The 56780-nt window shown below is 40.9% G+C and carries 65 protein-coding genes and 1 tRNA gene (2 of these 66 running past the window's edge); 31 read left to right on the top strand and 35 right to left on the bottom strand.

The annotated features are described in order from the left end of the window. Nucleotides 1-475 carry the start of a helicase-related protein gene (locus tag H729_RS02520; protein ID WP_020448433.1) on the bottom strand. Its footprint begins 1100 nt before the window's first position, so only the first 475 of its 1575 coding nucleotides appear in the window; it begins with the start codon at nucleotides 473-475; its stop codon lies off the left edge, out of view. 142 nt (nucleotides 476-617) lie between these two features. After that, entirely contained in the window at nucleotides 618-938 is a 321-nt protein-coding gene (locus H729_RS02515) for a HesB/IscA family protein (protein WP_020448432.1), read from the bottom strand. A gap of 262 nt (nucleotides 939-1200) precedes the next feature. Between H729_RS02515 and H729_RS02510 the strand changes: the two genes are divergently transcribed. Then, nucleotides 1201-1701, top strand: coding sequence for a GNAT family N-acetyltransferase (locus H729_RS02510; RefSeq protein ID WP_020448431.1), 501 nt, complete (start codon nucleotides 1201-1203; stop codon nucleotides 1699-1701). Here the strand turns inward: H729_RS02510 and H729_RS02505 are convergent. Beyond that, nucleotides 1698-2279, bottom strand: coding sequence for a class I SAM-dependent methyltransferase (locus H729_RS02505; RefSeq protein ID WP_020448430.1), 582 nt, complete (start codon nucleotides 2277-2279; stop codon nucleotides 1698-1700). The genes H729_RS02510 and H729_RS02505 overlap by 4 nt on opposite strands. Before the next feature lie 30 nt (nucleotides 2280-2309). Further along, entirely contained in the window at nucleotides 2310-3731 is a 1422-nt protein-coding gene (locus H729_RS02500) for an MFS transporter (protein WP_020448429.1), read from the bottom strand. A 132-nt stretch (nucleotides 3732-3863) separates the two neighbouring features. Between H729_RS02500 and H729_RS02495 the strand changes: the two genes are divergently transcribed. The 4 genes from H729_RS02495 to H729_RS02480 all read left to right on the top strand — a co-directional run bounded on the left by H729_RS02495 (nucleotide 3864) and on the right by H729_RS02480 (nucleotide 7019). Next, a complete protein-coding gene (locus tag H729_RS02495) occupies nucleotides 3864-4814 on the top strand; it encodes an SDR family oxidoreductase (protein WP_020448428.1) in 951 nt (316 codons plus the stop codon). Between the two features lie 55 nt (nucleotides 4815-4869). Beyond that, on the top strand, nucleotides 4870-5448 hold the full coding sequence (gene rbr / locus H729_RS02490) for a rubrerythrin (RefSeq protein WP_020448427.1): 579 nt from the start codon (nucleotides 4870-4872) through the stop codon (nucleotides 5446-5448). A 4-nt stretch (nucleotides 5449-5452) separates the two neighbouring features. Then, nucleotides 5453-5839, top strand: coding sequence for a desulfoferrodoxin (locus H729_RS02485; protein ID WP_020448426.1), 387 nt, complete (start codon nucleotides 5453-5455; stop codon nucleotides 5837-5839). Nucleotides 5840-5924: 85 nt separating this feature from the next. Further along, a complete protein-coding gene (locus H729_RS02480; protein ID WP_020448425.1) occupies nucleotides 5925-7019 on the top strand; it encodes a hydrogenase iron-sulfur subunit in 1095 nt (364 codons plus the stop codon). Here the strand turns inward: H729_RS02480 and H729_RS02475 are convergent. Further along, the gene (locus H729_RS02475; protein ID WP_048133831.1) at nucleotides 7010-7390 is read right to left on the bottom strand and encodes a YkgJ family cysteine cluster protein; all 381 of its coding nucleotides are present in this window, start codon (nucleotides 7388-7390) and stop codon (nucleotides 7010-7012) included. The two genes, H729_RS02480 and H729_RS02475, sit on opposite strands and share 10 nt — an antisense overlap. 79 nt (nucleotides 7391-7469) lie before the next feature. Between H729_RS02475 and H729_RS02470 the strand changes: the two genes are divergently transcribed. From H729_RS02470 to H729_RS02455, 4 genes are all read left to right on the top strand, one after another. Beyond that, nucleotides 7470-7820, top strand: coding sequence for a hypothetical protein (locus tag H729_RS02470; RefSeq protein WP_147554368.1), 351 nt, complete (start codon nucleotides 7470-7472; stop codon nucleotides 7818-7820). A 133-nt stretch (nucleotides 7821-7953) separates the two neighbouring features. Continuing rightward, the gene (locus H729_RS02465) at nucleotides 7954-9150 is read left to right on the top strand and encodes an isocitrate/isopropylmalate family dehydrogenase (protein WP_020448422.1); all 1197 of its coding nucleotides are present in this window, start codon (nucleotides 7954-7956) and stop codon (nucleotides 9148-9150) included. Further along, nucleotides 9132-9518: a hypothetical protein gene (locus tag H729_RS02460; protein WP_020448421.1), complete on the top strand. Its 387-nt coding sequence runs from the start codon at nucleotides 9132-9134 to the stop codon at nucleotides 9516-9518. Before H729_RS02465 ends, H729_RS02460 begins: the two co-directional genes overlap by 19 nt. A gap of 98 nt (nucleotides 9519-9616) precedes the next feature. Next, nucleotides 9617-10003 (top strand): VOC family protein, encoded by a 387-nt coding sequence (locus tag H729_RS02455; protein ID WP_020448420.1) that lies wholly within the window; start codon nucleotides 9617-9619, stop codon nucleotides 10001-10003. On the opposite strand, the gene H729_RS02450 is transcribed toward H729_RS02455, so the two are convergent. From H729_RS02450 to H729_RS02435, 4 genes are all read right to left on the bottom strand, one after another. After that, complete coding sequence (locus H729_RS02450; protein ID WP_020448419.1) at nucleotides 9984-10421, bottom strand: helix-turn-helix domain-containing protein; 438 nt, start codon at nucleotides 10419-10421, stop codon at nucleotides 9984-9986. The genes H729_RS02455 and H729_RS02450 overlap by 20 nt on opposite strands. Before the next feature lie 93 nt (nucleotides 10422-10514). Next, nucleotides 10515-11975, bottom strand: a complete 1461-nt coding sequence (locus H729_RS02445) for a phenylacetate--CoA ligase family protein (RefSeq protein ID WP_020448418.1) — start codon at nucleotides 11973-11975, stop codon at nucleotides 10515-10517. A gap of 43 nt (nucleotides 11976-12018) precedes the next feature. Further along, on the bottom strand, nucleotides 12019-15270 hold the full coding sequence (locus H729_RS09390) for a PAS domain S-box protein (protein ID WP_172618647.1): 3252 nt from the start codon (nucleotides 15268-15270) through the stop codon (nucleotides 12019-12021). A 176-nt stretch (nucleotides 15271-15446) separates the two neighbouring features. After that, on the bottom strand, nucleotides 15447-16070 hold the full coding sequence (locus H729_RS02435) for a GNAT family N-acetyltransferase (RefSeq protein WP_020448416.1): 624 nt from the start codon (nucleotides 16068-16070) through the stop codon (nucleotides 15447-15449). Between the two features lie 153 nt (nucleotides 16071-16223). On the opposite strand from H729_RS02435, the gene H729_RS02430 reads away from it, so the two are divergent. Beyond that, nucleotides 16224-16529 (top strand): hypothetical protein, encoded by a 306-nt coding sequence (locus H729_RS02430; RefSeq protein WP_020448415.1) that lies wholly within the window; start codon nucleotides 16224-16226, stop codon nucleotides 16527-16529. A 14-nt stretch (nucleotides 16530-16543) separates the two neighbouring features. Here H729_RS02430 and trsS read toward each other — a convergent pair whose 3' ends face one another. From trsS to H729_RS02375, 11 genes are all read right to left on the bottom strand, one after another. Then, nucleotides 16544-17914, bottom strand: coding sequence for a radical SAM (seleno)protein TrsS (gene trsS / locus H729_RS02425; protein WP_020448414.1), 1371 nt, complete (start codon nucleotides 17912-17914; stop codon nucleotides 16544-16546). A gap of 79 nt (nucleotides 17915-17993) precedes the next feature. Then, a complete protein-coding gene (locus H729_RS02420) occupies nucleotides 17994-18440 on the bottom strand; it encodes a DUF7479 domain-containing protein (protein ID WP_020448413.1) in 447 nt (148 codons plus the stop codon). A gap of 9 nt (nucleotides 18441-18449) precedes the next feature. Beyond that, nucleotides 18450-19565, bottom strand: a complete 1116-nt coding sequence (locus tag H729_RS02415) for a uroporphyrinogen decarboxylase family protein (protein ID WP_020448412.1) — start codon at nucleotides 19563-19565, stop codon at nucleotides 18450-18452. 294 nt (nucleotides 19566-19859) lie between these two features. Further along, nucleotides 19860-20996, bottom strand: coding sequence for a uroporphyrinogen decarboxylase family protein (locus H729_RS02410; protein ID WP_020448411.1), 1137 nt, complete (start codon nucleotides 20994-20996; stop codon nucleotides 19860-19862). A gap of 257 nt (nucleotides 20997-21253) precedes the next feature. Then, on the bottom strand, nucleotides 21254-22072 hold the full coding sequence (locus H729_RS02405; protein ID WP_048133825.1) for a methanogenesis marker 8 protein: 819 nt from the start codon (nucleotides 22070-22072) through the stop codon (nucleotides 21254-21256). A 90-nt stretch (nucleotides 22073-22162) separates the two neighbouring features. After that, nucleotides 22163-23650 (bottom strand): MFS transporter, encoded by a 1488-nt coding sequence (locus tag H729_RS02400; protein WP_020448409.1) that lies wholly within the window; start codon nucleotides 23648-23650, stop codon nucleotides 22163-22165. 40 nt (nucleotides 23651-23690) lie between these two features. Beyond that, entirely contained in the window at nucleotides 23691-25259 is a 1569-nt protein-coding gene (gene cimA / locus H729_RS02395) for a citramalate synthase (protein WP_020448408.1), read from the bottom strand. A gap of 13 nt (nucleotides 25260-25272) precedes the next feature. Continuing rightward, on the bottom strand, nucleotides 25273-26271 hold the full coding sequence (locus tag H729_RS02390; protein WP_020448407.1) for a homoserine dehydrogenase: 999 nt from the start codon (nucleotides 26269-26271) through the stop codon (nucleotides 25273-25275). Then, the gene (locus H729_RS02385) at nucleotides 26268-26762 is read right to left on the bottom strand and encodes an allosteric regulator of homoserine dehydrogenase (RefSeq protein WP_020448406.1); all 495 of its coding nucleotides are present in this window, start codon (nucleotides 26760-26762) and stop codon (nucleotides 26268-26270) included. The genes H729_RS02390 and H729_RS02385 overlap by 4 nt, the downstream gene beginning before the upstream one ends. A gap of 78 nt (nucleotides 26763-26840) precedes the next feature. Next, a tRNA-Ser gene (locus H729_RS02380) sits at nucleotides 26841-26924 on the bottom strand. 29 nt (nucleotides 26925-26953) lie between these two features. Beyond that, entirely contained in the window at nucleotides 26954-27781 is an 828-nt protein-coding gene (locus H729_RS02375) for a carbon-nitrogen hydrolase family protein (RefSeq protein ID WP_020448405.1), read from the bottom strand. Between the two features lie 98 nt (nucleotides 27782-27879). On the opposite strand from H729_RS02375, the gene H729_RS02370 reads away from it, so the two are divergent. The 3 genes from H729_RS02370 (at nucleotide 27880) to H729_RS02360 (ending at nucleotide 29621) form a co-directional block, all read left to right on the top strand. Further along, nucleotides 27880-28362, top strand: coding sequence for a GNAT family N-acetyltransferase (locus H729_RS02370; RefSeq protein ID WP_020448404.1), 483 nt, complete (start codon nucleotides 27880-27882; stop codon nucleotides 28360-28362). Nucleotides 28363-28478: 116 nt separating this feature from the next. Continuing rightward, nucleotides 28479-29105 carry a translation initiation factor IF-2 subunit beta gene (locus H729_RS02365; protein ID WP_048134255.1) on the top strand — a complete coding sequence of 209 codons (627 nt, stop codon included), beginning with the start codon at nucleotides 28479-28481 and terminating at the stop codon, nucleotides 29103-29105. A 123-nt stretch (nucleotides 29106-29228) separates the two neighbouring features. After that, the gene (locus H729_RS02360) at nucleotides 29229-29621 is read left to right on the top strand and encodes a pyridoxamine 5'-phosphate oxidase family protein (RefSeq protein WP_020448402.1); all 393 of its coding nucleotides are present in this window, start codon (nucleotides 29229-29231) and stop codon (nucleotides 29619-29621) included. 119 nt (nucleotides 29622-29740) lie between these two features. Here H729_RS02360 and H729_RS09630 read toward each other — a convergent pair whose 3' ends face one another. From H729_RS09630 to H729_RS02345, 3 genes are all read right to left on the bottom strand, one after another. Next, nucleotides 29741-30238, bottom strand: coding sequence for a GNAT family N-acetyltransferase (locus tag H729_RS09630; RefSeq protein WP_256365377.1), 498 nt, complete (start codon nucleotides 30236-30238; stop codon nucleotides 29741-29743). 274 nt (nucleotides 30239-30512) lie between these two features. Next, nucleotides 30513-30806 (bottom strand): signal recognition particle subunit SRP19/SEC65 family protein, encoded by a 294-nt coding sequence (locus tag H729_RS02350; protein ID WP_020448400.1) that lies wholly within the window; start codon nucleotides 30804-30806, stop codon nucleotides 30513-30515. An 80-nt stretch (nucleotides 30807-30886) separates the two neighbouring features. Continuing rightward, nucleotides 30887-31270 carry a 30S ribosomal protein S8e gene (locus H729_RS02345; protein WP_020448399.1) on the bottom strand — a complete coding sequence of 128 codons (384 nt, stop codon included), beginning with the start codon at nucleotides 31268-31270 and terminating at the stop codon, nucleotides 30887-30889. A gap of 132 nt (nucleotides 31271-31402) precedes the next feature. Between H729_RS02345 and H729_RS02340 the strand changes: the two genes are divergently transcribed. Further along, nucleotides 31403-32128, top strand: coding sequence for a DUF1638 domain-containing protein (locus H729_RS02340; RefSeq protein ID WP_020448398.1), 726 nt, complete (start codon nucleotides 31403-31405; stop codon nucleotides 32126-32128). A 71-nt stretch (nucleotides 32129-32199) separates the two neighbouring features. On the opposite strand, the gene H729_RS02335 is transcribed toward H729_RS02340, so the two are convergent. From H729_RS02335 to H729_RS02320, 4 genes are all read right to left on the bottom strand, one after another. Next, entirely contained in the window at nucleotides 32200-33711 is a 1512-nt protein-coding gene (locus tag H729_RS02335; protein ID WP_020448397.1) for a tetratricopeptide repeat protein, read from the bottom strand. A gap of 92 nt (nucleotides 33712-33803) precedes the next feature. After that, nucleotides 33804-34445 carry a metallophosphoesterase family protein gene (locus H729_RS02330; RefSeq protein WP_020448396.1) on the bottom strand — a complete coding sequence of 214 codons (642 nt, stop codon included), beginning with the start codon at nucleotides 34443-34445 and terminating at the stop codon, nucleotides 33804-33806. A gap of 185 nt (nucleotides 34446-34630) precedes the next feature. Beyond that, nucleotides 34631-35221 (bottom strand): VIT1/CCC1 transporter family protein, encoded by a 591-nt coding sequence (locus H729_RS02325; RefSeq protein WP_020448395.1) that lies wholly within the window; start codon nucleotides 35219-35221, stop codon nucleotides 34631-34633. A 30-nt stretch (nucleotides 35222-35251) separates the two neighbouring features. Further along, nucleotides 35252-35536, bottom strand: coding sequence for a DUF211 domain-containing protein (locus H729_RS02320; RefSeq protein ID WP_020448394.1), 285 nt, complete (start codon nucleotides 35534-35536; stop codon nucleotides 35252-35254). Between the two features lie 216 nt (nucleotides 35537-35752). Between H729_RS02320 and H729_RS02315 the strand changes: the two genes are divergently transcribed. Continuing rightward, nucleotides 35753-37165, top strand: a complete 1413-nt coding sequence (locus tag H729_RS02315; RefSeq protein ID WP_020448393.1) for a bifunctional ADP-dependent NAD(P)H-hydrate dehydratase/NAD(P)H-hydrate epimerase — start codon at nucleotides 35753-35755, stop codon at nucleotides 37163-37165. Between the two features lie 47 nt (nucleotides 37166-37212). Beyond that, complete coding sequence (locus H729_RS02310; RefSeq protein WP_020448392.1) at nucleotides 37213-38007, top strand: metallophosphoesterase; 795 nt, start codon at nucleotides 37213-37215, stop codon at nucleotides 38005-38007. Between the two features lie 125 nt (nucleotides 38008-38132). Here the strand turns inward: H729_RS02310 and H729_RS02305 are convergent, their stop codons facing one another. From H729_RS02305 to H729_RS02290, 4 genes are read right to left on the bottom strand one after another with little or no spacing between them, the layout of a single operon-like run. Next, nucleotides 38133-39647 carry a Ni/Fe hydrogenase subunit alpha gene (locus H729_RS02305; protein ID WP_020448391.1) on the bottom strand — a complete coding sequence of 505 codons (1515 nt, stop codon included), beginning with the start codon at nucleotides 39645-39647 and terminating at the stop codon, nucleotides 38133-38135. After that, the gene (locus tag H729_RS02300) at nucleotides 39644-40654 is read right to left on the bottom strand and encodes an NADH-quinone oxidoreductase subunit B family protein (protein WP_020448390.1); all 1011 of its coding nucleotides are present in this window, start codon (nucleotides 40652-40654) and stop codon (nucleotides 39644-39646) included. The genes H729_RS02305 and H729_RS02300 overlap by 4 nt, the downstream gene beginning before the upstream one ends. A gap of 17 nt (nucleotides 40655-40671) precedes the next feature. After that, nucleotides 40672-41133, bottom strand: coding sequence for a hydrogenase iron-sulfur subunit (locus tag H729_RS02295; protein WP_048134249.1), 462 nt, complete (start codon nucleotides 41131-41133; stop codon nucleotides 40672-40674). Between the two features lie 17 nt (nucleotides 41134-41150). Further along, the gene (locus H729_RS02290; RefSeq protein WP_020448388.1) at nucleotides 41151-44174 is read right to left on the bottom strand and encodes a CoB--CoM heterodisulfide reductase iron-sulfur subunit A family protein; all 3024 of its coding nucleotides are present in this window, start codon (nucleotides 44172-44174) and stop codon (nucleotides 41151-41153) included. A gap of 596 nt (nucleotides 44175-44770) precedes the next feature. Here H729_RS02290 and H729_RS02285 point away from each other — a divergent pair. The 12 genes from H729_RS02285 (at nucleotide 44771) to H729_RS02235 (ending at nucleotide 51650) form a co-directional block, all read left to right on the top strand. Then, entirely contained in the window at nucleotides 44771-45028 is a 258-nt protein-coding gene (locus H729_RS02285; RefSeq protein WP_020448387.1) for a hypothetical protein, read from the top strand. 99 nt (nucleotides 45029-45127) lie between these two features. Next, nucleotides 45128-45835, top strand: a complete 708-nt coding sequence (psmA, locus tag H729_RS02280) for an archaeal proteasome endopeptidase complex subunit alpha (RefSeq protein WP_172618646.1) — start codon at nucleotides 45128-45130, stop codon at nucleotides 45833-45835. Nucleotides 45836-45847: 12 nt separating this feature from the next. Beyond that, complete coding sequence (locus H729_RS02275; RefSeq protein ID WP_020448385.1) at nucleotides 45848-46552, top strand: ribosome assembly factor SBDS; 705 nt, start codon at nucleotides 45848-45850, stop codon at nucleotides 46550-46552. Nucleotides 46553-46602: 50 nt separating this feature from the next. After that, nucleotides 46603-47301: an exosome complex RNA-binding protein Rrp4 gene (rrp4, locus tag H729_RS02270; RefSeq protein ID WP_020448384.1), complete on the top strand. Its 699-nt coding sequence runs from the start codon at nucleotides 46603-46605 to the stop codon at nucleotides 47299-47301. An 18-nt stretch (nucleotides 47302-47319) separates the two neighbouring features. Then, nucleotides 47320-48099 carry an exosome complex exonuclease Rrp41 gene (rrp41, locus tag H729_RS02265; RefSeq protein WP_048134247.1) on the top strand — a complete coding sequence of 260 codons (780 nt, stop codon included), beginning with the start codon at nucleotides 47320-47322 and terminating at the stop codon, nucleotides 48097-48099. Continuing rightward, nucleotides 48099-48869 (top strand): exosome complex protein Rrp42, encoded by a 771-nt coding sequence (gene rrp42, locus H729_RS02260; RefSeq protein ID WP_020448382.1) that lies wholly within the window; start codon nucleotides 48099-48101, stop codon nucleotides 48867-48869. The genes rrp41 and rrp42 overlap by 1 nt, the downstream gene beginning before the upstream one ends. 5 nt (nucleotides 48870-48874) lie before the next feature. Continuing rightward, the gene (locus H729_RS02255) at nucleotides 48875-49165 is read left to right on the top strand and encodes a 50S ribosomal protein L37ae (RefSeq protein ID WP_020448381.1); all 291 of its coding nucleotides are present in this window, start codon (nucleotides 48875-48877) and stop codon (nucleotides 49163-49165) included. A gap of 2 nt (nucleotides 49166-49167) precedes the next feature. Continuing rightward, nucleotides 49168-49302 carry a DNA-directed RNA polymerase subunit P gene (locus H729_RS09625; RefSeq protein ID WP_020448380.1) on the top strand — a complete coding sequence of 45 codons (135 nt, stop codon included), beginning with the start codon at nucleotides 49168-49170 and terminating at the stop codon, nucleotides 49300-49302. 6 nt (nucleotides 49303-49308) lie between these two features. After that, nucleotides 49309-49542, top strand: a complete 234-nt coding sequence (locus tag H729_RS02250) for a KEOPS complex subunit Pcc1 (RefSeq protein WP_020448379.1) — start codon at nucleotides 49309-49311, stop codon at nucleotides 49540-49542. Nucleotide 49543: 1 nt separating this feature from the next. Then, on the top strand, nucleotides 49544-49909 hold the full coding sequence (locus H729_RS02245) for a prefoldin subunit beta (RefSeq protein ID WP_020448378.1): 366 nt from the start codon (nucleotides 49544-49546) through the stop codon (nucleotides 49907-49909). Nucleotides 49910-49989: 80 nt separating this feature from the next. Further along, the gene (locus tag H729_RS02240) at nucleotides 49990-50958 is read left to right on the top strand and encodes a DHH family phosphoesterase (protein WP_020448377.1); all 969 of its coding nucleotides are present in this window, start codon (nucleotides 49990-49992) and stop codon (nucleotides 50956-50958) included. Nucleotides 50959-50990: 32 nt separating this feature from the next. Further along, on the top strand, nucleotides 50991-51650 hold the full coding sequence (locus H729_RS02235; RefSeq protein WP_020448376.1) for a phosphoribosyltransferase: 660 nt from the start codon (nucleotides 50991-50993) through the stop codon (nucleotides 51648-51650). Here H729_RS02235 and H729_RS02230 read toward each other — a convergent pair whose 3' ends face one another. The 3 genes from H729_RS02230 to hpt are packed head-to-tail and all read right to left on the bottom strand — an operon-like array spanning nucleotide 51651 to nucleotide 53748. Then, the gene (locus tag H729_RS02230; RefSeq protein ID WP_020448375.1) at nucleotides 51651-52631 is read right to left on the bottom strand and encodes an MBL fold metallo-hydrolase; all 981 of its coding nucleotides are present in this window, start codon (nucleotides 52629-52631) and stop codon (nucleotides 51651-51653) included. A gap of 47 nt (nucleotides 52632-52678) precedes the next feature. Continuing rightward, nucleotides 52679-53155 carry a GNAT family N-acetyltransferase gene (locus H729_RS02225; RefSeq protein ID WP_197736783.1) on the bottom strand — a complete coding sequence of 159 codons (477 nt, stop codon included), beginning with the start codon at nucleotides 53153-53155 and terminating at the stop codon, nucleotides 52679-52681. Between the two features lie 32 nt (nucleotides 53156-53187). Further along, entirely contained in the window at nucleotides 53188-53748 is a 561-nt protein-coding gene (hpt, locus tag H729_RS02220; protein WP_020448373.1) for a hypoxanthine/guanine phosphoribosyltransferase, read from the bottom strand. Nucleotides 53749-53823: 75 nt separating this feature from the next. On the opposite strand from hpt, the gene H729_RS02215 reads away from it, so the two are divergent. The 3 genes from H729_RS02215 to H729_RS02205 are packed head-to-tail and all read left to right on the top strand — an operon-like array spanning nucleotide 53824 to nucleotide 55791. Beyond that, nucleotides 53824-54180, top strand: coding sequence for a hypothetical protein (locus H729_RS02215; RefSeq protein ID WP_020448372.1), 357 nt, complete (start codon nucleotides 53824-53826; stop codon nucleotides 54178-54180). Nucleotides 54181-54238: 58 nt separating this feature from the next. Continuing rightward, entirely contained in the window at nucleotides 54239-55417 is a 1179-nt protein-coding gene (locus H729_RS02210) for an MFS transporter (RefSeq protein ID WP_147554366.1), read from the top strand. A gap of 41 nt (nucleotides 55418-55458) precedes the next feature. Further along, nucleotides 55459-55791, top strand: coding sequence for a DUF6951 family protein (locus H729_RS02205; protein WP_020448370.1), 333 nt, complete (start codon nucleotides 55459-55461; stop codon nucleotides 55789-55791). Nucleotides 55792-55866: 75 nt separating this feature from the next. On the opposite strand, the gene H729_RS02200 is transcribed toward H729_RS02205, so the two are convergent. Continuing rightward, nucleotides 55867-56780, bottom strand: the end of a protein-coding gene (locus H729_RS02200; protein ID WP_020448369.1) for a hydantoinase/oxoprolinase family protein. It continues 1096 nt past the right edge of the window; only the last 914 of its 2010 coding nucleotides appear in the window; its start codon lies beyond the right edge, outside the window; the stop codon is at nucleotides 55867-55869.

The following is a 56780-nucleotide window of genomic DNA, read 5'->3' as shown; positions in this document are numbered from 1 at the left end:
AGTATTCATCGGCGATGTATACATATGAATAATTTCCTACAGCCCTATGAGCTTCATCGAAAATGATTAAACTAACATTATCCAGCTTGATCCGCTCATGTTTCAGATCGTTGGAAATTACTTGTGGCGTAGAAACAATTACATCTGTTCGATTCCAAAGAAGTTCCCTTTCTTCAGGGGTCGTTTCTCCAGTCAATGTGCAGATAGATCTGCAAAGAATACTTCTTTCCATAAAGTCTGAGTGCTGTTCGACTAATGGTTTTGTAGGAGCTAAGAATAAAACCTTTCCACCTTTTCTTTCTAAAACTTCTGCAGCCACCATTAATGCTACGACAGTCTTACCCATACCAGTAGGAAGAACTACTAAAGTAGAAGCACTTAGACAGGAATCAGCTAAGTAACGCTGATATTCTCTAAATTGAATGGTATCTTCTTTTATCAGAGGATGGTTAACATACACTGGATCTTCTATCAAGTGAGATCTGGAATGAAATTTTGTTATAAAAGCTAATTGGGATTATTATATATTCATCAATTTTAGATTAGAGCATAAGACTGAATGAATTGAAGTAATTAAAAAATGAGTTTGAATGCAGCGGAATTCGCTGCATCTGTACTTAATGACAGCCGGAACAGCCACCGCAAGATGATTTTATGTTTGGATTGTTTACGACCAGGCCAGAACCGCTTGGAGTTTCTATATAATCTACAGTAGACTCATCCAACAGTTCTTTTGTTTCGTCGTCATAGTAGAACGCGAAGCCTTCTTCTTGTTGGGTATTGTCTCCATCCTTCGCTCCTTCCTGAAATGCCATTCCGAATTGAGGACCGGAGCAGCCCATGCCTGCAAGATAAATCCTAATGCCATAACCCTGCTTTTCATTTTTGTCAAGCAAGTCCTTAATGAAATCGATCGCTTCAGCGCTTACTTTTACCACTAGTAATCACCACACCTAGGAGCTCAGTCGATCTATATAACATGATTGCCTTCCTATCTCGATTTATTACAGATATATTGATTGTGCCGCGTGCCGCTACAGTATAAACAATAAACGTCTGGAGGCGTATGTCGTCATTCTGGACATTCTAAAAAGCCACTTGGATGTTGGCAACACATATTCATTCACATAGAGCACATCTTAATCGTTTTGACCTCCTTGCAGGGACATAATAATATATGGTGTTTCCATCAACATACTCGTGTCTGCTGAAGTGTCGAATGATGATAACCTGCGTATGGTTGAATATACGTCTAGAGAAATGCAACGTGGAGATATACCTCAGATAGTTACGATTAGCAGAGAAAATATGGCAAAGATTATTCGTGATTCCTGGGGTGTTGAATGGGATGATAACGACCTTCTAAAAATGCTGCGCCACAATTCTACATACAATGAAGTTTTTGAAATAGGGAACAGAATAATTGCATATTATTCTATAGAAATCAGAGACAGCGTTCTCTTCGTCAATTCAATCCAAGTGGATAATGAATACAAATGCAGAGGATACGGCAGTGAAATAATGAAACGCATAGAAGAAATTGCATATATGTATGATGCAGAGATCATAGAGCTGTGGGTACAGATAACCAATATCGCTGCCAGAAGATTTTATCATGAGAAGGGGTTTAGAATGAACTCAAGGCAGGGCAATAACTATCTAATGAGAAAGTTCCTGCCCCCCAAAAGAAGGGATGATTAAAAAGCCGGAGTCTTTTTCTTCATCAGCATTGAGAACATTCTTTGCCGACTGTCCATATATAATGAAGTAACATCTCGGATTTCTTCAATATCAAAAATGGATCTAAACATAACATATGGATCACCCCTGTCACAGCATGTTCTTGCATTTCTACATTGGACCGTAACAAGTATCAGATATCCTCCTGGTTTCAAAACTCTCCACATTTCTTCAGCATATTTTTCCCTTTCAACATAACCAACGTGATCGAACCAGCGGTCATCATAGACGATATTAAATTCTCCTTCTGGAAAGGGAAGAGCTGTGAGGTCTGAAGAGTATACCTTTATGTTGGCACCTGTTTCATCTGCCTTGGATGCGGTGTCTGCAACCAGTTCTGGATCTGGAGCAACGGCAGCAACATAAAATCCTTCTTGAGCCAGATATAAAGAATTGACTGCCTTATTACTAAAGTCCAATGCTGAATCACCATGGACTAACTTACCCCCAACTGTATCGATCAGAACTTCATCTGGACGAAAATTACCAGGCGGGTTTTCCCTTAGCGAATGCTCATTGTACATTTTTTTGAGATCCATGTTATCACCATACCCTAATTATTGAAATTATTATGATCTTTTACCCTGTTTTCCACCTTTTCTAAATACTAACGCAATTATGAATGCAATGACTGCAAATACTGTAGCGACTGTCCAGATTCTATCAAATCCTTCATACCTATAAAGTTCCTCAAATCCCGGAATTGCATATGGAGCCATTACTGCTGCAGAAAGCGCAGGACCTATTGCACCACCGATTGTTCTAAACAAAGTGTTCATACCGGATGATACACCAAACTCGTCTTTTGGTGTGAAATCCATAACAACGTTGATCAAAGAGCTCATAGCTAATGCAATACCAGTTCCGAGAACTGCCTGAGAAACAGAAAGTTTCCAGAACACATCATTGAACTGTGTTAATATCAAGAAACCAACAGCCATGATTGCTGTTCCAACAACCATTACATTTGTAGATCCATATTTCTTTGACGCAATTCCACCAGTCATTCCAAATATGAATTGAAAAGCTGCCGTTGGCAACATATGCAGTCCTACTACAAATGTATCTGAGAATCCATAGTAACCACCGAGTTCAACGGGAGTCTCTAAAAAGAACGGCATTGTCTGATAGTAGAGGAACATAACCAGACCTGCAAAGAATGCTACTAAAGTAGCATTCATAATTCCGAGATTTTTAAACAGCGATAATTTTACTATCGGCTCTTTTGACCGCCTTTCCCAGAGTACAAATGCAATCGCAGCTATTACTGACACTACAAAAAATGAGAGAATTTTAAAACTTGTCCATCCATCGGTCCTTCCTGCAGTTACAGCATACAGAAAACAGAAAACAGAGATGCCGAGCAGAGCTGCACCCATGCCATCAATTTTAGCACCCTTCTCTACTCCCTGCTCTTTCTTCACTACAAAGAAAGCTGCGATGATTAATATTGCGAAAGGTATTGCTACCAGGTGGAAAGCAAAATTCCAAGTATCAACAGATGTCAGCCAGCCTCCCAAAACAAGGCCTATAGATGTACCGACTGCAAACATTGAAGAAACAAGACCTAAAGCAAATGGTATTCTGTCTTGAGGAAATACATCTCGAATGACACTGAATGCCAGAGGAAACATACCCATTCCTATACCCTGTACGCCTCTGAAAAACAACAAAACAAAGATGTTAGCTTCTCCAAAAAGTGAGTTTGAAATCGTTATTGAAAAACCAGATCCAAGCAGACCGAGGAGGTAGATTACCATTACAGTAATCAATAAATTTCTTGTACCGTATATGTCACCTAATTTTCCAATTATAGGGGTTACTACACCACCTACTAGCAGATAAATCGACAGAACCCATGAGATCCATTCTGCACCATTTGTAAAATCAGATGCAACCTGCCTCAGATCAGGCACAAGCATGATCTCTACAAACATCACGACAAGGCTTATCAAGGACAATAAGACTAGAACAGAGTAATGTCCTTTCATCGAAACGTTCTCATTAGGCAGTATGATCACCTTCGCACGTCCTTTTCAGGAAGTGTGAATCAGAAAAGTAGAACTGCGAGGTTAAAAATGATCGCACTAAACTTTTTCAAATGAAGCACTATTCTCCGATTAATGAATAGAATCCTTGTTGTCGGCGCCGAGAGCTTAATTGGGCAGAATATATGTAGAATTGCAACTCAACGCGGGATAAATGTTGTCGGAACCTATAAAAAAACATCCTGGGCAAGATACTGTCCCATGGGGATTATGGATCCTACGGATGTTGAAGAAGTTAAGGAAGTTATGAAACGATATCAGCCCGAAGTAGTATTCATCGATCCATCTTGTGACAGTCCGGAATATTGCGAGACGCATCCGCAGGAGGCCTGGGCATCAAATGTGGAAGGAGTTTTAAATATAGCAACGTCAGCCAGGGATGTTAAATCAAGAGTATTTTTAATTTCAACGGACTTAGTATTCAGCGGCGATAAGAGATCAAAATATGTAGAAACTGATCCTCCAGAACCGCTTAGCAAGTATGCCCAAATGAAATTAGAAAGCGAGCGCGTGGTATTGGATTCTTCCAAGCAAAATTGCATCTGCAGAGTTTCTGCCACATATGGTATGAATAAAGCCACTCCAAAATACAATTTCATCACCTGGGCACTAGACCAGATTAAATCCAACAGACAGGTAAAACTGCTAGATGATCAGTATGTTACACCGTCATATGCACCAGACTGCGCAGAAGAGATGATGCTTATGGCCGACAGGATGTGTGCAGGGATATATCATCTTGCAGTTAGTGAGTGCATGAGCAGATATGAAATGGGAATCAAGCTCGCAGAGACTTTTGGATTAGATCCATCACTGTGTGTAAAAATTAAGAGTGATGATATAGAGCCAATAGTAATCAGAGGAAAAAATACCTGTTTGGATACGTCAAAAGTAACTAAAGAAATCGGCAGGAACTTTATGTCATTTCAAGACACCCTCATAGATATGAAAAACAATGATGTGGATAGGAAAAAAGAATCATCCATAGAGGTAGGCAAAAGCAATAATTTCATAAATATAATCTAATCCCCTATACAGGGGAAAGGTATAATATCCCACACGCAGGTGCGTGTGTGATAACATGAATAAAACTGTAGAAAACCTCACTAAAGCTTTCGTCGGAGAGAGCATAGCTAGGAACAGATACAGTATGTATGCTTCAATAGCTAAAAAAGAAGGATACGAACAGATCGCAGAAATTTTCAGGCTTACATCTGATCAGGAAAAAGAGCACGCATCTCAGCTGTACAAAATGCTTGTTTCTCTTCAATCAGAGAGCAGCTTTGACAGTGTAAAGATTGAGACGGACGTGCCGATCTTAAGATCTACCACTATTGAGAATTTAAAAGCAGCGATTTCAGGAGAAAACTACGAACATACAGAAATGTATCCTGAATTTGCAAAGGTAGCTGATGAAGAGGGTCTGCCCAAAATAGCTGCTAGGCTAAGAGCTATTTCAGTGGCAGAAGTCCACCATGAAGAAAGATACAAGAAGATTCTTGCTTCGCTTGAAGCTGGAGAGATCTTCAAAAAGAAAGAAGCCGTGTGGTGGGTCTGCAGAGAATGTGGATATATGCATTTTGGAACAGAAGCTCCAGAAATTTGTCCGTCTTGCGACCATGCCCGTTCATACTATGAATTAAAATGTGAGGAGTATTGAGAACATGACTGCAGTCAAAGAAATATATTACTGCCCAGCTTGTGGAAATATCGTAGAAGTTGTGAACAGCGGACTTGGAGGTCTGCAATGCTGCGGCAAGCCCATGGTAAAAATGGCCGCAAACTCAGTTGATGCTGCGGTAGAAAAACACGTTCCGATCGTTGAACCGAGTGAGAATGGAATTCTTGTTAAAGTAGGATCTGTAGAACACCCAATGGATGAGGATCATTACATACAATGGATAGAAGTGTCTTCAGATGCTAGGGTGATGAGAGCCTACCTAAAACCAGGAATGAAGCCTCAGGCAGAATTTACATGCCCGTGCAAGTGTACACATATTAACTCTGTGAAAGCATACTGCAATAAGCATGGACTATGGAAGAAGGACTGAAACTTCTTCCCCTTTCCAATTTTTTTCATTTTTCGGTGTAATTATTATACCTTCAAGTTCGGTTTTAGATAACATTGGTGAAACTATGGATTCAAAGGTCCCCAGAATAGGTATTTTTATAGATGCACGCGATGAATTGCTAAATAAAAAATTAAACATCAGAGACCTAGAAGAATATTCCAAATCCCTTAAAAATGTAGTTTGTGAATACACATATAAGTCAAATGATGACCTAAAATCAATTGTTGACATAATCTCAGGTAATAATCTGGATAGGGTAGTTATAGCACCCAGATCTGAAGATGATGATATAGAAAAAGCAGTTGTCGATGCAGGGATCAGTCCTCATTTCATAGAGTATGTAAATATCAGAGAACACGCTGCATGGATACATAGCAACATTGATGATGCTACCTCAAAGTCCAAGCTTCTAATTGCAATGGCTACGGCAAAACTGAGAGGTTCTAAATCGATAGAAGGAGCAGAAGGTGCTAAAGTAAATACTCAAACCTGCTCGGGCTGCGGGATATGTACTGCGACTTGCAGATATAATGCAATTGAATTTATCAAAGATGGAACTCACCGTGTAGCTTATGTTAATCATGATTTGTGTGAAAGATGCGGTGCTTGCGTTGCGGCGTGCCCATCAGGATCAATGAATATGAGCGGATTCTCGAATGAAGCCATGATTTCAGAAATTGAAGAATGTACAGCAGGACTCCTTGAATCCACAGAGCCATTTCCGCATGTAGTGGTGTTCGCGTGCAGCTGGTGTTCATACCTAGCTGCAGATGCAGCTGGTGAAAAACATATGGAGTTGGACCCATCATTCTGTATTATTAAAACCCCCTGCTCTGCAAGAGTAGATCCAGAATGGATAATGAAGGTTCTTTCAAACGGTGCCGATGGAGTGCTTGTTCTAGGCGGTAAAGAAGGACACTGCCATTATCGCGGAGGCAATGTTAGGACAAATAACCGCATGAATCTGCTGTCAAAAGTTATCGAAAGCCTTGGATATGATAAGAGAAGAATTGGCGTTGACTGGGTCAATCCTGAGGAACCGGAACTGTTTGCAGAAATCGTCAAAAAATTTATCGCAGGCATCAGAGAACTAGGCCCCAATCCTGAAAGGGGAATTTCCACGGATGAACAGCCTACGTCTGCTTTACATCATGAATGACGATTGGCTGCTTCTGCATCAATCGTAGAGATAAGGGCTTTTAGCCTTTTTCCTTTTATTTTAAGCTCCTGTATTGAAATAGTCTCTGCCTGCGGACAGAGTCCATCAAGCACATATTTCCCATCCTCATCAATATTTACCGGATAAAGCGCACATCCCAGAGGTCTTGATTGGTATTCTCTGCATCTGCTTTTTTCCGGGTCGTAGAAATAACACCATATCCCTTCATTTTTTAATCTGGGTATTCCATCAACACCGATATAGCTAAAATCATTCCTGCTGTAGCCTTTTTTCTCCAAGCGGGCTATGTCAGCATTGGATAGCTCCATCATGGTGTTTTTGCAACATTCCCTGCAATGTGTACAACGCATTAATCAGTCATAGGATTGTAAAATAAAACCTTTGCCGAGCCGAAAGTAAATTGAACAACTTCAACAAAAAAGAACCATCATGGTTGACGCGGAAGATTTGGCGTTTCAAAGGATGGAAATGATCCAGACCGAAAATCCAGGCGCCATGACAAAACACGACATCGAAGAAAATGAAGATACTGAATGGGCAGTTGTTACCATTGAAGATGAAAGTGGCGGCAATTTATCAATTGAGGTAATTGAGTCAGATACCAGCTGGAAACGCAGCGATCTTATTGATCGTTATAATGAGCTCGCTGAAGATGTAGAAATAGCGGTAATCTTACCCGATGAAGCTTTTGATGAAGTTGCTTCCAGATTAGCCAAAGAAGGTTCTCCAAATATAGAGCTTCTCTCATATAGCGATCTCGGCCTCATCCCAAGAGGCTGATTCCTATATGAATGAAATACGCATCTGCCGTTAGATTCATCATATGCAGTCTCACTTCGGTTTTGATAAGATTTGGGACCTCTGAATGAAGATGCTCAAATAGCAGTTCACTGATAGGCATTTGGTTGAAAAAATGGTCTACGAGCAGGCAATAAACGATGCCAAAGAACATTTTGGTAAAATTCTTGAAAAACAGCTTAAAAGGATCGAACGCATGAAAGCTGATCAAGAATGGACTGATTATTCATCTCTAAAACCTCTCATAATCGGGATATGTGGCGGAGATGGAATTGGACCGTACATCTCTGAACATGCAAAAACCGTATTGGAGAATATGTTGAAAGATGAGATTGCATCTGGCAAGGTAGAGATCAGAGTGATTGACGGACTTACAATTGAAAACCGTGTAAAAGAGATGAAGGCTATCCCAGATGATGTTCTTGCAGAGATCAAGAAATGTCATGTAATCCTCAAAGGCCCAACAACAACGCCTAAAAAGGGGGATCCGTGGCCAAATATCGAAAGTGCAAATGTAGCTATGAGAAAAGAATTAGATCTCTTCGCTAATGTAAGACCTGTCAAAGTTCCTGAACTTGGAATAGACTGGATGTTCTATCGTGAAAACACTGAAGGATCATATGCACTTGGAAGTGAAGGAGTAGATGTTACAGACGATCTTGGAATCGATTTTTGTGTAGCTACCACTCAAGGATCCGACAGAATCATCCGGCTTGCATTTGACTACGCGAAGAAAAATGGAATTAATAAAGTCAGCGTAGTTACAAAAGCCAATGTTGTAAAAACAACTGATGGAAAGTTCCTTAACATCGCGGCTGAAGTCGCTAAAGATTATCCAGAAGTTGAATGGGATGATTGGTTTATCGACATCATGACTGCCAAACTGATTGACCCATACAGACGCAGTGGCTTCAAGGTCATTGTTCTGCCTAACTTATATGGAGATATCATCACTGATGAAGCTGCTCAGATACAAGGCGGCGTAGGTACTGCCGGCAGTGCAAATGTTGGAAAGAAATATGCAATGTTTGAAGCAATACACGGATCTGCTCCAAGAATGGTTGAAGAGGGCCGCGCCCAGTATGCTGACCCCTGCTCCATGATAAAGGCTGTGGCCATGCTTATGAACCATGTAGGATACGTTGAAGAAGCTAGAAAACTTGAGATGGCTCTTGACGTATGCGTACAATTTGAACGTAAGCTTAAGATGACCGGAAGAGCTGATGGCGCCACTGGTTCCCAATTTGCTGATTACATTCTTGAAACGGTAAATGATCCGAATCTGGAATCCAAATGGAAAAACTATCAGTAAATGGTGTTTCGATGGATACAATAGGTATAGCGCTGGGTGCAGAGTGTATAGTATTTGGGTTGTTGGCGATATTTGTACTAGCCAGACCATTAGTTTCCGGCAATTGCAAACCAGACACTCTGATGCATATTAAACTCAAAGGACATATCAAATCAAAGGAAGCTAAAGAGATTCTTGCTAACCTGAATAAAAAGGGAGGAAACCGGCTAAGAGCTTGGGGATGCATCCTGATAGCTATTGGTGTGTTCGTTGCACTAAGCGACATGGGCGAGCATTACAAGATGGTATATATCATCGCATTTGCTCCACTGCTTCTACTAGTTCCTGTTCTACAGACATGGATGTATGCTAGCGCCAGACTCAGATGAGGATTAAACTGAAGATTCCGAAAGGAATCTTCATTTCATAATTTTTAATAAAAGATCTGCAGCATCAGTTTATTATCTGATGTGTCTATTGAATACGTATGCCTCTTGGAAACCCCATGGACAATAGTCCGTATTATATTGAAGGTGGCGACATTCAGAACGTTGAGATCTCCATAAATGTTACAAATGTTGAAGAGTCACGTGAATTTTATCGGGATTCGATAAAACTTGAAGAGGAATCACCTGGAATATTTAGAATACCAAACACAAATTGTAAAATAAGACTGGTTGAGAGCAGCAATCAGGACGTTATGATCACACTTATAACGGATTCTGTTTTCACATTGCATAGAAAATTGATGGATGAAAATGTAGAAATTCTAAAAAAACCTGTTAGAAATAAAGAAGGAGATGTCGAAGCTGTATTTACAGACCCCGACAATAATAAATTCAGGATATTAGAGATCACTCAGCGACCTGATTGACCTCTTCTGCTGGAGTTGAAGAAGCTGATACTGTTTGGCATATATCTTTTGTAAGATTCATGGTTTGTCCATTTTTCCAGGTAATGCTTATTTCAATTATACCACTTGAGATATCAACAGAGAAACATTTGAGAGTCGTGGTATACATGGAAGCTTTACCCCGTGTGGATGTTCTTACCTTTCCTATTTCAGCTAACAACCCCAATGAAGACATCTTTTCCACTATCTTATAACATGTAGCAAGTGGAATTGCGGTTATTGCAGAGATCTCCCGTACAGTCAATTCTCTACGAGCAGTAGCTGCGACTATTGTGAGGACCGGGGCATCTATGATAGACGATGCGAGTTCTTCTCTATAGATATTAGCGGTTCTTATCGCTTCAAGGATGCACATTTCCTCTTGATCGGATATTCTCATAGCTGGGCTCCCCTAATGATTCTTCCCAAATAGAATTGAGCATATGAAAGTATCGCTGAGAAACTCTTAAGGCACTATAATTGTAACCATATTTTAAGTAGAGGAGACATCATAGTTTTCTCTAAGATCTACAATAGCTTTACTTTTAGGAACGAACTCAATGCTTCCTGCTTCAATAAATGACACTTCTGGAATTTCGATGAGGTCGTTGTCCAGTGCATCTTTTATTTCATCCAGGCTCATAAGTGCAGCTTCTACCTGTCTATGACCTTCTTCTTCATCACCCTTATACTCCAGAACGAAATTGAGTTTGTCTTTATATCCTTCATGAGTTAAAGTCAATTTATAGCTCAACACTCCTGGAACCGCCAGAAGAACTTCATCAAACAAAGCTGGAAATATTTTCTGCCCGTAACCAATCTTTGTCTGTGCATCTAATCTGCCCTGAATCTTAGCAACCCTGCGCACAGTACTGAAGCAGCCGCAGTTACATGGTGCCGGCAGAATCTGCGAAATATCCCTGCTGCGGTAACGGATTAATGGTGTTCCCTCCATTACTAAAGAAGTCCAGATAAGCTCTCCGCTTTCTCCATAGCCTTTTGATTCGCCCGTTACCGGGTCAACAGCCTCTACGAAGAAATATGCACCGCTGGTATGCATCCCATCATAGGCCGCACATTCAATAGCTGTAGCAAGACCCATCTCGGTCATACCATATTGAGCCAGAACAGGGCAGCCCCACGCTTCAATCATCTGTTTACGCATAATCTCTGGAAGCGGCTCTGCAGAACAGATAATGGTTTTTACACCTATTGACCTAAGATCATATTTATCTTTAGCAAGCATAGTGATTCTGTAGATAAATGATGTTAGACCAATCAGATATGTGGTCTTGTTATCTTTCATATTTTTGATTTGTTCATCGACATCTGCAGTGCTGGAAACTAATGAGTTTAGTCCAGCCAGTTTACAGGCCGAGTCCATCATCAGGCCAGGATCCCAGGCTGAAACTGCAGGGAACATTACCTGCAAAGCATCATCTTTGGTCATTCCTACAGATTTTACTGCTGCAGCAATTGAATCGACTATGTTTAAAACATCGTTCTGTGTGAAAAATACTCGTTTTCTGTTACCAGTCGTACCAGAAGTAGTAAAGGCTCTCATGACTTTTCCCTGAGAAACTGCACAAAATGCCATTGAGTTCTCAGCTAGGTCGTCTGGATCAGTAAACGGAACTTTGCTGATATCTGCCATGGTTTTAATATCATCCGGTGTTATGCCAGCCGCTTCATACTTCTTTTTATAATAATGGCTGTTTTCCATCGCATATCTCATAGACTCACGGAATTTATAGAGCTGATATGTGTTAACATCCTCGGCAGTGATCTCATCAAGAGAATCTTTCCCAACCATATCTCGCAGTTCCTGCGATTTTTTAAAGTCAGCAAGAAACCTTGAATGTATCAGTTTTTCTAAAGAATCTGTACCGATTATGTCCATTGAGTTGAGCTTTCTACGTGCTACTGCGACTTTGACTTTAGTCAGGATTCCCATTAAATACCACCAGATTATAAATTTAAAAAGTTTGGAAAGTTCATTATTGATTCAAAACTTCGTTCAGAATGAAAGACAACTCTCCGGCTGAAAATGGCTTTGCAATTGCTGCCGCAAATCCAAATGCAGATGGTTCTGCTCCAATTGGATCTGTTTCCAACACATCTGATGCGATTAGTTTAATTCCCGGAGATGCAGCACTTATCATAGGTAATACATCCATACACCCTGGAATATTGATATCAATGATTGCAGCCGCAAATGGCTGGTTATCAGTTGCAGCATCAGTACATAACTCAAGTCCTTCTTCACAATCAGCTGCATAATCTGGATCATATCCAAGATGTGTCAAAAGATCAGAGATAGATTCAGACACAGCATCATTATCATCAATTATGAGGATCTTTCCAGACCCATGAATCAGCGGCATGGTAAGATTTGGAAGTTTGTTATACCCTACTGCTTTAACAGCTGCCTCAGAAGCTTCCTGCACCCTGATGAGTTTGTCATACATCCTTCCTTCAGGGATAACGTAGTCTTTAACGAGAGCGATGTTGGATAAAACTGAGGTGAATGCGTCATTTAAGTGTTCCATGAAATCATTTGGATCTTTCTGAGGTGCTGGCGCCTGAGCCTGCATTACTGATTTTTTAAGAAGGGTTATGTCAACCAAAATACCCATCATACCTTTAGACGTCCCGTCATGAGAAATAAGCGGGATTGAAGAGGCCATTACCCATAGGTCTGAGCCGTCTTTGCGTACAAATTTAATAATCCGCTCTTCAAGAGCTTTTCGATCTTCTGCATTCAACCACTCAGGGTCCATAAAATCTGTAGGGGTTTTATCATGCAGTTCTTCTTTCGAGTATCCAAATATTTCAGACACCCGTTTATTTGTGAAAGTGGTAATTCCATTATTATCTATCACCCAGATAGCTTCTGCAGATGAGTCTAAAACTTCATAATAATCTTCAATACATAGTGCAATGGAATTTTTCAATTCCGCACGCATGGATGAGATCTCATTATCTATATCTTGATTCATTTTTGAGATTCTCTCATGAAGTTCGTTAAGTTCTTCTTCTCTAGAAGAAATCCTACTCAGCATGTTAGTGACTTCTTCATCTTTAACCGTTAATATATCATTGAACCTGGTTATTTCATCTGATTTAGAAAGCAGATCTGAACGTACTTGAGAAAGCTCTGTGTCTTTGATACTCAGTTCAGTTTCTTTTTGCATTAAATCTTCAGTTAATGAAGAAATTTTAGAATCGGCCGAATCCTTGAAAGATTTTAATTCAGCGATGAGTTTGTTAGCTTCCTCCAGTTGATCTTTAAGTTCAGAATTAGAATTTTTTAACAATTCGACATCTGCCACCGATGCGGTCATTTTAGAAATGCTACCATCTAAATCAGATTTGATTGACTCTAATTGAGATTCTAAAGACTGTTTCTCATCAGCCAGCAATGCTGTGGCCGCAGTTAAAGTCAACAGTTCAGAATTTTTACTATCCAGTGATGAACTCAAATCGAGTATGCTTGAGTTTGAAGAAGCTAATTGCTCTTTGAGATAGGGGACCTCTTTGGCATATTTATTTTTCAGCTCTTCGAGTTCTGCGGTGAGCGCTGTGAGCTCTTTTGTGCTTACATCCAAATCAGATTTCATCACGTCGATTTGAGTTTTCAATGCCTGTTTCTCGTCCGATAGTACAGCAGCCGCGGATGTGAGCGTGCTTATTTCCGCATTTTTGCTTTCAATTGATGCATTTAGATCTTCAATTTTAGTTTGTGCAGATAATAATTCTCCTTTCAAAACAGAGATCTCGCCATCTAGGTTTGTTTTGAGGGCAGCTAGATCTGCCTGAGTATTGCTTAGGTCAGTCTGTGACTGAATGAGTTTTCCAGTCAGTCTTTCAGATTCATCTTTGAATGCAGCTAGAGAGCTGGAAACCATTGTAATCTCCATCTTTTTAGACTCGAAACTGTTTTGAAGCTCAGATAACTTGTTCTTTTCAGTTTCAAGTTCATCTCTCAAAACTACAATTTCATTATTTTTTGAAGATATGTCAGCATTTAAACCAGATAATGATTCGTTTAGCTGCTGAATTTCAGAACATTTTGATTCAAGATCTGTTTTCAGATCATTGATTGTTTTTTCAGCTTCCCCTGAAGATATGACATGCTTTGAAATTTCATCTTCGAGAGATTTTATATTTAATTCATAATTAGTGCTATTCGTTATATCATTGGCAATCCCGCGATATCCTAAGAACGTACCATTACGATGAAACAGCGGCACGGCTGAGATTCTTAGGTAAACGGTTTCACCGTTTTTAGATGCCCGCAGATCAATCGGACCAAACGATGCAATCCGATATTTTGCTTCTTCAACAGCTTTTGATAAAACTTCCTTATCTTCATCACAGAATATTGAGATTAGACTTTTTCCAAGAATGTCTTCCCTCTGAATTCCAAGAATATGAGTTACAGCGGTTGACGTGTAATTGAAGTTTCCATCTGAATCAAGTTCCCATATCCAGTCTGAGATTCCCTCTGCATATTGATCAAATTTGAATTTTAATTCATTCAAGGCGATACTTAGGTCATTTTTCTCAGAGTTACAGGATTTAACTAAACTTCCCATTTCATGAATATTTCCTTCACAGAGATCTAGAGAATTTTTTAAATCATAGATACTGCGGATGATCTTAAGAGCGTATTCCAATTCAAGATCGGAAAAGTCCTCATGCATGAGCCTCTCTGAAGGTGTAAAGAACGGATTTTTATATTCTACACCATTCGCATAAACTGTAGGATGCGTTCTTAGGGCATCCATTACAGCATCAGAAGAGAATTTTCTCAGATCATACATGCATATCATGTTGACATTAAATGGTGCAAGAATCAAATTTATCTTGAGTTCATACTCTGCCCTGTTTAGAACTTTGGGAAGAGTCCATGACATGTCGGTAAAGATGTCCAATTGTTTAAAACCGTGTGCCTGTGATGCATTGGCTATGCTGGTAAATATCGCAAATGTCTGTTCAAGGTTGAATGATCCCTTTGTGAAAAATATTTCATTTTTTACAAGATGATTTAAGCGTTCGGAGTTTTGAGCATCATCTACATCTATACCTTCCTTGAGAAGCATCCCAGTCAACTCAAGATACATTATATCATCCAGAATACAAAGGCACATGTGATCGTTGTTAGAAAGACTGTTTATAAGCAGAGGGATCATAGACGAATGCATATCATCATCTGATCCGTAAAGCACTGCAGTATGTTTTGCCATACTTGAGTTTTCTAACGAGTTAATATTAGCATCATTTACAGAGTTTTGCAATTGCGCAGCCTCCAAGACTTCCAGCACATCACTAAAGCTGAGTAGCTAATGCCTTTCTGAATGTTAAACTATCGCTTCATCAATCCAGTACAGAAATTTAGAGTAAGAACCAGGTATCTTAGAAATCAGAGTTTGTATGAATAAAGAAATGTTTTATGTTCAGTCGGCCCTGAGGATAATTCCAGCCTGAATGCGTCCTCACATTCCAGAGTAAAACCAATTTTATCATAGTATCCATAATTGCACTGGGTATCGGTAACTAAACAGAGATTAACTACACCATTAGACCTGCATTTATCCAGATAGTGAGACAATAATGATTTTCCAACGCCTTTTCCTCGTATATTATCATTCACCATGAAAAATATCAATTCACTATCAAACGAATTCTGAACCAAGAGCTTTTTAAAAGACTGTTCAACTCTGAGATATTCCATACATCCAGCTTTGTTTTTTTTAAAAACTTTCAGACAAAGTGAATAATATAGAGATTTAAGAGTCCATATCATGTGTGTATTTTTAGAATCTTTAATTCTAGCTAACAGTACTCCAACTACATTTCCATCTAAAACTGCAATTTCAGAATAGTTTTGAGTAATTAGATCATTGTAGAGAATAGAAGATATTATGCAATTTGCAGTTTTGGAGTTTCCTGCTGTAAATTTATCAATTTCCCATATTTCCTCAAGCATATGTTTTACAGCAATAATGTCTGAACTGCATAATTCTCTAAAAAATATCTCACCCATTCAATCAATGTCTAAGTAATTCAACTATATGAATATGGATTATTTCAAAAAGATTCATGTGAGAAAATATTTCAAAATTCTGTCTCGATTTGATATGAGATTACAAAGCCTTATCTAGTGTCTGGACAATATGGGATGTGGGAGAAATTAATAATGCCGCTTACGCCTGAAATGGAGAGAGTAGGAGTAACGCCCGCTCTCATGAAAACTACTAAAAAAATGACTTGCCCGCGTTGTGGCTTGGAATTCTCACTTTTTCAATCTCGTGCAATAGCTTGTAAGGGATGTTCTAAAGGTGCATATGGTTGCAATATGGCTAGATGTCTGAGATGTGACTATGAATTTCCAATCGGCGGAGTTCTTGTAAAGTCAAAAGAAAGAGAAAAACAGCTTGCAACTTACATGAATGGAATTTTAGACAATTATAATAAAAGTGTTGGTAAGAGTGGCAGGCGTTAAGCCTGCTGACTCTCTTACTGAGAATTTTTTCCAAAAACCTCATTACGGTATAATGTTTGTCCGTGAACACTGTTTATATTAAACAAGCAGAACGGTATAAGTCGTCCATCTGGAGTGATTGTGTGAATGCAGCATCCGCGAAGACGCTCTGTTTCAACATTCCAGACATCTTGAAATGGCATTGAAGAAATTGTCAGATAATTGCTTTTAGCTCTCTGAATGAATTCGTCCCAGCTGCCAGGTTCTGGATCCTTTTTATTATCGCTGTCCATGCTTTCATCTACGAATCTCCACAGATCGCTTACTTCTTGCCTTGTTTTAGAAGCTATACAACAGGTATCTTTTGGAGGTCCCATTGATCTATGAGTCAATGGAAAGAGAGAACCATCTTCTAACACCACCGACATTGATTTAATGTCACAGTGAACATTTGTGCAGGAAGTAGGAATAAAATTATCCACTCTTAACTGCCCTTTTGTTTGCTTTTCGATCTCAACTAAAAGATCTGGAAGGACGGTACGGTTTTCATCTTGAGGGACAATTGGATAACGACCAAAATAGCTAAGAGGCTGAAAATGCACACCCTTAATAGTTGGCACATTTTTCTTTGCAAAGTCGATTATCTGACCTATTTGATTGAGATTAATGTCTGGAGAAACTACAGTGACTAATGTCACACCCATTTCAACTTTCTTACAATTTTCAATCGTTTTTAATTTGGTTTCTAGCAGATCTCTGCCACATGTTTTCACAAATACATCGCTTGTAACACCATCAAATGAGAAATAAAGAGAATCTACACCAGCGTCCTTGCATTTCTGAAGAAATTCAATATCTTCTGCAAATCTAACACCGTTGGTATTCAACTCAATGTAACTAATACCCATATCTTTTCCCATTTTGATAATTTCAGGAAGGTCATCCCTAATTGTTGGTTCTCCTCCGCTGATCTGTATACAAACATTTTCTCCTACACTGTCTAGAGCAGTTTGATACATTTTGCGAATTGTATTGAGGTCTGGATGGAACTTGTAACCGGAACTTGCTGATGCAAAACATATTGGACACTTGAGGTTGCATCCGTTTGTAACCTCGAGGATGGCGATGCATGTGTGTTGTGTGTGTTCTTTACACAATCCACAATCCAGAGGACATACAATTTCTTCTTTGTCCACAACACATACATTTGGCTTGGACGGAACACATGCGTATTTCTTTAAAGAGAGGTAATCATCAACTCCTCTCCAGATTAAAACTTTATATTTACCATGCTCAGGGCATGTCTTTTCCAGATAAATGTTATCATTTTCTGCAATTTTTACAGCAGGAATCACTTTTAAACATTCTGGGCACAAACTTTCTGTTTCCCCTATAATCTCACTCATGTATAAACACCATCAAACAACAAATATGTTTTAGAATTATAAAAAAAGGTTGAGAAGGCCTTGTGGGCCCGTAAGTGGTTTATGCTTTCTTCTTTTCGAAGAGACCTTCTGCTGCTGCAATAGTGTTGATAGCCAGATACTCTTCTACCCAAGCATCGCCGCATTTTTCACATACGACTGCTGGTCCAGATCTAGTAATGCCCATGTATGTCATTAAGACTGTTCCAACAACAGCCTTTTCATTACAGGAAACGCATACCCAGTTTGTTGGGTCTGGCTCATCGGTAGTCTTCTGAAGATCTCCAAGTACCATGCGATGAGAATAAGCTGTCTCTACGTTACCATCATTGTCATATACGGCGTAGATTGTAGCTTCCCCAATACGTTTCTTGGCAAGGTTCTTGGAACCATCGTTAATCTTTCTTTTGCTTGATTCAGCAGTGTTGATGACATCAATAACATCATCAAGTTTTAGACCTCTTGATCCAATGAGTTCTTTTACGCTGTCAGAGAATTTTGCATCCATTTTCTCACCTCACCATTTCCCATAGGTACCATAGTCTTGGGCTGCGCGGGTCATTGCAAGGATGTTACCGGGTAAAGCATACGGTGGACATTCGCAAGATGAACCTAGAATATAACCGCGTGGAGCATCTCTTCCAGCAACAACCTGTTGAGCAGATGCTTCATAGACAACCTTCGGGTTGGGGTTAATCAGTAATTTAGTATCGACAGATCCCATGCAGGTAGCTTTGTTTCCATATTCCTGTACCAATAATTCAGACGGGAATGGATCGGCTCCTTTGTATCCAATGTGGAATACAGTAAATGGAGACCAGATCAGATTCTGGAATTCTTTATAGCTTGTTTCATGATTTCCACAGCAGTGATAGAAAATCTGAGGACCTGCGCCACCACGGAATGATTTGTCAACATACTCTCTCATGTATTTGACAGAATATTCCCTAATAGCCTCGTCAGAGAAAATATCATTGTTGGCTAACACAGAAGCTATTACTAACATAGCGGATCCGTAGTCTTTAGCGGTACATAGTGCTCCATTCACTGCAGTTTCAGTGAACTTAGCGAGTAACTTGTGAGCTGCTTCTTGTTCTACAAAGGTCCACATGATGAAGTTTTCTACACCGCATAATGCAGCAGCTTCCCCGACTGGATCGAATCCATATGCAATTGGAACGAATGTCTGTGGGATGTTTTTCTGCACATATGCATAAAGTCTCTTGTATTGAGAATATGTCCATCCATCATACAGCTCTTCTTGGCTAGGCACATGAAGGTTGTCTACATCGCCTGGTTCATGGAGAATCTCAGATTCTGGAATTGGAGGGAGAGTCTCTTTGTAAATCATGTTACAACCCAGGTCAGCTAACCATGGAGAAGCGTAGAACCAGTGTGTCACAGGCAGCAAATCATATAACTGATAAATGTGCGCAAGACAATGGATTCCAAGTTCTGGTTTCTCGTAGAAATCCCTGATTGTATATCCGCATGCTACAGCAGCGTGTGAGAGCATAATCGGATCTACATCAACTCTGTCGAACTTGTTATCGACAAAGGGATTTGCAAAACGTCTTGTAGAATGGGCATGCCATTCCATATCATACGGTGGAAATAACTCTTCGTATCCCATATAATCCCCAATACTGATAGAAGCGCGTAAATATATAAGACTTGTGACAAAAAATACGCTAAAAATGCAAAATTGTTGCAATACGTATAGATTATAGGGAGTAAACGCAAATAATTTGTAATATAGAAGAGTATAATGAAAAAATATTGCTTTATTTGAGTTTATACTTAAATATTAGATAGCACTAGAAAATAGAAGTATTTTACAATTTGTGATAACGTAAATAGAGCTCTACCAAAATTAATCTATCTAATCATAAAAAGAGATAGAAAAAGTTTGGAGTATTGAAAGCATTCACCATTTCCCATAGGTACCATAGTCTTGGGCTGCGCGGGTCATTGCAAGGATGTTACCAGGTAAAGCATACGGTGGACATTCGCAGGAAGCACCGAGAACATATCCACGTGGTGAGTCCCTCCCAGCGACTATCTGCTGAGCAGACGCTTCATACACAGCTCTCGGATTGGGACTGATCAGCAGCTTAGTATCAACAGATCCCATACAGGTTGCTTTGGTCCCAAACTCTTTTACCAAGAGATCGGAGGGGAATGCTTCTTGCCCTTTGTATCCCATGTGTATCTCAGTAAGTGGAGACCAGACAAGACTGTGAAATTGTTTATAGCTTGTTTCATGATTTCCACAGCAGTGATAGAAAACCTGAGGACCGGCACCACCACGGAATGAATTGTTTACGTAATCTTTCATATACTTAACAGAAAAATCCTTTATGGCTTCGTCTGAGAATATATCATTATTTGCGAGAATAGAGGCTACGATCAACATAGAGTAGCCATGATCTTTAGCGGTACATAGTGCTCCATTCACTGCAGTTTCAGTGAACTTAGCGAGTAACTTGTGAGCTGCTTCTTGTTCTACAAAGGTCCACATGATGAAGTTTTCTACACCGCATAATGCAGCAGCTTCCCCAGTAATATCAAATGCATAGGACATTGGTAAAAAGGTATGTGGAATATGCTCCTGCACATAGGAATATATCCGCTTATACTGACTATATGTCCAACCATCATACACTTCTTCAATGCTCGGTACTTGAAGGTTGTCTACATCACTGGGCTCAGAGATTATTGGTTTTTCTGGTATGGGTGGAATGCTGTCCATATACTTCATAGTACATCCTAAATCAGCCAGCCACGGTGACGCATAGAACCAGTGTGTCACAGGCAGCAAATCATATAACTGATAGATGTGAGCAACGCAATGGATTCCAAGTTCTGGTTTCTCGTAAAAATCCCTGATTGTATATCCGCATGCTACAGCAGCGTGTGAGAGCATATGTAAATCTACATCAACTCTGTCGAATTTGCTATCGACAAAAGCATTTGCAAATCTTTTCTTTGAACGTGCATGCCATTCCATATCACAAGGAGGAAATAACTCTTCATAACCCATATGATCGCTGTAAGAACACATCTATCGTATAAAAACAGCACATATAGTTCTAAATGAAATTAATTTGCATACCACTGTATAATCACTACCAGAATCAACGACTCTGAATACTCATTAAATCTAATCAGATATCCAGATGCGACTCATTTCAATTCATTAATTCTTCAAGTGAATCGAGTGTGTAAACGCAGCATCAATTAAGTGCCAGTCTTGAACCGAGCATTGCGCCTGTATTCAATTGAATTGACTCCTTATTTAACACACCTGATTACTTGAAATTAAATCAATGGATAAGGCCCATCTTCAAGAATGGTGTCTGGAGTTTTACCTAGTTCATTAAGTTTAGCGAGCATAAGCTCCTTCCCCCGTTCAGTGGCCCCATAGATCGGAACTTTTGTTCCGGCTTGAATGACGGCTTTGGTCTTTGCAACCTCACGCACATACTTTGAAGCGCATGCAGTAATTACATCTGCATAATCAAAAAACATGTTTGCTTCATCTTCAGATATTCCTGTTGTGTGCACCCCAAATATCACTATCTTGTCACCGTATTTTTCCCTGAAGAACTTTGCCTGTTGTGCAAATGGTGTTGTTACACCCACGTTTGAATAGCCCATTTCATATGCTTTTATAACACCTTTGATCTGGTCAATTTCTGCAGTTTTCGGATCTAAAATATTTTCAGCGCCTATATCAGCAATTACCGATTCAATGGGTTCCGTTTCGATAATTGCTGATATCCTTCCACCCATCCCTTGGATTATTTGAGCATCGTTCAAGACTGCAGTCCCGCAGCCATCGGAAGCCATTACAACGGAATCGAGTGATCCTTGTTTAACTGCAAGGCTCATAACTTCAGAAATTCCAAAATTAAGAAAATAGTCAAGTTTTGTTTCTCTGTTTTCTGTGCACATCCCAAAATCCTTGACTCTGAATTCAATATTTTCCTTAATAGACTGGCAGTTAAGCTCTTCGATATTTCTATGTTTTTTAAACAATGGGCAGTATTTTACAACAGGCTCTGATACATCGGCTACCTTCCCATCTTCAATAATAATCTTTGATTTACCCAAAGCTTCCATCACATGCCGGCTCATGCATTTGCAAAGTATTGCTGCGACCTTAAAGATTGCCTTTGGTTAAGTGAAGGACATAGAATAAAAAATAATACTGATGGACGTTGTCCATCAGCTTGTTTGTTTAGCGGAGGTGTTTGGGCCATCCCTACTCAGTAACATCAACACACATGCAATCAATGCAAACAATGCACAGATTATGAACACCATGTGAAAACTGTTGACGAGTCTGTCTATGAACTGTGGTTTGGTAAGAATTGCATCAATGGTCCATACCGCAACAAAGACAGCTTGCATTATTGCTAAGCCCACGCTGCTTCCCATCTGACGGAAGGTGTTGATAAAGGAAGATGCTGCGCCTTCTTCTCCAGGAATTGTATGGGTAAATATGCTATTTCCAATTGGAACTAGTGAGAAACCCATACCAAAGCCCATCAAGAGTAATGTAGCTACTACCTGCAAAATGCTAGTAGAAAGATCGTACGACAGCATTGATAAAAAGCCGAGTGCAGTAATTATACAGCCTATCAAAGCATACTTTCTGCATCCACCTGATTTATCCATTAACTTTCCTACTAGGATACCAGCGACCATAACTCCAATGGAATTGGCTACCAAAATAAGACCTGCTGACATAGTAGTCTGTCCGAGTAAACCTTCTAGATAATATGGAAGGAAGAAATAGCAACCAGCCATAGCTCCAAACATTAGAAGATTTGCAATACAGGTTAGAACAATATTTTTGTCGCTGATTAGCCTAAGATTTACAATTGGATCTTTTGATCTTTTTTCCTGTAAGTATATGAATATCAAAAAGACGACTGTACATATTCCTAATCCTATGACTGTTGGAGATGTCCAGTTTCCTTTTCCTATATTCAGCATATAGATGAATGAGAATAGTGCAAAAAACAGCAGAATTGCTCCCAGCAGATCTACTGATTTCTTATCAACCGCAATCTTTTCTGTTGCTATGGATGACATTGATTTAAGCGAGATGAATAAACAAGCTAGTCCTATTGGCACATTTATGAAAAATATCAAAGACCAATGGACAGAAGTTAGAACACCGCCTAAAGCAGGACCTAATGCAGTTCCTATGGAAGCCATCAATGTGGTTATACCCATCGCAGACCCTCTTACAGCAGGAGAGATGTATGCAGTAACCATAGCCAGATTCATTGCCATGATCATACCTGCACCAAGACCCTGGACGGCCCGCATCAAAATGATTGTTATCATTCCAAGACTTTGTATAAATCCTACCAATCCCAAAACAAGAGAACTTGCTGTGAATATTACAATTCCAATCAAAAATATCTTTTTATAACTGGTTAACGCACCCAACTTTCCCCATAGGAGCATAAAACAAGCCAGCATAATCGTGTATGCCAAAAGTATCCATGAGGAAGCACTTGCACTGGCTCCAAATTCTTCTGAAATCGTCGGAATCGCAATGTTTACAATGGTTGCGTCCAGAGCAGTCATTAATGTTCCAATTGAGATGGAAATAAGTATCAATTTCTCAGTCGAAGACATTACATATTTTGAAGATTTAGGAATAACACTCTGATCTGAGTTAACTGCAGTTTCAGTCAAGAATATCAGACCGGAAAACATCTGCTATAATTAATATCTTTCAGTTTGCGGTTGCTTCTTTAGATTTTAAGAGTTTATACTCCAGACTATCGAGGAGTGCAGAAAGAGATGCTTCAATCACGTTTGTAGATACTCCGATTGTAGTCCATGAATCAAAACCGTCTGTGTTGCGCATCAATACTCTGACTTTAGCACCGGTTGCCTCTTTACCGTCAATTACTCTTACTTTATAATCCACCAGTTTAACATCTTTCAGATTGGGATAGAATCTTTCCAAAGCTTTTCTGACAGCTCGGTCTAAAGCATTGACAGGACCGTTTCCGTTAGCTGCAGTATGCTCCATCATTCCAGATACATCAAACACTTTGATACTGGCTTCTGAAGAAACGTTTGCCTCTGTAACATCAACGAAGATTCTGAATCCCTCTACTCTGAATGGCGGGCGCAGTCCATCTTTCATGCGTCTGATAAGGAGTTCGAACGAAGCTTCAGCTCCCTCAAACTGGTATCCCTGAGATTCCATATCCTTTATTCTTTGGAGGATTCTCTTTCCGTCTTCATCATCCAAATCTATCCCTAGCTCTCCAAGTTTTGCTTTCAATGACGAATTCCCTGACAGTTCTGAAATAAGAATCCTTCTTTCATTCCCAACGATCGAAGGATCGATGTGTTCGTAAGTTCTGCTGTCTTTCAGAACAGCACTGACATGAATGCCACCTTTGTGAGCAAAAGCACTAGTGCCTACATAAGGAAGTTTTCTCCCTACGGTCATGTTTGCAGTTTCACTAACAAACTTAGAGATTGCAGTGAGCTGAGAAAGATCAGGGATGTTCGTTTTTAACCCCATTTTCAATTCTAGATTTGGAATTATCGAACATAGATTTGCATTGCCGCACCTCTCACCTATGCCGTTGATTGTACCCTGCACCATTGAAGCTCCGGCAGATACAGCTGCAAGAGTGTTTGCCACGGCAAGGTCAGCATCATTGTGGGCGTGTATTCCCACTGTTGTTCTGAATTGTTCTACGACAATGGCAGTAATATCTTCGACTGCCGATGGAAGCGTGCCTCCATTTGTATCACAAAGTATAAGCCAGTCTGCTCCAGCAGATTCTGCAGCTTCCAGGACAGAAAGAGCATAGTCTGGTGAGTGCAGATAGCCATCAAAGAAATGCTCTGCACAGAATAAAACCTCCATGCCGCGGTTTTTGAGGAAAGATATGCTATCAGCAACGATCTCCAGATTTTCATCTAGAGATATCCTTAATGCATCTGTAACATGAAAATCCCATGATTTTCCAAATATGGATGCACATTTAACACCCGATTCAGCGATAGATTTTATGCTAGGGTCATTGCTGCATGCCAGCCCTACACGCCTCGTACTACCAAATGCTGTCAGTTTTGCATGAGTGAATCTGGAGTTTTTTGCAGAGTCAAAAAATGAAGAATCTTTGGGATTTGATGAAGGCCATCCCCCTTCAATATAATCAATACCAAAGAGATCGAGCTTTGAAGCTATATCTAATTTATCTTCTGTTGAGAATGATATTCCCTCAGCCTGAGCTCCGTCCCTTAAGGTAGTGTCATAAATTTGGATTTTTTCCATCAAAACACCATCATTACTCTTTGTCTCTGATTATTGAGATTAAATCACTGAGCATCGCGCTTGCTGTTTCTTTTTTTCCAGCACCTCTGCCGGAAATTGTTATTTCTCCGGCAAGATCAGTAATTAAGCTCGCCATATTCTGAGTGCCGCCGATAGAAAGAGGATGGGCTACAGGAACCAATCTTGGAGCCACCTCTAGCTTTCCTCCCCCGATTTCACCAATGAGTCTTATTACGCTGTTCTCTTCGGCAGCTAAAGCTATGGCATCCTCAGTAATATTTCTGATGCCGCTGCGTACAACGTCATAATAATTAACATCCATGCCAAAAATTGCATTTGCCAATATTGCTACTTTTGCTGCAGAGTCGACCCCGTCGATGTCATATGTTGGATCAGTTTCAGCATATCCTAGGTCCTGAGCTTCCCTCAGTGCTTGGTAAAATGGCAGGCCTTCTTCTTTCATACGATTCAGAATGAAGTTACAGGTGCCATTTAGAATCCCTCTTAAGGAGGTTATATCTTCTCCAGCCAGAAGTTGTTTTGAGAGATTTATGATTGGCATTGCTCCGCCGACCGATGCTTCATATTTCAGCTTCACACCATTCTTGTCTGCAGCGGCAGAGAGTGTGCTGAACTTAAGTGCCAGAGGGCCTTTGTTAGATGTAACTACATGCTTTCCAGAATGTAAGGCTGATAATATGTATGTAAGACCTGGCTCAGCATGCTCAATGTTGGTCGGGGTAGTATCCAGAAGAACGTCAAAGTCGGCTTCTTCAATATATCTGGCAACATCGTCTGGAATCTCCTTAGTCCCTACCTTCCCAGTAGTTTTTTTCTTTTCCACCAATTGAGTAGGATTGAGATTCTTTCCAGAGATTAAGGAAGATGAATCGAAAGCTCCGACTATGCTGATTTTTTCATTCATAGAGCTAAATAAGTTCTGTCTGCTACCGATTACTTCCGCGATTCCCTGACCCACCGTGCCGAAGCCAGCAATGAGGACCTTCATCATTCAAGCCCCCTCACTAGAAGATAGTTCTTCTTCTGCGCCCTTTCATAGAAGAAATCATCCAGAGTTTTAAGAGTATCCTGCGAGGAAACTGTACCGGTAATCAATGCCGTATGTGATGAGGATGTTGCAGCACCCGTATAACGAACATCGATTGATACGACATTTTCGACAGATTCTAATCCCCGCGTTATATTTTCCATTTCTGCTGATGAAATGTCGCCTACCAAAAGATAATGAATAGGATATGTTTCAATGAATGAATTTATCTTTGCAACCTCTACATCCCTTTTCTCCCATTCATTAAGAATCTTATGAAATACAGGATCTGATGATGCTTCAAACGTAACGTTGACCGCTATCCTGCCACCATCCCTTACATCGTGATGATGAACAACTCCGCGTATGTTCCCTCCACAGGAGGAGATTGGATCTAGAGCACTGACCAACTGCCCAGGAACATCTTTCAATCTAAGATCAACGTTTACTTTCATTTCTATTCCTACCTACTTGTGCCTTCAACATCAAAATGCTACTTGATATTAATTATCATCCTATGAAAAACAGAAAAGCGCCGAGGGTGAGATTTGAACTCACGAGTCCTTGCGGACACAAGCTTTCCAGGCTTGCGCCTTACCGGGCTGGGCCACCTCGGCATAATACAGATCGCCCAGATTCTTGGGCTTCATTCTTGACCAAGTACATCAATATTTCGCTTAAATGCTAAAGAGTCTCTGATAGTAGGTCTCAGTTTTTTAGCCCTTGCTAAATGCAGTTTACTGAGTGAAACTACCGTTACATCTGAGTTAAAGTATACGTTCTTCACCATCTGCATACCAGATGGATCTACTGCCCCGCTTCCTCCAAAGAATACCTGGTTCAATTGAGGCCCTGCTTGATTGACATAGATCATATATATTGCATTTTCAACAGCCCTGGCCGGCATCACTGTCTCAAACGCGGTCATTGATGTAACTGGAGACGCAGAGATGCAGATTACTCCATCCACACCAGCAAGTGCATATGACTTTATCAATTCAGGAAAAAAGATGTCGTAACAGATTATCAATCCAATCTTAAATCCCTGGACATCTATAATTTTTAGATTTTCGCCCGGGGTGAAATATAGGCATTCATCAAACGGTCCAAAATTAGCCAGATGGATTTTATCATATTTTTCAAGCAATCCATCAGAGTGTACTGCGACCGCGCTGTTTCTAATAATGCCAGGCACATCATCATTCACAGCAGCACCAAATACAATATCTACACCATATTGTTTTGAAAGGTCGCTCACTGCCTGAAAGCTATTGTCCCTAATTGACTCAGAGAGAGTGAATACTTCATCTCTGATCATATAACCTGTAAGAAACATCTCTGGGAACACATACAGATCGGCAGAGTATTCTTCTAAAATACTCTTCATCTTAGCAATATTTTCTTTCTTATTGCCCAATGAACATCGAATCTGGCACAATGCAACTCTGATGCATTTATCATCACAGGACTTCATTTCAATTCCAACATCTAGCAGAATTCAATTGTAGTAATTAGACTTTGATATTTCAAAGACAAAAGTATATCATCATTTTAGAGCGTGTGGAGTAGCTTATGATCAGACAAGCAAAAGAACAGGATACTGGCATTGTTCATGACATTGTCTGCAAAACGATGGAAAGGGCATACTCCAGTTGTTATGCGCCAGAAGTCATCGATTATTTTCGAGATTATCACAGCATGGATAACATATGTAATGACATCTCCAATGGAGACACTTACATAATTGAAGTGGATGGAAAATGTGTGGGCACTGGATCACACCATGGCAATTACATCTCAAGGGTCTTTATTCATCCAGACTTTCAAGGCTATGGATACGGAACTGAGATTATGGAGTATCTAGAAAAACTAATACTGGATGAGCATGAAAGCGTATTTCTGCACTCTTCTATAACAGGCTACCAGTTCTATCTAGATCATGGGTATTCAGAAAAAGAGACCATAAATGCACCGGTGGCGGACGATGCCGTGTTCAGGTATACGATTATGGAGAAAAATAAGCATGATTATTACAAATTAAATTTTAATGAATGAAAATTATCATTCAAATAAAGTACAGATTTCCTAAATGCAGTCATGAAAACTATAACAAGAAATATAAAGGATGGCAAGCTTCAAATCACTTGAAAGGATTAAAAGTTGTGATTATAATGGATGACGATTACCTGGCATTGCTCGACAGAGCCAAAACAAGCCTTCCTGAGACAATAAAAAACCACGAGAGATTTAAAGTTCCGGAGCCAGACATACTGCAGGAAGGAAAGATCACAGTTATCAGAAACTTCAGTGCTATCGTAGACGCTTTGAGACGAGATCCAGAGCATCTTCTCCACTACTTACTTAGAGAACTGGGTACCCCAGGCAATATAGAAGGGCAGAGGCTTGTTCTCAAGGCTAAAATCACAAGTGCACAAATCAACGACCGTATACAAGGTTACATAGATACTTTCGTATTATGCTCTGAATGTGGAAGACCTGATACGAGAATCATCAAAGATGGAAGAACACTCGTATTGGAATGCGATGCATGTGGTGCACACCGCCCCGTAAACGTTAGAAGATCTTCAAGAGATGACTTTGCCATTAGAGAAGGCAGCGTCTATGAAATCATGGTTGAAGATGTTGGAAGAAAGGGAGATGGCATTGCAAAGTTGGATAAATATGTCGTTTATGTTCCCGGCACAGCAAAGGGTGCAAAGCTTAAAGTAAAAATCCAAAAGATATCTGGAAATGTAGCTTTTGCAGTACCAACTCAGGACCCTGTGTCACCCCAGTAATTTAACTAATGTGGAGAGGCATTTGATAGTGCTTCTTCACATGAATTTACAATCATGTTTGAAGACATGATCTCAGAGATTTCTTTATCGATAGGTTAGCATTATACAGATCTGAGGTTTTGCATGCAAGAAATATATGATTTTCTGAAGAAATGCCAGACATATTATTTAGCAACCATGGAAGGAGATCAGCCGAGGGTCCGACCGTTCGGAACTATTGACATATTTGAGAACAGATTGTATATACAGACTGGAAAATCAAAATCTGTATCTAAGCAGATTGCTGTCAATCCAAAAATAGAAATCTGCGCATTTGACGGATCAACATGGCTTAGAATAAACGCCGTTGCTGTAAGAGACGATAGGAAAGAACCAAAAGAGCACTTGCTGAATAACTATCCACAACTAAAATCAATGTATTCTGCAGAAGATGACAACACAGAAGTTCTTTACCTAAAAGACGCAACAGCAACTTTCTCCTCATTTACAGAGAAGCCTAGAACAATAAAATTATAAAATGGATTTTCAGATGCTGCATTTTAACAGCATCTGGATTTATGCTTTTAATATTACAGAAACACCTTGAAGACGCAATGTGCATCTTGTCTCATGCAAAGGCATTCTGTTTTACCACATCATTCAAGTTTGTATGAATATATGAACATATTCAGATCATGATTTGAATAAGGACGCAGTCCAACCTTTTTTTCACCAATTCTCTTCATGCCCCGTTTTTCATAAAACTGGTATGTGCAGGTCGTGTCTGTAAATAGATAGTAAGATCTTGCATCTTCAGATTTTAAGTAATCGACAGCTGCAGAATAAAGGCGTTTCCCAACGCCAGCCCCTCTGCATTCTTCACTTACTGCAAATAAACAGATCTCACCATCGAACGATTGTTTGCTATTTTCTAAAAGCTCAGAATCCACTTTTTCAAAGCCTCCGAATACTTTTCCAATTGTTCTGCCAGTTTTGGTTGATAATAGTAACATCGCTGCATAGATCTGCGATAAGCTGCGAGTAATCGTAAATCTCGGTGCAGATTTTTCACTGCTTACAAGTATGATTCCAACTGCCTTGCCCTCACTAACAGCTACACAAGAGAATGTAGATCTTTTGAGGCAGCTTCTCAGATAAAGACGGCTAAGATGTTTTGCGTCTTTTGGATTGCTGCTTAGGCTGTCATACTTCCAAGTTTTACTGATTAACTCTTCAATGTCTTTGTAGTCCTTTCTGCTAAGCGGTCTTAACTCTGTATTTTCGAAGTTCGTGTTATAACTCTCCTTTTCGGCACTGATGCAGTGTTATCATGCAGTTCTAACTAGACTCTGCCAAAAGCATAGTCTAATCTGTGATACAATAAGCATAAACATTGCTCATCAGCGCATAATGCGCATGAATGCTGAGTCAGTTTTTCTGAATCTTCTTCAGCTTTTGAGCCACTTTTATCAAAAGTTCATTTTTGGGCATGTTGTTTTCTACGAGAAGAAGGCCCTGCTTGTTCCACCATGCCGCTGGATAACTCTTTCCTTCTTCCATTTTGTGGCCTAGTTGAAGCGTATCAACTGCTTTAATGATGTTTTCCATCTGTGGATTCTGAATGCTTAATTCTTTTGGAACTCTGCGGCCTTGAGACCTAGACCTAGAGCTATCAAAATATTCTGGCCAAAGAACCCACGCTTTGTCTGCATCAAAAGCCATGAGCTCATCACTGCGTTAGATGTATAAAAAGATGCCTTTTGTAGATCTCAGAATGGGTCCCAGTGTGGGATCCATCTTGTTTACTCTGAGATCAGTACGGCGTTGATTGTTCCATCTTGTCCAGGTCTAGATGTGACTTTTGCAAGTCCTACTTCAGTCTGGATAATTGCACCACGGTTTAGAATGTTACGCTGAACATAGTTAGGATCGGCTGAGTTTGTTTTTACAGTTACAATTTTTGTCCTGACTACTTTTTTAGTTGCAGGGTCTACGACATTGGCAAATGCTGCGCTAAGCATTTTCACTTTAGAATTGCCACCAAGCGTACGATATTTCTTCAAGCTTTCTTCACCCAGATTTGTCAATAGAGGTTCCCTACCGACTTCAAATCTGCGTTTCTTTCTGTTCCTTACAAGACGACCGCCTGTTGGCTTACGATTTGATTTTCCCTGCCAAAGTGCCATACTAATCCTCTGGTGCTAAAATATCCCCTGTATTAAAACTTTATGGGAAACACTAGAAGCAAAGTCTTGAACTCTAACTGATGCCAGATCAGATCTGCAATAATTTCAACACAAGAGTGGTGTGTTTTGGGCATGTACTTAATATCAGACATATCAGATGCAATCAAGCTCCAATCGATGATGTCAAAGGGTGGATATAATATCAACCTCTGCAATGTACATTCTATGAAGCTAGGCATAGTTGCATGTGACATATTAAAACATGAAATTGAGTCCCTAGTCTCTGACGATCCAGACTTTGTTCAGAAAGAATATTTGGAATACAGCATACACGTTTTTCCAGAAGTAATGAAAGAAAAGATCTTAGAGGCTGTTGATAAAGTAAAGGACAATGTAGACGGCATATTGTTAGGATTTGCAGTCTGTCAATCTTTAGAAAACTTCACAGACGAATTAGATATTCCTGCCGTAATGCTGGATGGAGCAGACTGCATTGAAGTTGTCCTTGGTCCAGAAGAATATGAAAAAGAGAAAAAGATCTGCCCTGGCACTTGGTTCAGCACTCCCGGATGGGCTGAAAACGGTAAAAATGGATTAATTAAAGAAATGCACCTAGATGCCATGATGGATGAGGGGTTTCCACCAGAGATGTTTTTAGATATTATCTTTGATGCGTACTCCAGATGCTTATACATTGATACGGGCATAGGCAACAATGACTATTATGTAAACCTGTCAGAAAAATTTGCTCAGGAGCTGAACTTTACACATGAGTGCAGAACTGGCAATACTAAAAATATAGAAATGGCAATTACAAAATTGAAAAAACTTTTTACAGATGATTCGTTAGAAAATTGAATACGGTTAAATTAAAAGCTGGGCTTTGAGAATCTTCGGAGGAATCATACTCAAAGCCATTCACAAAATGTTTACTCTTCCTGAGTTTTCTCAGCCTCTTTTAAAAGCTCTTCTGCACCAGCTATGGCTTCAATCGCTTTTTCATGGCCCTGTTCAGCGGCTTTCATATACCATTCTGCAGCTTTCTTCAGGTCACGTTCAACGCTGCGCCCTTTCAAGTACATTGTACCTATGCGATATTGAGCTTCAGCATCTCCACGGTCTGCAGATTTTCTATACCACCTAATGGCTTCCTCATCACTCTGCTGAACCCCCCAGCCACTCATATATGCCCGGGCAATCGCATTTTCAGCCTTAGGATATTCTTTTTCTGCAGCTTTCATATACCATTCTGCAGCTTTCTTCAGATCCCTGTTGACACCTTTTCTATTTTGGTACATCCACCCAAGACGATATTGAGCTTCGGGAAGACCCTGTGATGCAGCCATCATCATCCATTCAAGCACTCTAGAATCTTTCTGAGCAACACCGACATCTTCCAAAGCAATCATTGCAAGAGCATATTGGGAACAGGCGTGACCTCTTTCTGCTGCCCTCCGGTAAAGTTTTATTCCCTCCCTTGGGTTGCGATAAACTCCTTTACCGTTCATATACATCCAGGCTAAACGGTATTGTGCTTCTACACCCCATTTTCGTGAGGCATTGATGTACCAGTCAACCGTTTCTTTCTTAGCAGATTCGTCATTTCCAAGGATGATTAATGCATTCTTGCATTCTATGTTTCCCTTTTCTGCACCCTTTGTAAAGCACTCTACAGCCTTGTCATAATCTTCATCGGTACCGGTTCCAGTAAGATATGCCCACCCAAGATTACAATAGGCTCCTGGACATCCCTTGTCTGCAGCTTTACGATAAAGCCTGACGGCTTGTGTCGGATTCGGTTCTGTTCCCCTTCCCAGCATATATAGCTGTCCAAGATTGTTCATTGCCAAAGAATGCCCGCGCTTAGATGCTAGCGTGTACCATTTCACAGCTTCCTCATTGTTCTGATCCACGCCTCTGCCTTTCTGATAGATTATTCCAAGATTGTACTGAGCCATGATGTGGTTGTGATCTGCAGATTTTTGGAACATATCCCTAGCCTTTTCATAATCCTGTTCCACATCAGTGCCTTTGAGGTAAATCATACCCAATTCATATTGAGCATCACTGATGTCTTGGTCTGCAGCGAGTGTGTAAAACTTAATGGCTTTCTCTACGTCTTTTTCAATTTCTGTTCCTTTCCAGTATTTGCGCCCCATCTTAAGCTGTGCAGATGCATCCCCAGATTCAGCCTGTGCAATAAGTTCATCGATTGCCGCCTGCACAGATTTTTGTTCAGAATCATCTTGCAACGGTTCACTAGAATTTTCAGGTTCAGTAATTTCCACCTGAACCGATGATTCCTTCGAATCTTCAGAGCTTATCTCCGGTTCTGGTTCGGTATGTACTTCACTGCATTTTTCATCATTCACATCTTCCTTTACTGGGTTCTCAACCACCTGGTTGTCCTCAGCAGGCTCAATATTGTTAGTTTCTGACATTTTGCATCTCCAATCTCGGTATTTTTGCTCCTTGATTGAACAGTGTGCTACGAGTGACGGCATACGAATATATGCCGATTACGATACAGACATCACTTTAGTTCTAGCATCTCAGTTTCGATTTTGTCTCCGTTAATTGTAACTATAGCGGAGAATCCATTCATTGCAGGACCAGGATTTATAAAAATTGTTTTATTTTCTTCTACGATCCCTCTAGCTTCATGGATATGTCCAGACAAAACAAGCCTGGGATGGTACTTATCTACAATCATTTTGACAGCGGAACTTCCCACGTGAGCACCACTTGGTATTGTATCGTTTATGCCCATTGGTGGAGCGTGGAGAACAAGAACCGCATTCATTTCCATCAGCGGATCTAATGAAGATTCTATTTCCTTTTCACTCATTTCGAAAGGAGTGTCGAAGATTGTCGGATTTGAGCCGCCGAGACCTATGAAGGGAACTTCTTCAATGAATATTTTCCTTTTATGCAGGAGAAGTGCCTTCTTGCTGATGGCATCCATAATCTCCTCAGGAGGGTCACAGTTCCCAGCTACAGCGTAGACTGGAACTTTAAATGCAGCAAGGAAATTCTCTGCCCAGCTTTTGGGCCCAAATTGAGTAATGTCTCCAAGGATTATTACAAAATCTGCTCCTTTATCTTCGATTATTTTATTTGCCCATGCGGATACGTCTTCGTTACTATGTATGTCAGTCAATACAAGAAATTTCATGCAACCACTCTCAAAATAGCTACTGCCTCTAGTCAATGGCATCCAATAATAAAATACTCTGTGGTTATGCGTTGCATATGTACGCTATGCTAAAATTTTATTCAATGATAACAGATAAATATCTAAATTTAACAGGAAATTTTATAAAAATATGTGAGGGGTTTTGATCCCCCTGTTTATTGAGTTTACATAAGCGATTCAATCCAGTAACAGATGATGAACGCTCCAATACCCGCAATAGCCATTCTGGCACCTTGTACCCAAGGATTGCGCTGTCCAGACCTTCCCATCATTGCTCCGACAGCAAACAGTATAACGATGGCGATTGCCAAGCTTATGTATGCAGCGGTTTTTATGCTCTCAGAGCCTAAAATCAGGAAAGGAGACAAAGTCGCCAGACCAGACATGATTGGTGCTGAAAAGTTTACAGCCGCCAGCAAGTAAGTCGTTGATTTTGAGATTCTATGGATTTTTGTATTGTCTAATGAAGTCAGCATGGCGCGTTCCATTTCTTTCATTTTAATGGACTGCTCCATGTTTTCAGCTTCATAGACACTCACTCCGGTTGAAATCCCAAGAGCAACGCTACTTGTCACAATGGTTGCCACCACAATGTGGTAGTTTGGTTGGCTGGAAAATGCAGAGGCGATCAAAATACCCAAAATGACAAAAGTACTGTCAAATATGGTATTTACAAAAAGCCTTCTCAGGGTTGGACCAGTTTCTGGTTCATGCAGAGCAGTTTTCATGTTCTGCAAAAATCCTTCGTCAGACAAACAAAGACACCTACACTATAAGTATGGTGTTTAGTCCTGAGTCTCTAGCTCATCGACTAGCTCTTTACCGGCTGAAACGTTATCCACTGAGTGGATTACGGCACCTACTTCTCGTATTGTTTCTTCGACCAGATCATAGTCGATAGAGTTACCCTTGATTGTTATTTTCACAGTCTCAGTTTCCTGATCAACTTCCTTTATGGAAATATTTACACCGGAAATACCATCAAGTACGCTTAATTGCTGGGCCACGTCTATGATAGACGGATTATGCGGCTTGAGTACATCAAGTACTAACCTTTTTAAGTCGCTCAATTACGGATCACTTATCCACATGATTGATTAATCAGCCTATATTTAAGAATATTTCTTTTCAGCTTATAATATACATGTTCAACTAAAATATTATTCTTCGAAATGGCCAGCATGCATTATTGTGAAGTTTAAAGTGCTTGTTTAACATGAAAAAGAGAAAAATTGTGTGGAGATTACATTAACGAAAGATTAATCATTCGAAGACCATACTCCCTTATGCTCCCGTTCAGAGAAGTAAAAGTCCTTGATATAAATTCAGAACACCTAGGTGTATCCATTGATTCATTGATGGAAAATGCTGGTGAAGCCGTTGCAGAAGCCATTGTTAAGGAATTCGGAGCTGAAAAGAAAGTTGCGATAGTATGCGGTGTCGGAAATAATGCCGGAGATGGATTTGTAGCTGCAAGGAATCTTTTGAGATACTGTGACGTCACAGTACTGCTGGCAAGTCCTCCTGCAGAAATCAGAACTGAAAATGCAAAACGTGCCTATGAAAGAATAAAGCATGTGGCATTTTCATCCGTAGGTGCAAACTTTTCTAATTTTGATATTGTTATTGATGCACTACTAGGTACTGGAAATCTCACAGAAGTCAGGGAGCCATATAGAACATTAATCAAAAGAATAAACGCTGCGGACACAACGATTGTTTCGATAGACGTTCCTTCTGGACTTCATACAGACTTAGCTATCAAACCTCAGTACACAGTTACATTTACTGATGTTAAAGAAGGAATGACGCCTGAGAACTCTGGAGAGATAATTGTTATGGACATTGGAGTTCCCCGGGATGCATACCAAGCTGTTGGTCCAGGTGAATTTATATACTATCCAAAAAACCGCCCAGATTCACATAAGGGAGAAAACGGCAAAGTATTGATTGTAGGAGGAGGGCCGTATACAGGCGCTCCAGCATTAGCGGGAATGGGTGCATTGCGGATAGGAGCTGACTTAGTGCACATTGCCACACCTAATGCATCGTATATCCCAATAGCATCATACTCTCCAGATCTGATAGTCCATAGATTGTCTCAAGATGTATTATGTCCAGAGGACGTGGAAAAGATTGTTGAGATCATAGAAAGCGTTGATGCTGTACTTATTGGCCCAGGACTAGGTAAAGATGAAAGGACTCAAGAAGCTGTACGGATGATCATTACAAAATGCAATAAGCCCATGGTGATTGATGCCGATGCGATTACAGCCATCTCTTCAGATCTTTCAGTGCTGAATGGCAAGGAATGCATTCTCACTCCGCATGCTAGAGAATTTAAAGTTCTTACTGGTGAATCTGTTTCTCAAGAAGCGGCAATCGCTGCAGCAAAAGAACTTGATTGTGTATTGATAGTAAAAGGAAAAGAAGATATAATCACCAATGGAAAATGGACAAAAATTAACCATACGGGAAATTCCAGAATGAGCGTTGGTGGAACTGGAGATGTTCTTGCTGGAGAGGCTGTTGCTATGCTTTCCAAAGAAATATCTCCATTTAATGCTGCCAGAATTGCAGCATTTACCAATGGAGCCGCGGGAGATCTAGCATTTGAATCTCTCGAATATGGGTTTACAGCTACAGATGTCATAGACAAAATACCAGAGGTTCTTCGCAGATATCTTCGAAGAATTTGATGCTCTAACCCCAATCTTTTTTTCTTATTACCTCCTGTGTGAAATTAATGACTTCGGTTGTTCCGATCATAGATCATCTCGTATTAGAGATCAAAGAGCTCAATGCAGTGTGTGTAGGAGATCTACATATTGGTCTTGAATCGGAATATAATGCTAGAGGAGTCCATGTACCGTCCCAGACAAACAGGATGGAACGAGAGTTAGCCCATCTGAGCGAAGGTAAAGACAGACTCATAATCGTAGGCGACGTTAAGAATAAAGTTCCAGGATCCACAAAACAAGAGTACCGTGAACTTCCGCCTTTTTTCAAGAAAATGATGCACCATTATGGAACAGTCGATCTCGTCAGAGGAAATCATGATACAAATATTGAAGAATTTTTACCAGATGGAGTGAATGTACATCCTTCGACTGGATTTACATTGGAGGATGTGGGATTTGCACATGGCCATACCTGGCCGTCTGCAGAAGTAATGTCCAGCAAGACCCTGGTTATCGCTCACAACCATCCTTCAGTAGCACTGATTGATTCGTTGGGAAATGTAAGCAAGGAACCCTGCTGGGTTAAATTCAGAATGAAAGACGGTGCATATCAAAGATACGTAGAAATTCCTGATGAAGTAATTATGATGCCAGCTTTTAACCGCTCATTGGGGGGAAGTCCTGTAAACATAGACAAGGGCAAACTTTTAGGACCCTTGTTTTCAGAAGGAATAGCAGACATCGATAATGCTGAAGTGTATCTTCCTGATGGAATATATCTGGGAACTATAGAATCATTAAAGATTCAGCAACCTAAGAGAATTCGTACACAGCCAAAACCTGAGAGCCATAAATATTGAATAGATGATTAATTACATCTAAGAAATATATCGAATGTTAAATTGTTTCATATTAAATACTAAGAACTTAAAATCAGTTAAAAAAAGGTAAAGGGAAGGGGTTTGTGTTATTGGTTTCAAGAACTTTAGAAGTTCTTAATTTCCTGATACACAGATCCATCAGGGTTCCTGACAACAGCTTTGATAGGCATTTTACCTGGTAGGCTGTGTGTAGCGCAGGAGTTGCATGGATCGTAGGCACGGTAAGCCATCTCAACCATGTTAAGCAGACCTGGAGAAACTTCCCAGTTCTTGATTAAAGCTTTTGCAGCTTTTCTGACTGACAGGTTGATTGGAGCGTTGTTGTTGGTTGTACCTACTACAAGGTTTACATCAGTTGTAATTCCATCTTCATCAGCAACATAGTGATGAATGAGTACACCACGAGGTGCTTCGATACAGCCGATACCTTCGCCTGGTTCTCCTGCTGGAGCTTTGATGTCTTTGTTGGTGATGCTTGGATCCTGTGAAAGATCAAGGAGTAATTCTGAAGCATGCATAAGCTCGATTACTCTAGCCCAGTGGTATGCCATTGTGTTGTGGATTGGTCCTTCAACACCAAGATCTCTAAATGTTCCAAACATGTTCTCATAAGCCTGCTGAGCAAGCGGGGTTGTGAAACCAGTAGATGCATTCATCCTAGCAAGAGGTGCGCACCTGTAGATACCGCTCTCTGGTCCGTCTGTGAAACCATTCCAGCCTATTTTCTTCATGAAGCAGAATTTCTCATAAGACCATGGTTCAACGTGCTCTCCGATGTAATCTAAGTAGTCGTTTGGATGGAATTTGAATTTCTCATTTCCTTTCTGATCGACTACACGTAGTGTACCATCGTAGAAGTTAATCTTATTGTTCTTGTCCACAAGGCCCATGTAATAGGTCTCATTATAGTAGATATCCTTGCTTGCAATAATATCCAGATACTGCTGGTTCTTAAGGACGAGGTCGTTGAAGAGGTTGAGTGTGAATTTAGCAAAGTCCACGGTGGATTTTGCCCATCCTTCAATCTTAACTCTGTCATCCTCAGATAATGGCTTGCTCATACCACCAGGAACGCCACACACGGGGTGAGTTGCTTTTCCTCCTAAGATCTCCTGAACTTTCTGAGCGTATGAACGGTGTTTGATAACTTCTCCACCGATTTCTACACCAACTGCATCAACTACACCGAGAATGTTTCTCTGCTCCACTGGAGCAGCTGGTCCTAGGACAAAGTCTGCTGCAGACAGTGCATAGAAGTGAGCTATGTGGCTGTGTATATAGTGTGCAGCATAGAACAGTTCTCTTAGTTTTCTTCCAGTCTCAGTAGGCTCGGTTTTGTATACGCCATCGAGAGCTTTTGTTGCAGCGAGGTGGTGAGCACCGGGACATACACCGCACAGACGAGGTGTGATTTTGTTCAGTTCATCTACAGATCTGCCAATGCAGAATTTCTCGAATCCACGAAGTTCAGGAACCTGCCAGTATGCCTGGGCAACGTTTCCTTCATCATTCAAGAAGATCTCGATTTTTCCGTGACCTTCTAATCTTGTAATTGGATCGATTGTGATTCTCTTGGACTCAGATTTGTGAGTTTCTTCGAAGACTTTGGGACCGCTCATTGCTTAACCCCCGCATTTTTTTCTTGGACTTTCCTCTTAATGATTGAAACAGGCATTGTGAATGCATAGAATGTTCCGAGAGGATCTTTGATTTGTGTCATCAGCTTTAGGATTTCATCTTCTGACAGCTGTGTTTCGTTGTCAGCAGTTCTGAAGATTGAAGCCAGAGCGCTTAGCATTGATCCTCCCTGATCCATAACGGATGCTGTTGGACCCATGCAACCACGGCATGGCTGATTGGCATCTATGCACTTTGCTCCGCAGCCTGCCCTTGTTGCAGGTCCGAGACAAATTACTCCCTGTTCTAGCATGCACTTTTCAGGATCGATATCGATCTCGTGTGGTAAGTGAACACCATCGATTGTTGTGACGTCTTTCTTCCTCTTGCATTCGTCACATAATGTTTTCTGAGAAGCAATGACTGTTCCCTTTGGAGGGAGTTCTGCTCCTTCTTTTACATGCTTTTCAACCACATCTAAGAATAAATTGATTAATTCTGTAGTTGGTGGGCATCCTGGCATGTAGTAATCTACATCCACTACATCGTCAAGAGTGAGAACTGTGTCATACAGCACTGGTAATTCCAGTTCTCCTTCTGGAGCTTGATAGTGTGGCTGAGGCCTGACGTTGTCTGGGTTGACACTGGAGAATGTCTTTCCATACACATAGTCGGTCAGATCTTTCTTGTTGGTTACGTTTGCGAGACCGGGTATTCCACCGAAGCATGCGCAGGATCCGAAAGAGACCATAATCAAAGACTTCTGCCTGAGAAGCTTTGCAACATGCTCGTTTTCGCTATTTCTGATAGCTCCGTTATAGAGTGTAACGGTGATGCTCTTGTCGGGCATAGCCTCTACATCTTTGAGCTTTGTATCTACAGCGATAGGCCAGAATGCAATGTCTGCCATCTCAGCAACGCCTAGAATCTTTTCGTCGATATCCAGAAGGGCGACGTCACAGCCTCCGCATCCGGCTCCCCAATACTGTGCTATCTTTACTTTTGCCATAATTTTTACCCTCCTGTTTAGTACCCTGCAGCTTCGCGGTTTGGATCTTTGTCTGCACCCCTAAGCGGACTGGGTCCTAGCTGTCTCATTTTCTCTGTGAATTCTTTGATTGTCGCCTGGAATCTTGTTCCTTCTGAGGCAGAAACCCACTCTAAGTGGAGACGCTCAGGATCTAAACCATACTGCTCAAGCAGCATCTTGAGTAGTGCAATTCTTCTCCTAGTTCTATAGTTTCCCCCGATGTAGTGACAATCAGCAGGGTGGCAACCTAAAACAAGTACTCCGTCAGCGCCTTTTGAGAAGGCACGGAGAACGTGTTCGGGATCGACCCTAGCAGAGCACATGGCTCTGATGACTAAGAAGTTTGTAGGCATCTGAAGCCTGGATACCCCTGCCAGATCTGCTCCGGCGTAAGAGCACCAGTTGCAACAGAATGCAATGATCTTTGGTTCGAATGTTTCGCTGGAAGTTGTTGCCATTTCTGATGTAGTCATGTTCAGTCACACTCCTCAAGTGCAGCATCGATTGCAGCGATAATCTGCTGGTTTTTGAATCCACGCTGTTCCATGGCACCAGATGGGCAAGCTGCTACACAGCAACCGCATCCTTTGCACAGACCCTCGTTGACGACAGCTTTCTTTTTCTCTGCATCTTTTGGATCAACGACAATGGTGATTGCTTTGTATTCACAAACTGGTTCGCAGATTGCACATCCATCGCATGCATCGTCGTTGACAGCTGCGATTACACCCTCACTCTTGAGTTCTGGTTTGGAAATGATGGTGATAGCACGAGCAGCTGCACCGGATGCCTGAGCCATTGACTCATCTGAGAATTTAGGCCAGTGGGCAAGACCAGCAAGGTAAACACCGTTTGTAGCAAAGTCCACTGGACGGAGCTTCATGTGTGCCTCTAAGAAGTATTTGTCTTTGCTGAGAGGTACTTTGAGCATCTTTGCCAGTTCTTCATTGTCAGCGTGCGGGCGGATACCTGTGCTTAAGACAACCATGTCTGGGCGGATTGTGATGTCATCACCAAGAATTGTGTCGAAAGCAGTGAGAGTTAATGCAGATCCATCTTGTGAAACCATTGGTGGTTTGTCCTCAGGTACACGGATGAATTTAACTCCAAGACTGCTTGCTTCTTTGTAAAGGTCCTCGCGGAATCCGTATGTTCTGATATCCTTGTGGAAGACGTAGATGTCTTTTGAAGGATCGGCTTTCTTGAGGCTGATTGCATTCTTGATTGCATTGGCGCAACAGACTCTGCTGCAGTATGGAGCATCGGTGTTACGGGATCCAACACACTGAATCATTGCAATTCTCTTTGCTGGAATGTTTCCACTTTCCATCTTTTCTTCCAGTTCTAACTGAGTTACAACGTTGCTGTTCTGTCCGTATAGGTATTCTGTTGGTTTATATTCCTCAGCACCTACAGCTACTACAACGCTACCAGTCTCAATTTCACCCTGGCTTGTCTGGATCTTGAAGTTACCAACGAAACCGCCGACATCCTGAACTTCAGTGTTTAAGTGAACAGTGATGTTCTTGTCAGCGCTGACTTTATCAGCAAGCTCTTTTGCAAAAGTGCTGATTTTCTTGCCGTCTTCTTCGTGGTGGATTTTAGCTGCATTTCCTCCGAGCGCACCAGTCCTTTCGATGATGTCAACTTTGAATCCCTGGGCTGCGATGTCCAGAGCAGCTGTCATACCGGAAATACCTCCTCCGACTACTACAGCAGAGTGGGTAACTGGAAGCTTGCTCTCATAGAGAGGTTCGAGAAGCCTTGATTTAGCAACAGCCATACGAACGAGGTCTTTTGCTTTCTTGGTAGCTTTTTCAGGCTCGTTCATGTGAATCCAAGAGCACTGGTCTCTAATGTTTGCCATTTCAAAGAGGTACGGGTTAAGTCCAGCTTCTTTGATTGTGCTCTGGAAGAGAGGCTCGTGGGTACGGGGCGTGCATGAAGCAACTACAAACCTGTTGAGGTTGTGTTCTTTAATTAAATCTTTAATCCTTTCCTGACAGTCAGCAGAGCAGGCGTATTTTCCTTCTTCTGCATATTCAACATTCTTCAGGCTCTTTGCATACTCAACTACAGCTGGAACATCGATTGTACCAGCGATGTTGATACCGCAATCGCATACGAGTACACCGATTCTCGGTTCTTGTCCTTCGACATCGATTTCCTGTACTGCGCTTTCTTCGAGGACTCCTCTCTTGTCAGCAATATAAGCACCTGCTTTAGCTGCTGCACCAGACGCCTCTGCTACAGATGTAGGAATATCTTTTGGAGCTGCGAAAGCACCAGTTACAAAGATACCATCACGGCTGGAGCTCAGTGGGCTGTATGTTGATGTTCCAGCGAATCCATAGCTGTTGAGATCAATGTTGAAAATTTTGCTTAATGATGTAGCGCCTACTGGGGGCTGAAGTCCTACAGAGAGTACTACCATGTCGAACTCTTCTTCAGATACTTCATTGGTTGAAGGATCGGAGTAGCGGAGAATGAGATTCTTTGTTTCTGGATCTTCAATGATGTTGGCAACCCTGGCTGCACGGTGCATCTGAATTCCATATTCATTCTGTGCACGGACTTTGTAATCTTCAAATTCTTTACCGAATGCACGGATATCCATGAAGAATATTGTTGGCTTCAGACCTGCAGTGTGTTCACCGGCGATGATTGCTTGTTTCATTGCATACATACAGCAGACAGATGAACAATAGGTGTTGCCTGTCTTTTCATCTCTTGATCCTACACACTGGATCCATGCTACTTTCTTTGGAGTCTGCTGGTCAGATGGTCTGACAACATGTCCTCCGTATGGACCGGTTGCACTTAAGAATCTCTCAAACTCTAAAGATGTTAAAACGTTCTGATAAATTCCGTATCCATATTCTTTCTTCAATTTAGCATCGAATACATTGAAACCAGGTGCTAAGATAATAGCTCCTACATCGAGCTCTTCTTCCACTGGTTTATCATCATATTTGATTGCTCCTGCGGGACAATTCTTCTCACAGAGACCACAGCGGTCTTTGTTAAGCTTTAGACACTTTGTCGCGTCAATTGAATATTTGAGTGGTACAGCTTGAGCAAATGGAATGTAGATTGCTTTGCGGATCATGAGTCCTACATCGTATTCGTTTGGAACCTTTACAGGACATTTCTCAGCGCAAATTCCGCAACCAACGCACTTGTCGAAATCAACATACCTTGGGTTGTGAACGACTTTAACTTTGAAGTTAGGTGCTTCGCCCTCAACCGATAAGACATCTGTTAAGGTCATCAAAGTGATCATTGGATGTCTAGAAGCTTCCACAAGCTTTGGTGACAGGATACACATTGAACAATCGTTTGTTGGGAACGTTTTGTCCAACTGGCTCATTACTCCACCTATGCTTGGCTTATTTTCTACAAGGTATACCTTGAATCCCGACTCTGCGAGATCCAATGCTGTCTGTACGCCGGAAATACCTCCTCCGACGACTAAAACTGCACCCATTTTGTCTGCCATTTATGCTCCTCCTCTAGGATTTAGCTCGTAAAATAATTCAATGTTCAGATCGACGAGGTATTCTGAAATAAAGAGATAGTAATCCCCGTTAGAACACCCAGCTTCTCGCCCGAACATGTTGCCTCCTTTCCCGGGCAATGATCGATTTAACTTGCCTAACCGAAACATGGCCCAGATGACGTAATCTTATACACAGATGCATGCCATTGCAGCATACAGCAATTATAGTACGACTAGTGTTTCTGGAAAGAGATTACTGTATATTAACATATCGAGCTTAGTTTTATAAGTGATCTCGATGTGTAGGGGTCGCGCTTGCAATCCTTTAAAATTATACGATTTTCGAAGGCATATCGGGTATTGTATCGAATTGTGCAGTCATCTCATAGTGTTTAACGCAGTAAAATACTCGCTTATCGTTCAAAAATAAGTTTCCGATATATGCAATTCGATAATTTTCGCGTGTACGCCCGGCAGTATTTGCAGATGAGATTCTCTTGCATCTTTGAACACTACCCCATTGCAAAATTACATATTCATTGATAAAATAGCCACTGCGGATGGTAGTAAAATCAAAAAGAGGACGGAGACGATACATGGTTTTCGAAACAACTGAAAAGATCAGTGAAGATGAGTTGCTGTGTTCACTACGTTCATATTCTGAAAATGCAGGAATTCCAGTGCCAAAGGTTATTCAATTCAACGGAAATAAAGGGATTGTCAGAGTAAATGGCACAAATATAGATAAAGCAAGGGCTCTGATGAATAATAAGGACTTTAAAACTCTTTTAACTTCAGGCACACTGCTCACAATCCGAGAGCGCTACTTCAAACCCTGTGAAAAAAGAAACTAAACTGTGGGCCAGAGGTAAAGCGTCAAAACTAAGATATATATTAGAGTAGTGCTTTAATGAAGTTTCGTAGTTAGGAGTGATGTAATGCAAGCAGGACAGATGGCGTATGATAGGGCCATAACTGTATTCTCGCCTGATGGAAGACTATTCCAGGTTGAATATGCCAGGGAAGCAGTCAAGAGAGGGACAACAACAGTTGGGCTTAAATTTAAGAATGGTGTAGTGCTGATTGTAGACAAGCGCATTGCTAGCAGGCTCATGGAGCCCAAGTCTATTGAAAAGATCTTTCAAATAGATGGCCACATCGGATGTGCTACATCTGGACTTGTTGCCGATGCTCGTGTTCTTGTAGATCAAGCTAGAGTAACAGCCCAGGTTAACAGGATCACATATGATGAAGACATAAGCGTGGAGATGCTTGTTAAAAAGATCTGCGACTATAAACAGAATTTTACGCAGTATGGTGGTGCCCGTCCTTTCGGAACTGCCCTTCTCATAGCAGGTGTTGACGATCAGGGAATACATTTGTTTGAAACAGACCCTTCCGGTGCCCTAGTATCGTATAAAGCAGGCGCAATCGGTGCAGGCCGTACAGTAGTTATGGACTTCTTTGAAGAAAAATACGAAGAAGACATGGAACAGGACGAAGCGATTGTTCTCGGGCTTCTAGCTTTGAAGAAAGCCACAGAGGAAGAGAAATTAAACCCCAAGTCTGTTGAAATCGGAATCGTTTGCGAAGGTGAAGATTTCAGACGCCTTAACGACACTGAAGTAGAAACCTTGGTAGAAAAGGCCAACAACGAGTAGGCTCGGATTTAAATGGTTGATATAGACGAGGCCATAATTGCTAGACTAGAGTCTCATGGGGAAACTTTCGAAGTCCTCATAGACCCAAAAGTCGTGCGTCTGATCAGAGACGGAAAAGACGTTGATTTATCAGAGTATATAGTAATAGAAGAGATCTTTCGCAATGCAAGAAAAGGCACAAGAGCTGAAGAAAAGAAGATTGTAGAAGTGTTTAGGACCTCAGATCCTTTAGAGGTAGCAAAAACGATTATACTCAAAGGCGAGGTTCAATTAACTACTGAGCAAAAAAGAGAGATGATGGAAGCCAAGAGACGAAGGGTTATCGCCGTGATAGCAATGAATGCGATAAATCCTCAGACTCAGGCTCCACACCCCCCTGCTCGAATTGAATTGGCTATGGAAGAAGCAAAGGTGCATATCGACCCATTTAAATCTGTAGATTCACAGGTTGAAATGGTATTGAAAGCACTTCGTCCATTGATACCCATTAAATTTGATAAAGTCAAGATAGCAATCAAGCTATCTGGAGAGAACTACGGGAAATGTTACGATTGTATAACTCAGAGTGGGAAGATAATAAAAGAAGAATGGTCTCCCCATGGTGGATGGATTGGAGTTGTCGAATTACCCGCAGGCCTCAGAGATGATTTTCTTGCGACCCTGGCAGAAAGAACAAAAGGAGACATAGAAACTAAGATAATGAAAGCTGGGTTCTAAGATTATTTTAATATACTATAACAAATACCGTGATCATTAGGAGATTAAAAATGAGTGAAGAATTTTCAAAACCATCCCGTCAGGTTGTTATGCCCGGGGAGCTGCTCGAAGAAGAGAAGCTCAAAGCCGGCGCTGGCACTTATGTTTCTGATGGGAATATTTATTCTGCAATAATGGGATTTAAAACAGTCAAATCGAATTATGTTAATGTTGTTCCCCTAAGTGGCAGATATATCCCAAACGTAGGGGACAATGTAATAGGAATTGTAGAAGACGTTGGTCCTTCAAACTGGCTGATCGAAATAAACTCACCTTATCCAGCACCGTTGCATGTTAACGAAGTGCCATGGAGAGTTGAATTTGGAGATACTTCTCGTTATATGAAAATCGGTGATGCTCTGCTTGTAAAGGTGCTCATGGTCGATGAAACAATGAAAGTTCAAGTTACCATGAAGGAACAGGGACTGAGAAAACTTCAGGGTGGAGAAATTGTTGAAATCGCTCCCCACAAGGTCCCAAGAGTCATTGGAAAGAGTGGCTCAATGATACAATTAATTAAAGGATACACAAACTGCAGAGTATTCGTCGGACAAAACGGCAGAATCTGGCTCGATGGGGAGACAGAGAATATCGGCTATGCATATCATGCAATAAAGATGATTGATGAAGCAGCACACTCTTCTGGACTTACTGATAGAGTGAAAGCATATTTAGAGTCTGTAGCCCAACCAGTACAAGAATCAGAGTGAGGTGTAACAATGTCTGGAATGACAACTGATATTGAATTAGTTAACAAAGATGGAATTAGGATTGATGGAAGGACTGCAGAAGAAATGCGTCCTTTAAGGATAGAAGCTGGCGTATTAAACAATGCAGACGGATCTGCATATTTGGAGTGGGGTAAAAACAAGGTATTATGTGCTGTATACGGCCCAAGAGAATGCCACCCAAGACACATGCAGAATCCCACAAAAGCGATTGTACAATGCAAATACAATATGCTTTCATTTTCTGTATCTGACAGGAAAAGACCTGGCCCAGACAGAAGATCCATAGAGATATCAAAGATCATATCTGAAGCTTTAGAGTATGTGATTTTTACAGAGAATTATCCCCGCGCATCAATTGATGTATATATCGAAGTCCTGCAGGCCAATGCGGGTACAAGATGCGCAGGTCTAACAGCTGCCTCAGTGGCACTGGCAGATGCAGGTATTCCCATGAAGGATCTTGTTCCTGCTGTAGCAATAGGCAAAGCTGATGGCCACATAGTTCTTGATCTAAATAAGGAAGAAGATAACTTTGGAAATGCAGACTTACCGATCGCTATGATCCCAAGGACTGGCGAAGTCCTCCTGATGCAGATGGATGGCCATATGACGATGGAAGAGTTCAATACTGCACTGGAATATGGTAAAAAAGCATGTGAAAAAGTTTACGAGATCCAGAAAGACGCTCTGAAACGTAAATATTCAATCCAATCAGAAGATACAGAAGAACCTGAACCCACCGCTGATGAAGACCATAATGAAGAAGGTGATGAGTGATGTCTGAAGGGATTGCAGAAATAAAAAGAGAATATATCAACAAGCTTCTTCAAGTCGGGCGCAGAGTTGACGGTAGAGAAGCAAACGAGTACAGAGAAATTCAGATTGAAACCAACTGCATAGAGAGTGCACAGGGATCAGCAAGAGTGAAGCTTGGAAAGACCGAAGTACTTGCTGGAATCAAAATGGATGTAGGAACTCCTTTCCCAGATACACCAGACCGCGGAGTCCTTACCACCAATACAGAGCTTATACCAATGGCTTCTCCTGATTTTGAAGCCGGACCGCCAGATGCAGGAGCTATTGAATTAGCACGTGTAGTTGACCGCGGCATAAGAGAAAGCGAGATGATTGATCTTCAAAAGCTGTGCATTGCAGAAGGTGAAGAAGTCTGGATCAATTTCCTGGACATATACGTCCTTGATTATGATGGAAACTTATTTGATGCGTGTTTCTTAGCCGCCGCAGCTGCCCTGTCTACAACAATTGTCCCGGCTGCAGAACGCGAAAAAGGCGAGGATTATCCGCTGCCGATTAAGCATCTGCCGATTCAGACTACAGCTGTGAAAATAGAAAACTCTATATTGTTTGACCCAACTCTCGACGAAGAAAAGGTCGCAGATGCACGCCTTACAGTCACCACAGATGAGAACGGCGACATAAGGGCTATGCAGAAAGGTCTTTCTGGTGCATTCACGCTAGAAGAAGTTAAGCAAGTGATCGATTCATCTCTTTGCATAAGCAAAGAACTCAGAAAACTCATTGGGTGAGAATAATGTCGTCCAAGTCCACTGAAAAAGTAGGAAGCTCGGGAAGTTTCGGTGCCCGTTACGGTGTAGTCGTAAGGAACCGTACCCGTGACATCATGAAGGTTAGGCGTGCAAAACACGAGTGTCCAGTATGCCACAGGAATAATGTGAAAAGAGTAAGCAGCGGTGTTTGGGAATGTTCCAAATGCTCTGCAAAATTCACTGCAAGCGCATACTCTCCATTGTCCAAAAAGGACCTTTCTGGAGCAACACTTGCTAAGGCTAGTCAAGTCGATACGGAAAAGAACGGTGAGTAAACATGTACAAATGCGGGAAATGCAACGAACCTATTCGTTCCAACATAAACGCTGTTGGAATTCAATGTGAAAAATGCGGTTCAAAAATCTTTTATAAGGAAAGACCGAACGTAAAGAAGGTCGTAAAGGCTAGGTGAATTGGATTGCCGAAGGCAGTCCTTCATTTAGACACCCCGCATGAAGCAGCAGTTTGGTCTGCCCTCTTTCCAGAAATAGGAAGAGAAGTCCCAAGAACCCATGTAGAAATATCTCATGAGGCTGGGGAGATCATATTGAGCATTGATGCAGCAGACATCGGTGCTTTGAGGGCGGCCCTTAATTCATATTTAAGATGGATAGCGGTTTCAGAAGATATCGCAAAAATAGCAGGTGACTAAAATGGACAGTGTAAGCCCACAAGTTCAGAATCAAATTGCACAGTTCCAGCAACTTCAGCAGCAGTTGCAGGCAGTGCTCACGCAAAAACTTCAGATGGATGCACAGGTTAGAGAGATGACACGCACCGTTGAAGAGCTAGGCAAAGCTCCACAAGATGCAGTGATCTATAAAAGTGCTGGCTCCTTGATGATCAAAGCAGATGGTAAAGAATCAGTTCTCAAAGATCTGGAAGAAAGCAAAGAAACGCTTGAAATACGTCTAAAAGGCGTAGAGAGGCAAGAAAAAGCTTTGAGAGAAAAATACCAGGCTATGCAAGACCAGATCAACAAAGCTATCTCAACAGGTCTTCCATTAAACAATCAATAAATTTTTAATGCTCCTTCGGGAGCTTTCATATGTTTTTAACTTCACGTAATTAATAATATCTGAGTAACATACATCTATTGATGATTGAAAAGATTGCTGCAAAGCTCAGCACCGGTAAAAAAATAGTTTTGATGCATGGCAATGCAGACCCTGATGCTCTTGGATCAGCTTATGCACTTTCACAATGCTTCCCTGATACATATATAGGGGCTCCTGGCGGCATGGACAGAGTGGCAAAGGCGGTAGCAAACAAACTCTCAATTGAAGTTATTGAAAATCCTGATATTTCCGAGTATGACTACGCAGTCATTGTAGACTGTTCTTCACGAGACCAAGTAAGTGCAGACTTGTCAGAGATAGAATGCGTAGCAATAGATCATCATGCAGTCAGCGGAGATTGGGACGAATGCTTATCGATTTGTAATGAGAATAGAAAAAGCTGCGCAGAAGTGATATTGGACATTTTAAAATGTACGGATTTTAAAATAGATGAAAAAACTGGTATGGCTCTCGCAGCAGGTATGATAACAGACAGTGGACATTTCAAATTTGCAGATTCGATGATGATGAGAAGCTTTGCAGATCTGCTGGATGAAGCTGGAATAGAAATGAAAGATGTTATAAGCACCACTGATCTCAAACAGGATGTTTCTGAAAGAGTATCACAGCTGAAAGGCATGCAGAACATGAAATTCGAAAGAATCGGTGATTATATTGCAGCAGTATCGCAAAGAAGTTCTCACGAAGGTTCAGTTTGTAAAGCAATAATCAATGCCGGAGCAGACATAGCCTTTGTAGGCTCTCAGAGAAAAGATGAATTCAGAATAAGTGCTAGAGCCAAACAAGATCTTGTTCAGAAAGGTTTTCACCTAGGTAAAATCCTGAATGACGTTACGGGTGAAACCAATGGCGTAGGAGGCGGACATGCCGGAGCTGCCGGGCTTACAGGAAAGGGTGACATAGAAGCTCATCTAAATATCTGCATGAGCAGATCCCTGGATTTCTTCAGGTTTATAACATCTGAAGGAGAGAACAAGTGTAAAAGATAATATCATACAAGTTAGATAAAGCGGGGACGAATATGGCAGACGTTGAGAGTTTTAAGTGCAAACTAGTATCTTACGATGAGATTACCAAATGGTGCAGTGACGTAGCTGATAAAATCAGAGACATAGGATATATGCCTGAAGTAGTAGTCGGACTTACACGCGGTGGATGGGTTCCAGCTAGAATCCTCTGCGATGAACTCTTTGTGAAAAAACTATATGCGGTAAAGACAGAACACTGGGGAGTCACTGCAAATCCAGACGGTAATGCACTCCTTACTCAAGAACTAATAACAGACGTTACTGGAGAAAGAGTCCTAGTCATAGACGACATAACTGATACTGGAGCATCCTTGAAATTGGCAGTAGATCATGTCAAACAGAAGAATCCTGCAGAGGTCATGAGTGCTTCATTGATACACATCGAACGTTCTGAGTATGTCCCTGATGTTTATTCATATAGTATCTCTGGAAACGATTGGACATGGTTCATATTCCCATGGAATGTCCATGAAGACATGAGAACGATTCTGCCAAAGACACTCTATGAGCCTAAAAACAATAAAGAGATACAGAATGCTTTCATAGAACAATTCCAGATAGAGCCATCAGCCACTCTAATCTCAAAAACACTGCGTGATCTGGAACGTTTGGGAAAGGTTAAAGAAAACAATGGGTTGTGGGAATTGCAATAATTAAAAATCGAATATGCTGCACTGTCCTCGGACTAAAGGACGGGCATCTATTCCAAGTCTGCTGCGGATTTCCATTGCTAACTCGGTAGCAAAGCCGTGATGAGTTAGCACCAGCGAAGGCTTACAGCCCTCAGCAAAATTGATCAGTTCATCAAATCCTGCATGATCTGAAAGGGGAAATGCTTCGTTAACCCCCGCCATATACTTGTAAGAGGGATTCATAGCCCATCCAGAAACAGCTGCGGTCTGCATATCCGCTCTCCTCCAAGGAGCTTCCATCGATTTCTTTTTAGAGTACGGTCGAGAAATCAACACGAATGGTTCTTTTAAATCTTCTTCGTCCGAATATTTTCTAAATGACAATTCTGGGCAGGCTGAAGATGTGGCTTTTGAAACGGAATCATCAACTAGAGGATCCAGATCTGACAAGATTCTTAGAAGATCTTGAGACTTTCCAAAAGGATACGAGTAGAGCACCACAGACACGTTCTGAGCCAGATTGTCTTCCACCCAATCATGAATAACCGCTCCCATTTCATCTTGTGGAGGAAAAACATATTCTGGCTTTCCAAATGTAGACTCCATGATGAGTATGTCTGTTTTATGCGGTTTGGCCCCATCTATTCCAAATCGATTTTTTGTAGAAAAATCACCAGTATACAGTATTGTTTCATCGTCAATGGGTAATCTGAACATACATGATCCAGCCATATGACCGGCATCAAACATCTCAATATTAGGGTCTGATAATTTAGAGATTCTGTGCTTGGTGCATTCATTTATGCATCTCATAGTTGTTTCTGAACATACTGCCTCACCTCTGCTGATCTTTCTAGGCAAATGATCAGAATGCGCATGTGAAATGCAGTGTGTTCCCTCAGATTCAAAAAATTGAGCATCGAAGAGGTATCTACCAGCTCCTGAGACTTCAACACCGTTTGATAAGATTATCTGAGATTTTTTACCCATTTCGGCTTTCATGCACAGATGCATATTAATAAAATGTGTCTAAAATTCATTTTTAGCAATCAGTTCAGTTGCATAACGTAATCATCCATGATGAATCCACTGCCGATATCTGCCTTTTGTTCTCTGATCTTTACGAATCCCATTTTTTCATATGCGCGGATTGCACGAAGATTTCCTCGATTCACTGTCAGAGTGATAGGGCTCCCGGTTTTCGCGATTATCCTTATTGCTTCTGAAGCTATTCCATTTCCACGGAAAGTGTCGATCAGATAAATCTTGCTTAAGAATATCCCATCAGAATTCACAATTATGCCTGTATATCCAGCAGTCTTCCCATCACAGGTAATAAAATAATACTCATACCCAGTTTGAATTTGTTTGGTTATGGCTTGAACGGATTGAAATTTTTCCAACATATATTCAATCTGCTCGTTGGAGATTATACCTGGAAAGCATTCTCTCCATATTTTATATGCCAATGAAGACAGCTCTTCAATCTTATCAGCAGTTACTTTTTCAAGAGTGATTTTAGACACGACACACCAGATTGTTATTAAAATTTTTAACATTATTGATGCATGAAGAAATCTATCTTGTCATCTACAAGTTCAACATCTACCAGACTGTCGATGCTGATGCCGAGATCCTGTGACACTTTTTCTGCACCGTGATTCTTATTGAACAATACGATGACGCCTTTGACTTGTGCGCCGATTGTTTTCAAAACTGGAATTATTGCACGGATTGTTCCTCCAGTAGAGATTATGTCATCTATGAGTACTACTTCATCTCCAGCTGATACACCGTTGATATACATCATACTTTGAGAATAGCCAGTGTGCTGTTTTATGCAGACTTCTCCAGAAATACCATATGATCTTTTTCGAATTATGCTGCATGGAATCGATGTTTTCAATGACACTGCAGTAGCAATGGGGATGCCCATTGCTTCTGGAGACAGTATCAGATTACACGGAGGAAGCCTTTTTACAATCTCATCTGAAACTTCATCCAATAATTCTGCACTTATGTTTGGAATTCCATCGGCCAGTGGATGGATAAAATAACTGTAGTCCCCTTTTTTAATAATCTGGACGTTAGCAAGACTTTCTTTGAGCACATCAAGCATAGTAGAGTATAGAACATCATATAGATTAATCACTACGCTTAAGTGGTTTGATAGCTTAATTGAAATAAGATCAATATGGATATCGTCGAAGAAATAATAGAAACTCGCTTGGTGCTCTTGAAAAAGAATAATCCTGGACTCATGATTGACAGCGACTGCATGGAAACAGAAGACGGCATAAGGGGACTCATCAGGATTATTGAACCATCAACTGAAGAGATTGTTGCGTTTGAATTCATAGAACCAGAAGGATGCTGGTATGATGAAGTCACCATTGAAGAGTATGGAGAGACGGCTGAAGACTATGATGTAACAATAATTGTTCCGGACGAAGAGAAAAAAGATGCATCCTTAACTATTGAAGCTGCCCTGAGCAGACCCCTGAGAGTTCAGGGATACAATGAAAAAGGCAAATTAGACTACTCAATTTGAATTTATTGAATTTTGAGCGGGTATGGCATATCAACCTAAATCTCACCTGGATTAAGTGTTGAATAGCCGCCTAATGCTCATATATCTCACATCATTTGTAAGCCCATTCAGCACGAATGCTGTATTGGCTTTGGTGCCTGATTTAAAAGGAGCGTTTGACGCCACAGCTCCGCAGATATTAACGTCTGTGACAGCATATATGATTCCATATGCGCTGCTGATGCTGATAAGCGGTGCTACTTCAGATTCATACGGAAGACGACAGATAGCAACTGCCGGCCTGGGAATCTTTGCTGTTGGGAGCGCAGTTATTGTTTTCAGCCCGGACTTAAGCGTGTTTCTAGCTGGAAGAGCTGTACAGGGTGCGGGTTTTGCCCTTGTTCAACCAATACTGCAGGCTCTTCTCGGAGACATTGTACCCCATGAAGAACTTGGAAAGGCAATGGGATACTCAAACGGTGCTAGCGCAGCTGGTGTGGCTTCCGGCCCGCTTGTAGCAGGAGTCCTTGCACTGATTGATTGGCGAGGAGTATTTGTCTTCACTGCGATATATGCGATAATCGCACTCTTACTGTTTTTGAAATTGTTCGAAGATGACCGCGTAACAGAACGTCCTGAAGAAGGGATAATTACAGTATTGAAAAAAGGAGCTAAATCAAAAGGAATAATTCCACTGTGTATCGCGGGATTTCTTACATTTCTATCATACATAGGTATGATGTCTTTCGTATCCGATTTACTTTCACTTCCTCCTTTGAGGCTTGATGAAAGTTATATTGGGATTGTATTAGGAATAGCTGGACTATCTGGAGTTGCGATAAGCCCATTCAGCGGAAGAGTAAGTGATAGATTTGGCAGATTTTCCGGTTCTGCCATAGGATTTTCTATAATGATCGCAGCTCTGATATTGATCACCCTATCATCAAGCACGATTGAATACATCATCACCCTGTCTTTACTGAGAGTGGGTACCTCATTTTCATGGGCATCAATGCTGGCAACATCTGTAGAGATTTCTCCAAAATACAAAGGAGCAGTTTCGTCCATATTCAACACTGTAAGATACAGCGGGTATGCATTGGCTCCTGTGGCATTCACTCCGCTTTACAACTCCGTTGATGTAAAAGCAATCGGTTATGCTGGAGCTATAGGAACTGCCGGAGCATTCATCTGTATTGCATTGGCTCGCTTGATTCTAAATAAAGAAGAAGGCAGATCATATAAATCCGCAAGGTGAAAGGTTATAACACTCCAGACAGATATGCATCTGTGGTATAGATGACTTCTACGGTTACAGCCAATATGAATGTCTGCGCCAAAAAGACAAAGGTAACAGCGTTGCTGAACGATAGTGGAGAAATAGAACTCTCATTTGAAACAGACTGCGCAAATGTCAAAAAGTATATTGAAGGGTTTGACAAAATAAGCCCGGACGATGTTACAACCCTTACAAACAGTGCAATTATGGATCCTAAAAGAAGAGAACACTGTTCAGCAACATGTCTTGTTCCATCTGCGATAGTTCATGCTGCATGGCTTGAACTTGGTATGCTATCAAAAACAAGAACGCAAAGTGTAGGATCAGTAAATATTACATTTGAAAAGGACTGAAAATAATAAGAGATGTGAACTGCAGTCCCGTATTCGGAATTTAAACAACCGATGGAGTAAATCGTTGGAGAAGTGTTAGGCTTCTTCAACAAAGAACTGATTGGGTTTTCCGATAGCAGTAATCGTTAAAACAGTCTCCATCAGGATTTTACTGTCAGAATATTCCATTCCTACCGTATATTCTCTGTCATCTTGAACTATATTGATGTCCACATTTCGTGCTCCAGATTTTAGAGCTCTGCGTTTAACGTACTCACATCCCAGCGTCTTTCCGTCTTCTACGGCCTTGCTCCATGTTTCATACTCGTATTTTCCAAAGGTCGCAAACAAAGTACAATTAGGATCGTCAATTATCCTGGAGCCAGAAACTGGTTTTATGAGGATTTCCACCTGTTCAATAACACTTCCGGTTACTGCTCCAATGGCATTCCCAACTTCAGAGTATTCAGGAAGGAACAATTTTGCATTTAGTTTTTCAGACATCAACGGATAGTATGCAGATACTGGTGCTCCTATTCCAATTATCGGCAAGTTCAGAGATATGGAACAACTGAAATCATCCGATGATCCTGAGACCACTCTGTCTACCAATGCTTTTGAGACTTTATCCAGCTCAAATGTTCCTATATTCTCTAAAAATAATTTTTTAAGCAGCTCTTCTGATATTTTTTCAATTACTTTTTCTTTAGCAAATGAAATAAATTCTTCTGGTAGCATATTCATCTTCAAAGCCTGATGTTTTACACCATATTCTGATGCCTTACGATCATATTCGATATAACTCCCTTCTGCATGCAGAATGTCAGTTGGCGTCAGGCCGATGCGCTGGATCATTCCCAATTCTTCCATTTTTGATACGTTAAAAGCAAATGGATGAAGGTTTAATGATGCACCTGCTTCACTCAGAGAAAATGGCTCGTTTGATATATATTCAAGTAATTTACGGTCATTTTCAGACAATGGAGCATCTTTTATATCCTTTATTTTTA

It is taken from the genome of Candidatus Methanomassiliicoccus intestinalis Issoire-Mx1 (genome assembly GCF_000404225.1).
Taxonomy (GTDB): Archaea; Thermoplasmatota; Thermoplasmata; order Methanomassiliicoccales; family Methanomassiliicoccaceae; genus Methanomassiliicoccus_A; species Methanomassiliicoccus_A intestinalis.
This window is presented reverse-complemented; position numbering and strand designations above follow the sequence as displayed.

What these genes read in the sequence shown, in the direction of transcription:
- H729_RS02505 (WP_020448430.1), bottom strand. Translation starts at nt 2,279, where the DNA reads ATGGATCTCAAAAAAATGTACAATGAGCATTCGCTAAGGGAAAACCCG.
- H729_RS02500 (WP_020448429.1), bottom strand. Translation starts at nt 3,731, where the DNA reads ATGAAAGGACATTACTCTGTTCTAGTCTTATTGTCCTTGATAAGCCTT.
- H729_RS02495 (WP_020448428.1), top strand. Translation starts at nt 3,864, where the DNA reads ATGAATAGAATCCTTGTTGTCGGCGCCGAGAGCTTAATTGGGCAGAAT.
- rbr (WP_020448427.1), top strand. Translation starts at nt 4,870, where the DNA reads ATGAATAAAACTGTAGAAAACCTCACTAAAGCTTTCGTCGGAGAGAGC.
- H729_RS02485 (WP_020448426.1), top strand. Translation starts at nt 5,453, where the DNA reads ATGACTGCAGTCAAAGAAATATATTACTGCCCAGCTTGTGGAAATATC.
- H729_RS02480 (WP_020448425.1), top strand. Translation starts at nt 5,925, where the DNA reads ATGGATTCAAAGGTCCCCAGAATAGGTATTTTTATAGATGCACGCGAT.
- H729_RS02475 (WP_048133831.1), bottom strand. Translation starts at nt 7,390, where the DNA reads ATGCGTTGTACACATTGCAGGGAATGTTGCAAAAACACCATGATGGAG.
- H729_RS02470 (WP_147554368.1), top strand. Translation starts at nt 7,470, where the DNA reads ATGGTTGACGCGGAAGATTTGGCGTTTCAAAGGATGGAAATGATCCAG.
- H729_RS02465 (WP_020448422.1), top strand. Translation starts at nt 7,954, where the DNA reads ATGGTCTACGAGCAGGCAATAAACGATGCCAAAGAACATTTTGGTAAA.
- H729_RS02460 (WP_020448421.1), top strand. Translation starts at nt 9,132, where the DNA reads ATGGAAAAACTATCAGTAAATGGTGTTTCGATGGATACAATAGGTATA.
- H729_RS02455 (WP_020448420.1), top strand. Translation starts at nt 9,617, where the DNA reads ATGCCTCTTGGAAACCCCATGGACAATAGTCCGTATTATATTGAAGGT.
- H729_RS02450 (WP_020448419.1), bottom strand. Translation starts at nt 10,421, where the DNA reads ATGAGAATATCCGATCAAGAGGAAATGTGCATCCTTGAAGCGATAAGA.
- H729_RS02445 (WP_020448418.1), bottom strand. Translation starts at nt 11,975, where the DNA reads ATGGGAATCCTGACTAAAGTCAAAGTCGCAGTAGCACGTAGAAAGCTC.
- H729_RS09390 (WP_172618647.1), bottom strand. Translation starts at nt 15,270, where the DNA reads ATGGCAAAACATACTGCAGTGCTTTACGGATCAGATGATGATATGCAT.
- H729_RS02435 (WP_020448416.1), bottom strand. Translation starts at nt 16,070, where the DNA reads ATGGGTGAGATATTTTTTAGAGAATTATGCAGTTCAGACATTATTGCT.
- H729_RS02430 (WP_020448415.1), top strand. Translation starts at nt 16,224, where the DNA reads ATGCCGCTTACGCCTGAAATGGAGAGAGTAGGAGTAACGCCCGCTCTC.
- trsS (WP_020448414.1), bottom strand. Translation starts at nt 17,914, where the DNA reads ATGAGTGAGATTATAGGGGAAACAGAAAGTTTGTGCCCAGAATGTTTA.
- H729_RS02420 (WP_020448413.1), bottom strand. Translation starts at nt 18,440, where the DNA reads ATGGATGCAAAATTCTCTGACAGCGTAAAAGAACTCATTGGATCAAGA.
- H729_RS02415 (WP_020448412.1), bottom strand. Translation starts at nt 19,565, where the DNA reads ATGGGATACGAAGAGTTATTTCCACCGTATGATATGGAATGGCATGCC.
- H729_RS02410 (WP_020448411.1), bottom strand. Translation starts at nt 20,996, where the DNA reads ATGTGTTCTTACAGCGATCATATGGGTTATGAAGAGTTATTTCCTCCT.
- H729_RS02405 (WP_048133825.1), bottom strand. Translation starts at nt 22,072, where the DNA reads ATGAGCCGGCATGTGATGGAAGCTTTGGGTAAATCAAAGATTATTATT.
- cimA (WP_020448408.1), bottom strand. Translation starts at nt 25,259, where the DNA reads ATGGAAAAAATCCAAATTTATGACACTACCTTAAGGGACGGAGCTCAG.
- H729_RS02390 (WP_020448407.1), bottom strand. Translation starts at nt 26,271, where the DNA reads ATGATGAAGGTCCTCATTGCTGGCTTCGGCACGGTGGGTCAGGGAATC.
- H729_RS02385 (WP_020448406.1), bottom strand. Translation starts at nt 26,762, where the DNA reads ATGAAAGTAAACGTTGATCTTAGATTGAAAGATGTTCCTGGGCAGTTG.
- H729_RS02375 (WP_020448405.1), bottom strand. Translation starts at nt 27,781, where the DNA reads ATGAAGTCCTGTGATGATAAATGCATCAGAGTTGCATTGTGCCAGATT.
- H729_RS02370 (WP_020448404.1), top strand. Translation starts at nt 27,880, where the DNA reads ATGATCAGACAAGCAAAAGAACAGGATACTGGCATTGTTCATGACATT.
- H729_RS02365 (WP_048134255.1), top strand. Translation starts at nt 28,479, where the DNA reads ATGGATGACGATTACCTGGCATTGCTCGACAGAGCCAAAACAAGCCTT.
- H729_RS02360 (WP_020448402.1), top strand. Translation starts at nt 29,229, where the DNA reads ATGCAAGAAATATATGATTTTCTGAAGAAATGCCAGACATATTATTTA.
- H729_RS02350 (WP_020448400.1), bottom strand. Translation starts at nt 30,806, where the DNA reads ATGGCTTTTGATGCAGACAAAGCGTGGGTTCTTTGGCCAGAATATTTT.
- H729_RS02345 (WP_020448399.1), bottom strand. Translation starts at nt 31,270, where the DNA reads ATGGCACTTTGGCAGGGAAAATCAAATCGTAAGCCAACAGGCGGTCGT.
- H729_RS02340 (WP_020448398.1), top strand. Translation starts at nt 31,403, where the DNA reads ATGTACTTAATATCAGACATATCAGATGCAATCAAGCTCCAATCGATG.
- H729_RS02335 (WP_020448397.1), bottom strand. Translation starts at nt 33,711, where the DNA reads ATGTCAGAAACTAACAATATTGAGCCTGCTGAGGACAACCAGGTGGTT.
- H729_RS02330 (WP_020448396.1), bottom strand. Translation starts at nt 34,445, where the DNA reads ATGAAATTTCTTGTATTGACTGACATACATAGTAACGAAGACGTATCC.
- H729_RS02315 (WP_020448393.1), top strand. Translation starts at nt 35,753, where the DNA reads ATGCTCCCGTTCAGAGAAGTAAAAGTCCTTGATATAAATTCAGAACAC.
- H729_RS02310 (WP_020448392.1), top strand. Translation starts at nt 37,213, where the DNA reads ATGACTTCGGTTGTTCCGATCATAGATCATCTCGTATTAGAGATCAAA.
- H729_RS02305 (WP_020448391.1), bottom strand. Translation starts at nt 39,647, where the DNA reads ATGAGCGGTCCCAAAGTCTTCGAAGAAACTCACAAATCTGAGTCCAAG.
- H729_RS02300 (WP_020448390.1), bottom strand. Translation starts at nt 40,654, where the DNA reads ATGGCAAAAGTAAAGATAGCACAGTATTGGGGAGCCGGATGCGGAGGC.
- H729_RS02295 (WP_048134249.1), bottom strand. Translation starts at nt 41,133, where the DNA reads ATGGCAACAACTTCCAGCGAAACATTCGAACCAAAGATCATTGCATTC.
- H729_RS02290 (WP_020448388.1), bottom strand. Translation starts at nt 44,174, where the DNA reads ATGGCAGACAAAATGGGTGCAGTTTTAGTCGTCGGAGGAGGTATTTCC.
- H729_RS02285 (WP_020448387.1), top strand. Translation starts at nt 44,771, where the DNA reads ATGGTTTTCGAAACAACTGAAAAGATCAGTGAAGATGAGTTGCTGTGT.
- psmA (WP_172618646.1), top strand. Translation starts at nt 45,128, where the DNA reads ATGGCGTATGATAGGGCCATAACTGTATTCTCGCCTGATGGAAGACTA.
- H729_RS02275 (WP_020448385.1), top strand. Translation starts at nt 45,848, where the DNA reads ATGGTTGATATAGACGAGGCCATAATTGCTAGACTAGAGTCTCATGGG.
- rrp4 (WP_020448384.1), top strand. Translation starts at nt 46,603, where the DNA reads ATGAGTGAAGAATTTTCAAAACCATCCCGTCAGGTTGTTATGCCCGGG.
- rrp41 (WP_048134247.1), top strand. Translation starts at nt 47,320, where the DNA reads ATGACAACTGATATTGAATTAGTTAACAAAGATGGAATTAGGATTGAT.
- rrp42 (WP_020448382.1), top strand. Translation starts at nt 48,099, where the DNA reads ATGTCTGAAGGGATTGCAGAAATAAAAAGAGAATATATCAACAAGCTT.
- H729_RS02255 (WP_020448381.1), top strand. Translation starts at nt 48,875, where the DNA reads ATGTCGTCCAAGTCCACTGAAAAAGTAGGAAGCTCGGGAAGTTTCGGT.
- H729_RS09625 (WP_020448380.1), top strand. Translation starts at nt 49,168, where the DNA reads ATGTACAAATGCGGGAAATGCAACGAACCTATTCGTTCCAACATAAAC.
- H729_RS02245 (WP_020448378.1), top strand. Translation starts at nt 49,544, where the DNA reads ATGGACAGTGTAAGCCCACAAGTTCAGAATCAAATTGCACAGTTCCAG.
- H729_RS02240 (WP_020448377.1), top strand. Translation starts at nt 49,990, where the DNA reads ATGATTGAAAAGATTGCTGCAAAGCTCAGCACCGGTAAAAAAATAGTT.
- H729_RS02235 (WP_020448376.1), top strand. Translation starts at nt 50,991, where the DNA reads ATGGCAGACGTTGAGAGTTTTAAGTGCAAACTAGTATCTTACGATGAG.
- H729_RS02230 (WP_020448375.1), bottom strand. Translation starts at nt 52,631, where the DNA reads ATGAAAGCCGAAATGGGTAAAAAATCTCAGATAATCTTATCAAACGGT.
- hpt (WP_020448373.1), bottom strand. Translation starts at nt 53,748, where the DNA reads ATGCTTGATGTGCTCAAAGAAAGTCTTGCTAACGTCCAGATTATTAAA.
- H729_RS02215 (WP_020448372.1), top strand. Translation starts at nt 53,824, where the DNA reads ATGGATATCGTCGAAGAAATAATAGAAACTCGCTTGGTGCTCTTGAAA.
- H729_RS02205 (WP_020448370.1), top strand. Translation starts at nt 55,459, where the DNA reads ATGACTTCTACGGTTACAGCCAATATGAATGTCTGCGCCAAAAAGACA.